At 71.7% G+C, this 56994-nt stretch carries 48 protein-coding genes and 3 rRNA genes (2 of these 51 only partly in view); 36 read left to right on the top strand and 15 right to left on the bottom strand.

Annotated features, from left to right (window positions below; genetic code table 11):
• The 16 genes from BRM1_RS11065 to pcaDC form a co-directional block, all read left to right on the top strand.
• Nucleotides 1-609, top strand: partial view of a CaiB/BaiF CoA transferase family protein gene (locus BRM1_RS11065; RefSeq protein WP_268525913.1) — the 3' portion only. The gene continues 564 nt to the left of window position 1, outside the view; only the last 609 of its 1173 coding nucleotides appear in the window; its start codon lies off the left edge, out of view; it ends in the stop codon at nt 607-609.
• 53 nt (nt 610-662) lie between these two features.
• On the top strand, nt 663-2312 hold the full coding sequence (locus BRM1_RS11060) for a FumA C-terminus/TtdB family hydratase beta subunit (protein WP_268525911.1): 1650 nt from the start codon (nt 663-665) through the stop codon (nt 2310-2312).
• Nucleotides 2313-2354: 42 nt separating this feature from the next.
• Complete coding sequence (locus BRM1_RS11055) at nt 2355-3500, top strand: acyl-CoA dehydrogenase family protein (RefSeq protein WP_268525908.1); 1146 nt, start codon at nt 2355-2357, stop codon at nt 3498-3500.
• Between the two features lie 148 nt (nt 3501-3648).
• On the top strand, nt 3649-4173 hold the full coding sequence (locus BRM1_RS11050; RefSeq protein ID WP_268525906.1) for a MaoC family dehydratase: 525 nt from the start codon (nt 3649-3651) through the stop codon (nt 4171-4173).
• A 102-nt stretch (nt 4174-4275) separates the two neighbouring features.
• A complete protein-coding gene (locus BRM1_RS11045; protein WP_268529833.1) occupies nt 4276-6246 on the top strand; it encodes an acetate--CoA ligase in 1971 nt (656 codons plus the stop codon).
• Nucleotides 6247-6656: 410 nt separating this feature from the next.
• Nucleotides 6657-7211 carry a peptidoglycan-binding protein gene (locus tag BRM1_RS11040; RefSeq protein ID WP_160952697.1) on the top strand — a complete coding sequence of 185 codons (555 nt, stop codon included), beginning with the start codon at nt 6657-6659 and terminating at the stop codon, nt 7209-7211.
• A gap of 85 nt (nt 7212-7296) precedes the next feature.
• Complete coding sequence (locus tag BRM1_RS11035; protein ID WP_268525902.1) at nt 7297-7887, top strand: cell wall-associated hydrolase; 591 nt, start codon at nt 7297-7299, stop codon at nt 7885-7887.
• A gap of 254 nt (nt 7888-8141) precedes the next feature.
• On the top strand, nt 8142-8723 hold the full coding sequence (locus BRM1_RS11030) for a peptidoglycan-binding protein (protein WP_268525899.1): 582 nt from the start codon (nt 8142-8144) through the stop codon (nt 8721-8723).
• A gap of 41 nt (nt 8724-8764) precedes the next feature.
• Complete coding sequence (locus BRM1_RS11025; RefSeq protein ID WP_268525897.1) at nt 8765-9406, top strand: peptidoglycan-binding protein; 642 nt, start codon at nt 8765-8767, stop codon at nt 9404-9406.
• A gap of 52 nt (nt 9407-9458) precedes the next feature.
• Nucleotides 9459-9887, top strand: coding sequence for an ArsR/SmtB family transcription factor (locus tag BRM1_RS14005; protein WP_160952693.1), 429 nt, complete (start codon nt 9459-9461; stop codon nt 9885-9887).
• A gap of 91 nt (nt 9888-9978) precedes the next feature.
• Complete coding sequence (locus BRM1_RS11015; protein ID WP_268525894.1) at nt 9979-10791, top strand: IclR family transcriptional regulator; 813 nt, start codon at nt 9979-9981, stop codon at nt 10789-10791.
• Between the two features lie 266 nt (nt 10792-11057).
• Nucleotides 11058-12329, top strand: coding sequence for a 4-hydroxybenzoate 3-monooxygenase (locus BRM1_RS11010; protein WP_268529830.1), 1272 nt, complete (start codon nt 11058-11060; stop codon nt 12327-12329).
• Nucleotides 12298-13164 (top strand): protocatechuate 3,4-dioxygenase subunit beta, encoded by an 867-nt coding sequence (pcaH, locus tag BRM1_RS11005; RefSeq protein WP_160952691.1) that lies wholly within the window; start codon nt 12298-12300, stop codon nt 13162-13164. The genes BRM1_RS11010 and pcaH overlap by 32 nt, the downstream gene beginning before the upstream one ends.
• Nucleotides 13157-13771, top strand: coding sequence for a protocatechuate 3,4-dioxygenase subunit alpha (pcaG, locus tag BRM1_RS11000; protein ID WP_268525891.1), 615 nt, complete (start codon nt 13157-13159; stop codon nt 13769-13771). The genes pcaH and pcaG overlap by 8 nt, the downstream gene beginning before the upstream one ends.
• A gap of 28 nt (nt 13772-13799) precedes the next feature.
• On the top strand, nt 13800-15128 hold the full coding sequence (locus BRM1_RS10995) for a lyase family protein (RefSeq protein ID WP_268525888.1): 1329 nt from the start codon (nt 13800-13802) through the stop codon (nt 15126-15128).
• 16 nt (nt 15129-15144) lie between these two features.
• A complete protein-coding gene (gene pcaDC / locus BRM1_RS14080; RefSeq protein ID WP_442864262.1) occupies nt 15145-16572 on the top strand; it encodes a bifunctional 3-oxoadipate enol-lactonase/4-carboxymuconolactone decarboxylase PcaDC in 1428 nt (475 codons plus the stop codon).
• A gap of 4 nt (nt 16573-16576) precedes the next feature.
• On the opposite strand, the gene BRM1_RS10980 is transcribed toward pcaDC, so the two are convergent.
• Nucleotides 16577-17398, bottom strand: a complete 822-nt coding sequence (locus BRM1_RS10980; protein ID WP_268525886.1) for a VC0807 family protein — start codon at nt 17396-17398, stop codon at nt 16577-16579.
• A 341-nt stretch (nt 17399-17739) separates the two neighbouring features.
• On the opposite strand from BRM1_RS10980, the gene BRM1_RS10975 reads away from it, so the two are divergent.
• Both BRM1_RS10975 and BRM1_RS10970 read left to right on the top strand, forming a co-directional pair.
• Entirely contained in the window at nt 17740-19242 is a 1503-nt protein-coding gene (locus BRM1_RS10975; protein WP_268525883.1) for a phytoene desaturase family protein, read from the top strand.
• Nucleotides 19243-19723: 481 nt separating this feature from the next.
• Nucleotides 19724-19921: a hypothetical protein gene (locus BRM1_RS10970; RefSeq protein WP_268525881.1), complete on the top strand. Its 198-nt coding sequence runs from the start codon at nt 19724-19726 to the stop codon at nt 19919-19921.
• A 219-nt stretch (nt 19922-20140) separates the two neighbouring features.
• Here the strand turns inward: BRM1_RS10970 and BRM1_RS10965 are convergent, their stop codons facing one another.
• The 3 genes from BRM1_RS10965 to BRM1_RS10955 all read right to left on the bottom strand — a co-directional run bounded on the left by BRM1_RS10965 (nt 20141) and on the right by BRM1_RS10955 (nt 23519).
• Nucleotides 20141-21415 (bottom strand): pyridoxal phosphate-dependent aminotransferase, encoded by a 1275-nt coding sequence (locus tag BRM1_RS10965; protein ID WP_442864261.1) that lies wholly within the window; start codon nt 21413-21415, stop codon nt 20141-20143.
• 80 nt (nt 21416-21495) lie between these two features.
• Nucleotides 21496-22749 carry a DUF3500 domain-containing protein gene (locus BRM1_RS10960; RefSeq protein ID WP_268525878.1) on the bottom strand — a complete coding sequence of 418 codons (1254 nt, stop codon included), beginning with the start codon at nt 22747-22749 and terminating at the stop codon, nt 21496-21498.
• Nucleotides 22750-22817: 68 nt separating this feature from the next.
• The gene (locus tag BRM1_RS10955; protein WP_268525876.1) at nt 22818-23519 is read right to left on the bottom strand and encodes a FadR/GntR family transcriptional regulator; all 702 of its coding nucleotides are present in this window, start codon (nt 23517-23519) and stop codon (nt 22818-22820) included.
• Between the two features lie 59 nt (nt 23520-23578).
• Here BRM1_RS10955 and BRM1_RS10950 point away from each other — a divergent pair, with 59 nt between their 5' ends.
• The 5 genes from BRM1_RS10950 to BRM1_RS10930 all read left to right on the top strand — a co-directional run bounded on the left by BRM1_RS10950 (nt 23579) and on the right by BRM1_RS10930 (nt 29707).
• The gene (locus BRM1_RS10950; protein WP_268525873.1) at nt 23579-24433 is read left to right on the top strand and encodes a fumarylacetoacetate hydrolase family protein; all 855 of its coding nucleotides are present in this window, start codon (nt 23579-23581) and stop codon (nt 24431-24433) included.
• 27 nt (nt 24434-24460) lie between these two features.
• On the top strand, nt 24461-25738 hold the full coding sequence (locus tag BRM1_RS10945; RefSeq protein ID WP_268525870.1) for an MFS transporter: 1278 nt from the start codon (nt 24461-24463) through the stop codon (nt 25736-25738).
• Nucleotides 25735-27594, top strand: a complete 1860-nt coding sequence (locus BRM1_RS10940) for an FAD-dependent monooxygenase (protein WP_268525867.1) — start codon at nt 25735-25737, stop codon at nt 27592-27594. The genes BRM1_RS10945 and BRM1_RS10940 overlap by 4 nt, the downstream gene beginning before the upstream one ends.
• Entirely contained in the window at nt 27591-28568 is a 978-nt protein-coding gene (locus BRM1_RS10935; protein WP_268525864.1) for an alpha/beta hydrolase, read from the top strand. Before BRM1_RS10940 ends, BRM1_RS10935 begins: the two co-directional genes overlap by 4 nt.
• Before the next feature lie 83 nt (nt 28569-28651).
• A complete protein-coding gene (locus tag BRM1_RS10930) occupies nt 28652-29707 on the top strand; it encodes a cupin domain-containing protein (RefSeq protein WP_202411078.1) in 1056 nt (351 codons plus the stop codon).
• 522 nt (nt 29708-30229) lie between these two features.
• Here the strand turns inward: BRM1_RS10930 and rrf are convergent.
• The 5 genes from rrf to BRM1_RS10905 form a co-directional block, all read right to left on the bottom strand.
• Nucleotides 30230-30346, bottom strand: a 5S ribosomal RNA gene (gene rrf, locus BRM1_RS10925).
• 201 nt (nt 30347-30547) lie between these two features.
• Nucleotides 30548-33652: ribosomal RNA gene (locus tag BRM1_RS10920) — 23S ribosomal RNA — on the bottom strand.
• Between the two features lie 527 nt (nt 33653-34179).
• Nucleotides 34180-35711: ribosomal RNA gene (locus BRM1_RS10915) — 16S ribosomal RNA — on the bottom strand.
• Together the 16S, 23S and 5S rRNA genes form the textbook arrangement of a ribosomal RNA operon.
• A gap of 622 nt (nt 35712-36333) precedes the next feature.
• Entirely contained in the window at nt 36334-37029 is a 696-nt protein-coding gene (locus BRM1_RS10910) for a YczE/YyaS/YitT family protein (protein WP_160954302.1), read from the bottom strand.
• 72 nt (nt 37030-37101) lie between these two features.
• Nucleotides 37102-38598, bottom strand: coding sequence for a glutamate--cysteine ligase (locus BRM1_RS10905; RefSeq protein WP_268525859.1), 1497 nt, complete (start codon nt 38596-38598; stop codon nt 37102-37104).
• Nucleotides 38599-38655: 57 nt separating this feature from the next.
• Between BRM1_RS10905 and BRM1_RS10900 the strand changes: the two genes are divergently transcribed.
• From BRM1_RS10900 to mmuM, 3 genes are read left to right on the top strand one after another with little or no spacing between them, the layout of a single operon-like run.
• Complete coding sequence (locus BRM1_RS10900) at nt 38656-39828, top strand: M20 family metallopeptidase (protein WP_268525856.1); 1173 nt, start codon at nt 38656-38658, stop codon at nt 39826-39828.
• 46 nt (nt 39829-39874) lie between these two features.
• Nucleotides 39875-41002, top strand: coding sequence for an o-succinylbenzoate synthase (gene menC / locus BRM1_RS10895; RefSeq protein ID WP_268525854.1), 1128 nt, complete (start codon nt 39875-39877; stop codon nt 41000-41002).
• Nucleotides 41002-41991: a homocysteine S-methyltransferase gene (gene mmuM, locus BRM1_RS10890; protein WP_160954305.1), complete on the top strand. Its 990-nt coding sequence runs from the start codon at nt 41002-41004 to the stop codon at nt 41989-41991. Before menC ends, mmuM begins: the two co-directional genes overlap by 1 nt.
• A gap of 329 nt (nt 41992-42320) precedes the next feature.
• Here mmuM and BRM1_RS10885 read toward each other — a convergent pair whose 3' ends face one another.
• Nucleotides 42321-43238, bottom strand: a complete 918-nt coding sequence (locus BRM1_RS10885) for a cation diffusion facilitator family transporter (protein ID WP_160953674.1) — start codon at nt 43236-43238, stop codon at nt 42321-42323.
• A 277-nt stretch (nt 43239-43515) separates the two neighbouring features.
• Between BRM1_RS10885 and BRM1_RS10880 the strand changes: the two genes are divergently transcribed.
• The gene (locus BRM1_RS10880; RefSeq protein WP_268525850.1) at nt 43516-44412 is read left to right on the top strand and encodes an aldose epimerase family protein; all 897 of its coding nucleotides are present in this window, start codon (nt 43516-43518) and stop codon (nt 44410-44412) included.
• Nucleotides 44413-44510: 98 nt separating this feature from the next.
• Here BRM1_RS10880 and BRM1_RS10875 read toward each other — a convergent pair whose 3' ends face one another.
• Nucleotides 44511-45305: a hypothetical protein gene (locus BRM1_RS10875; protein WP_160953676.1), complete on the bottom strand. Its 795-nt coding sequence runs from the start codon at nt 45303-45305 to the stop codon at nt 44511-44513.
• A 102-nt stretch (nt 45306-45407) separates the two neighbouring features.
• On the opposite strand from BRM1_RS10875, the gene BRM1_RS10870 reads away from it, so the two are divergent.
• The 3 genes from BRM1_RS10870 to BRM1_RS10860 all read left to right on the top strand — a co-directional run bounded on the left by BRM1_RS10870 (nt 45408) and on the right by BRM1_RS10860 (nt 47899).
• Nucleotides 45408-46508: a VIT1/CCC1 transporter family protein gene (locus BRM1_RS10870; protein ID WP_268525846.1), complete on the top strand. Its 1101-nt coding sequence runs from the start codon at nt 45408-45410 to the stop codon at nt 46506-46508.
• Between the two features lie 87 nt (nt 46509-46595).
• Entirely contained in the window at nt 46596-47483 is an 888-nt protein-coding gene (locus BRM1_RS10865) for an aminodeoxychorismate lyase (protein ID WP_268525844.1), read from the top strand.
• Between the two features lie 113 nt (nt 47484-47596).
• The gene (locus BRM1_RS10860; protein ID WP_160953679.1) at nt 47597-47899 is read left to right on the top strand and encodes a DUF4235 domain-containing protein; all 303 of its coding nucleotides are present in this window, start codon (nt 47597-47599) and stop codon (nt 47897-47899) included.
• Nucleotides 47900-48110: 211 nt separating this feature from the next.
• Here BRM1_RS10860 and BRM1_RS10855 read toward each other — a convergent pair whose 3' ends face one another.
• Entirely contained in the window at nt 48111-49022 is a 912-nt protein-coding gene (locus BRM1_RS10855; protein WP_268525840.1) for a type I 3-dehydroquinate dehydratase, read from the bottom strand.
• Nucleotides 49023-49462: 440 nt separating this feature from the next.
• Between BRM1_RS10855 and BRM1_RS10850 the strand changes: the two genes are divergently transcribed.
• The 4 genes from BRM1_RS10850 to ykgO all read left to right on the top strand — a co-directional run bounded on the left by BRM1_RS10850 (nt 49463) and on the right by ykgO (nt 52984).
• Nucleotides 49463-50719, top strand: coding sequence for a quaternary amine ABC transporter ATP-binding protein (locus BRM1_RS10850; protein WP_268525838.1), 1257 nt, complete (start codon nt 49463-49465; stop codon nt 50717-50719).
• Nucleotides 50716-51582, top strand: coding sequence for an ABC transporter permease (locus BRM1_RS10845; protein WP_160953682.1), 867 nt, complete (start codon nt 50716-50718; stop codon nt 51580-51582). Before BRM1_RS10850 ends, BRM1_RS10845 begins: the two co-directional genes overlap by 4 nt.
• Before the next feature lie 38 nt (nt 51583-51620).
• Nucleotides 51621-52634, top strand: a complete 1014-nt coding sequence (locus tag BRM1_RS10840; protein WP_160953683.1) for a glycine betaine ABC transporter substrate-binding protein — start codon at nt 51621-51623, stop codon at nt 52632-52634.
• Nucleotides 52635-52861: 227 nt separating this feature from the next.
• Nucleotides 52862-52984, top strand: a complete 123-nt coding sequence (gene ykgO, locus BRM1_RS10835; RefSeq protein ID WP_160953684.1) for a type B 50S ribosomal protein L36 — start codon at nt 52862-52864, stop codon at nt 52982-52984.
• 15 nt (nt 52985-52999) lie between these two features.
• Here the strand turns inward: ykgO and BRM1_RS10830 are convergent, their stop codons facing one another.
• Nucleotides 53000-53512 (bottom strand): isochorismatase family protein, encoded by a 513-nt coding sequence (locus BRM1_RS10830; RefSeq protein WP_268525833.1) that lies wholly within the window; start codon nt 53510-53512, stop codon nt 53000-53002.
• A 102-nt stretch (nt 53513-53614) separates the two neighbouring features.
• On the opposite strand from BRM1_RS10830, the gene BRM1_RS10825 reads away from it, so the two are divergent.
• Together BRM1_RS10825 and BRM1_RS10820 are read left to right on the top strand one after the other, a co-directional pair.
• Entirely contained in the window at nt 53615-54736 is a 1122-nt protein-coding gene (locus BRM1_RS10825) for a magnesium and cobalt transport protein CorA (protein WP_268525831.1), read from the top strand.
• Between the two features lie 88 nt (nt 54737-54824).
• A complete protein-coding gene (locus tag BRM1_RS10820) occupies nt 54825-55598 on the top strand; it encodes an HpcH/HpaI aldolase family protein (protein WP_160953687.1) in 774 nt (257 codons plus the stop codon).
• 61 nt (nt 55599-55659) lie between these two features.
• On the opposite strand, the gene BRM1_RS10815 is transcribed toward BRM1_RS10820, so the two are convergent.
• Nucleotides 55660-56343 (bottom strand): hypothetical protein, encoded by a 684-nt coding sequence (locus tag BRM1_RS10815; protein WP_268525828.1) that lies wholly within the window; start codon nt 56341-56343, stop codon nt 55660-55662.
• Nucleotides 56340-56994: the 3' end of an ATP-binding protein gene (locus BRM1_RS10810; protein ID WP_268525826.1), read on the bottom strand. It continues 962 nt past the right edge of the window; the window shows 655 of its 1617 coding nt (coding positions 963-1617); its start codon lies beyond the right edge, outside the window; the stop codon is at nt 56340-56342. The genes BRM1_RS10815 and BRM1_RS10810 overlap by 4 nt, the downstream gene beginning before the upstream one ends.

Raw genomic sequence — 56994 nt, 5'->3', positions numbered from 1 at the left:
CTGTACGACCGCGAGCGCACGGGGCGTGGTCAGACGCTCCGAGTCAGTCTGTTCGACTCGCTCGTCGAATGGATGGGGTATCCGCTCTACTTCAGCCGCTATGGCGGCAGGAGACCGTCACGTGCCGGCACATCGCATGCCGCCATCGCTCCCTACGGCACCTTCGGCGCAGGCGATGGCATCGAGTTCGTCATCTCTGTGCAAAACGAACGGGAATGGGAGCGGTTCTGCACGACGGTGCTCAAACGTCCCGACCTCACCGCAGATCCGCGGTTCGCAAGCGCCTCCGTGCGCTCCGTTCGGCGCGCGGAGCTGGAAACGGAAATCGACCACGTGTTTCAGACACTGACAGGTGCGGAACTCGCTGAACGGCTGGCCGCTGCGAAGATCGCTCACGCCCGGCAGCGGGACATAGCCGACGTCTCCGACCACCCGCAGCTCATCGAACGCGATCGATGGGTGGCAGTGGACTCGCCTGCGGGATCGATCGAGATGACGAAACCGGCCGTCGTATTCTCTGGATCGGGATTTCGGATGGACCCGATCCCCGCACTCGGTGAACACACCGATGCTCTGCGCGAGGAGTTCGCACCTGGCGGCAACGCATGACTCCCGCCAGCCGCCAGCAGCCCGCGTATTCGGACCTACTACCGACAGGGGGCGTGAACGCGGAATTCGAGCGACTCGACATCTGCGGTGTCACCACGGAGAAGATAACCGCAGCGGGGACGGAGCGCACCGTACTCACGATCGCACCCTCGGTGTTCGAGGAGCTCGCAGTTCATGCCTACAAGGAGATCTCCCATTTCTTACGGGCAGATCACCTCGCCTCCCTCCGCCGCATCATCGACGACCCCGGTGCAAGCGACAACGATCGATTCGTCGCTCTGGATCTGCTCCGCAATGCCGTCATATCCGCCGGTGAAACCCTGCCCATGTGCCAGGACACCGGCACAGCGATTATTTCCGTGAAGCGACCGGCTCGCATCTGGACCGATGGACGTGACGCTGAATACCTCACCGCAGGAATCCGGCGCGCCTACGAGGAACTCAACCTCCGCTATTCCCAGCTCGCCCCTCTCACCCTCTTCGACGAGACAAACACCGGCACGAATCTGCCCGCTCAGATCGAGATCGGTCTCTCTGCGGGTGAAGTGTACGAGCTGCTATTCATGGCTAAAGGCGGTGGCAGCGCCAATAAGTCCTTCCTCTACCAGGAAACCAAGTCCGTCCTAGACGAGACACGTCTCATGGAGTTTCTCGCCGAAAAGATCTCGTCGCTCGGCACAGCCGCCTGTCCGCCATATCACCTCGCCATCGTGGTGGGCGGTACGAGTGCGGAGTTCGCTCTCAAGACCGCAAAGCTTGCAAGCGCGCACTACCTGGATGAGCTTCCGCGCGAAGGCGACGCTCAGACGGGCCATGCACTGCGCGACGAGCGCTTCGAGCAGCGAGTGCAGTCGATGACCGAAACCCTGGGCTTCGGGGCCCAGTTCGGTGGCAAGTACTTCTGCCACGACGTTCGGGTTGTTCGGCTTCCCAGGCACAACGGCTCACTTCCCATTGCGATCGCGGTCAGCTGCTCTGCGGACCGACAGGCGGTTGCACGCATAACCGGCGACGGCGTCTTTTTCGAGAAGCTAGAACACGACCCCGCGCGCTTCCTTCCCCCGACTGCTGTGGAGGAGGAAATCGCATCTGAAAGTGTCACACCCATTGACCTCGACCAGCCGATGACGAAAGTACTCGCACAGCTTGCGCAGTGCGAGGTGGGGGATCGGCTAAGCCTGAGCGGAACTTTGATCGTCGCACGCGATATCGTGCACGCGCGCATTCGCGACATGCTCGCCGAAGGACAGTCCCTACCGGAGTATTTCCTTACCCACCCCATCTACTACGCGGGTCCTGCCAAGACACCCGAAGGAATGCCCAGCGGTTCGTTCGGACCGACGACCGCAGCCCGCATGGACCCCTATATCCCACTCTTCCACGAGCAGGGAGGCTCTCTCGTCACGTTGGCGAAAGGCAACCGCGCACCGAGTGTCGCTGAGTCGTGTGCGACACACGGGGGCTTCTATCTCGGAACCGTCGGCGGCCCCGCCGCTCGCCTCGCAGCCGAGTGCATTACCGATGTCCGGGTCGTCGACATGGAGGACCTGGGAATGGAAGCGGTCTGGAGCGTCCGAGTGACCGATTTCCCGGCTTTCGTCGTGATCGACGATCACGGCAATGACTTCTTCGCCCACGTCAAGAGCGGAACGCAGATGACACTCAGCCGGACGCGCACAGCTGCAGACGGCGATGAACTCTGAACCCATACCACCGACTATCAGACAGTCGTCGAAGGAGACACCGTGATCACATCCGAAGAGCAGACGATGATCGACACCGTCCGGTCGTTCGTCGACCACGAGGTGCGGCCGAACGTGAATGCGGTCGAGCACGCCAATGAGTACCCGGAGGCGTGGATCGAGAAGATGAAGGAGATGGGCATCTTCGGCCTCGCGATCGCGGAGCCGTGGGGCTACGGCGGCGTCTCCGCCGAGGCCTACGCCCTCATCACCGCCGAGCTGGCCCGCGGCTGGATGTCGCTGGCCGGGGCGATGGGCGGCCATTCAGTCGTCGCCAAGCTCATCCAGGCCTTCGGCACCCAGGAGCAGCAGGACGCCTACCTGCCGCGCATGGCCGAGGGCGAGCTGCGCGCCACGATGGCGCTCACGGAGCCCGGGGGCGGCTCGGACCTCCAGGCGATCCGCACCGTCGCGGCCCGCGAGGGCGAGGACTACGTCGTCAACGGCTCGAAGACGTGGATCACGAACGCCCGCCGCTCCGACCTCGTGGCCCTCCTCGTCAAGACCGACCCGGAGGCGCAGCCGCGCCACCGCGGCGTGTCCGTCCTGCTCGTGGAGAAGGGCCCGGGCTTCGAGGTCTCGCGCGACCTGCCCAAGCTCGGCTACAAGGGCGTCGAGAGCTGCGAGCTCAGCTTCACCGACTTCCGCGTCCCGGTGACCAGTCTGCTGGGCGCCGAGGAGGGCCACGGCTTCGCGCAGATGATGACGGGCCTCGAGACCGGCCGCCTGCAGGTGGCCTCCCGGTCGATCGGGGTGGGCCAGGCGGCGCTCGACGACGCGGTCCGCTACGCCCAGGAGCGCGAGTCGATGGGCAAGCCGATCTGGAAGCACCAGGCGGTGGGCCACCGACTGGCCGCCATGGCCGCCAAGCTCGAGGCCGCCCGCCAGCTGGTCCTCCACGCCGCCCGCACGCTCGACGGCGGCGGCCGCGTCGACATGGAGGCGGGCATGGCGAAGTACATCGCCTCCGAGACCGCCGCCGAGGTCGCGCTCGATGCCATCCGCGTCCACGGCGGCTACGGATACTCCACCGAGTTCGAGGTCGAGCGCTACTACCGCGACGCCCCGCTCATGATCGTGGGCGAGGGCACGAACGAGATCCAGCTCGACGTCATCGCCAAGCAGCTCATCGCGCGCAACCGGGTCTGAGCCCCACCGCGCCTGAGGTGCGGGCCCGGGCCCGCTGGCCCGCACCTCGGGGGCGGGACCGCAGGACCCGGCCGCGCCCCGGATCACGATCCCCCCACTGACCCCACTGATCAGGCCCGGACCGGGCCACAGCCTGAGAGGACACACCATGACCGTTCACCGCGGATGGCAGGGCCGGTACTTCGAGGACTTCGCCGTGGGCGACGTCTTCGAGCACCCGCTGGGCCGCACCGTCACGGAGACCGACAACATCTGGTTCACCCTGCTGACCCAGAACACGGCGCCCGTCCACTTCGACCGCGAGTACGCGAAGAAGACGGAGTTCGGCAAGCCGCTCGTCGACTCGACGTTCACGGTCGCGCTCGTGACCGGCCAGAGCGTGACCGATGTGTCGCAGAACGTCTTCGCCAACCTCGCCTGGGATCGGATCACGCTGCCGGCCCCCGTGTTCGAGGGCGACACGATCCACTCGCGCTCCACGGTGCTCAGCGTGCGGGAATCGCAGTCGCGGCCCACCCTGGGCATCGTCACCGTCAGGACGGAGGGCTACAACCAGCGCGCGGAGGTGGTGTGCGCCTTCGAGCGCACCGTCATGGTCTACCGTCGCGGGCACGGCCCGAACGCCGAGCCCATGCCCGCCCCGCCGCTGCCCCCGGAGGCCACCCAGGACTGACACCCGGGCCGCCCGCCGCCGCAGACGCGGCCCCACGCGCCGACGGCCCGCGTGCGCCACAATGGTGTGAAGCACATCACCGTCGATTGCACGGAGGGCATCATGGCCGACCAGAGCACCGCTCAGACCCCCACACCCGCCGAGGACCCCTACGAGGCCGCCGCCCGCGCGGCGGCGGAGGACCCCGAGCGCTACTGGCTCGAGGCCTCCGCCGCGATCGACTGGGTGAAGGCGCCCACGCGAGCCCTCGACGACACCCGCGCGCCCATCTACCGCTGGTTCCCCGACGGCGAGCTCAACGTCAGCTACAACGCCCTCGACCGCCACGTCGCAGCGGGCCGCGGCGACGACGCAGCCCTCGTCTACGACTCCCCGGTCACCGGCACCCAGCGCACCTACACCTACGCCGAGCTCACCGACCTGACCGCCCGCTTCGCCCGCGCGCTGGCCGACCGCGGCGTGGCCAAGGGCGATCGCGTCATCATCTACATGCCCATGATCCCGGAGGCGGTCATCGCGATGCTCGCGTGCGCGCGGCTGGGCGCCATCCACTCCGTGGTCTTCGGCGGCTTCTCCGCCAAGGAGCTCGCGGTGCGCATCGACGACACCGCACCCCGGGCCGTCGTCTCCGCCTCGTGCGGAATCGAGCGCACCCGCGTCATCGAGTACAAGCCGCTGCTCGACCGCGCCATCGAGCTCGCCGAGGCGAAGCCCGAGTTCAGCGTCGTCGTCCAGCGCCCGCAGGCACCCGCACAGCTGCGCGCGGGCTTCGACCTCGACTTCGCCCAGCTCATGGCGGCCACCCGGGAGGGCGCGCCCTGCACGACGGTGCGGTCCACGGACGAGCTCTACGTGCTCTACACCTCGGGCACCACGGGCAAGCCCAAGGGGATCGTGCGCGACTCCGGCGGCTATGCGACCGCGCTCGCGTGGTCCATGCCGCACCTGTTCGGCCTGCGGCCGGGCGACACGATGTTCACTGCCTCCGACGTGGGCTGGGTCGTGGGGCACTCCTACATCGTCTACGGCCCGCTGCTGGCCGGTGTCACGACCGTGCTGTTCGAGGGCAAGCCGATCGGCACGCCCGATGCCTCCACGTTCTTCCGCGTCATCGCCGACCACGGCGCCAACGTCTTCTTCGCCGCCCCGACCGCCATGCGCGTCATCCGCAAGGAGGACCCGGACGGGGAGTTCATGAAGAGCCACGACCTGTCGAGCATCCGCGCGTGGTTCATGGCCGGCGAGCGCCTCGACCCGGGCACCTACGAGTGGACGACGCAGAAGCTCAAGGAGGCCACTGGCCGCGACATCCCCGTCATCGACAACTGGTGGCAGACGGAGACGGGCTGGCCGATTGCGACGAACCCCATCGGCCTGCGCGCATTCCCCCTCAAGCCGGGTTCGCCCACGAAGCCGGTGCCCGGCTATGCGATCGAGGTGCTCGACGCCGCCGGCGAGCCCGTCCCGGCGGGCACGGAGGGCCTCGTCGTCGTCCGGCTGCCCCTGCCCCCGGGCACCATGGCCACGGTGTGGGGCGACGACGAGCGCTACGTCTCGTCCTACCTCTCCGCGTTCGACGGCTACTACCTCTCCGGCGACGGCGGCATGGTCGACGAGGACGGCTACGTCTACGTCATGGGCCGCACGGACGACGTCATCAACGTCTCCGGCCACCGCCTGTCCACCGGCACCATGGAGGCGGCGCTGGCCTCCCATCCCGCCGTGGCCGAGTGCGCGGTGATCGGGGTGGAGGATCCCACGACGGGCCAAGTCCCCAGGGCGCTCGTCGTGCTGGGCGGCGGGCAGGCCGCCGAGCCCGACGCGCAGGCGCTGCGCGACGAGCTCGTCGCCCGAGTGCGCGAGCAGGTGGGCCCGGTGGCCGCGCTCAAACGCATCGACTTCGTGCCGGCGCTGCCGAAGACCCGCTCGGGCAAGATCCTGCGCAAGACGATGCGCGAGCTCGCCGACGGGCGGGCCGACGTCGTGGTCCCCTCGACCATCGAGGATCCGGCGGTGCTCGACGGACTGCGCGAGGTGCTGGCCAGCACGACGGGTGAACGCCCGGCCAACTGAGCCGCAATACGAGTCCAACCCCAGGTGAGCGCGCCGAAATCCGAACTCACCACGTGAGACGCGCGGAGAATTCTCCGCGCGTCTCATGCGTCCGGCGCACACAATCCGCCCTGTTCCTGGGAATCCGCGAAGGGGCGGGCCAGGGCTGGCCGGCATACCCCTCCCCCCTACCCGCCGCCGAGGCGCGGGCTCAGGGCGCGCCCAGCTCGCGGTGATCGTCCTGCCAGCCGGATCCGGTTGCCGGGCACCGCTCCGTCTTGCCACGTTGGTAGTGCACCTCGGACGCGGCAGATGCGCCGCACACGTTGAAACGCCAGCGCATCTGCACCTGCGACACGCTGCACGCTGGCTGCCGCCGCACCGAGGGCATCCGAAGAAGAGACCGCCATCGACAGGAGCGAAGAAAGACCATGAAGTTCTCACGCATCGCCATGACGACCGCCCTCTCCGCCGGAATCCTCACCGCCGGGGTGTTCGGCTCCATGCCGGCCCAGGCCACGGAGGGAAGCCAGCCCGTCGAGGCGCACGCCCAGGCACATCCGCAGGCGAGCGCCCAGAGCGTCAGCGACCTCAGCGCGGAGCAGGTCGCCAACGTCAAGACCATCATCAAGGTGGGCAAGGACAACAAGATCCCCAAACAGGGCGTGAAGATCGCCCTCATGACCGCGCAGCAGGAGTCGACGCTGCGCAACCTCGACTACGGCGACCGCGACTCGCTGGGCCTGTTCCAGCAGCGCCCCTCCACCGGCTGGGGCACGCCGCAGCAGATCCAGGACCCGGTCTACGCCAGCGAGTCGTTCTACGGCGTCAACAAGGACGGCAGCAACCCGGGCCTGCTCCAGGTCAAGGGCTGGGAGTCGATGGACCCCGCAGCCGCCGCGCAGGCCGTGCAGAAGTCCGCCTACCCGAGCGCCTACGCCCAGTGGGAGGGCCTGGCCGACGAGCTCCTCACGCAGTACTACTGAGCCGCTGCGCGCCCATGGGCGGCCCGCACTGAAGCTGCGCGCCACCGACCCGTCAGAGCACTCCATCGACGCGAAGGAGAATGACATGAACACCGCACTGCGCACTCTCACCCTCACCGGCGCCGCCGCGGCCGTGGTCGCCACCGGCTTCGCCGCCGCCCCCGCCCAGGCACACGAGAGCCACGGCGCTCACGCGAGCGGCGCCTCGGCGACGGCCACGGCTCCCACCGGGCCCACGGCAGGGACGCAGGCCAGCCCCGAACAGCGCCGCGCGACGATCATCGAGCGCGCGAACTTCTGGGCGAAGGACCCCGTGCCCTACTCCATGGAGCGCACCGCGGCCGATCCGAACGGCAAGCAGTACCGCGCGGACTGCTCCGGATTCGTCTCCATGGCCTGGGGGCTCAAGTCCAGCCTTAGCACCGTAACGCTGCCCGACGTGGCGCACCCCATCAAGAAGGACGAGCTCAAACCGGGTGACATCCTCCTCAAGGGCGGCCCGGGCACGGGCGGCGCCAACGGCCACGTGGCGATCTTCAACGGCTGGGCCGACGATTCCCACACGAAGTACCACGGCATCGAGCAGGCGGGGCGAACGGGCACGGCCGCGCGGGACATCGCGTTCCCCTACGACCAGGACAGCTCCTACGTGCCGTACCGCCTCAACGGACTCTGAGGCAGCGGACTCTGGGGGCAACGGGCTCTGGGGCAGCGGGTCCTGAGGGGCAGCGCTCCCCGGAGCCCCGCACCCCGAATGCCTTCCCGCGGACAGCAGCGGCGGGGGCGGGCCATCACCGGCCCGCCCCCGTCGCGGTCGTCCAACGGGCCCACCACCTGGGCCGATCGCTTCCGCTTCGGGCGGCACTCCGCTAGGGTCGTGAACCGAGTCACCCTTCACGGACCCTTCCCCCACGAAGCGAGCACCCGCCCATGCGACTGACCCGCACCCTCCCCGCCACGGCGCTGACCACCGGCCTGCTGGCGGCAAGCATGCTTGCCGCGGCTCCCTCCGGCCCCGCCGAGGCGGCCAACGCGACCCGCCACACCGCCCACCACGCGCAGGCGTCCTCCACGGCCACGGCGCAGAAGGCCGCGAAGAAGCCGGCGCCCCCGCGCAATCTCACCCGCGCGCAGGTGAAGAACGCGCGCACGATCATCGCGGTGGGCCGCCAGCACCGGGTCCCCACCCGCGGGATCAAGATCGCCCTCATGGCGGCCCTGCAGGAGTCCTCGCTGCGCAACCTCAACCGCGGTGACCGCGACTCCGTGGGCCTCTTCCAGCAGCGGCCCTCCCAGGGCTGGGGCAAGCGCTCGAAGCTGCGCGACCCCGTCTACGCCTCGCGCGCCTTCTACGGCGTCACGAAGGGCACCCGCAACCACGGGCTGCTCCAGATCCGCGGGTGGAAGAAGATGTCCCACGGCACCGCCGCCCAGCGCGTGCAGCGCTCGGCCTACCCGCGCGCCTACGCCAAGTGGGCGCGCACGGCCGACCGCCTCATCGCCTCGGCCTGAGCCGCCGCGGGCGCCCCGGCCGCCTTCGTAGACTAGGGCCCATGCCGTCCTCCTCGCGCTCCCCCGCGCCGCGCACCCGCGCCGCCGCCCGCGCCCGGGAGCAGCGCCGAGCGCGCCGGCGCCGGGCGGTCCGCGGACTGGCCGTGGGCACCGCGGTCGTGTGCGCCCTGGCGCTCGTCGTCGCGGGAACCGTCTGGATGATCGCCCCGCCGGGCGGGGACGGCCCACAGGCCCCGAGCGCCGAGGCGAATCCGGACGACCCCGGCCTGCTCGACCGCGCGCAGCTTGCCAATGCCCGCACCATCATCGGCGTGGGGCGGCCCACGGGCGTGGGGCGCGAGGGCATGATCATCGCGCTCATGGTCGCACTCCAGGAGTCCACGCTGCACAACCTCGACCACGGCGACCGCGACTCGGTGGGGCTGTTCCAGCAGCGGCCCTCCCAGGGGTGGGGCACGAAGCGCCAGCTGCAGGACCCGCGCTACGCCGCCCGCGCGTTCTACGGCGTGGAGCGCGGCTCGGACAACCGCGGCCTGCGCCAGATCAAGGGCTGGCGCACCATGACGAAGAACGATGCCGGCCAGCGGGTGCAGCGCTCCGCCTACCCGCACGCCTATGCCAAGTGGGAGGCGCTCGCCACCGCCCTCTACGACCGGGAGAGGCGGGCGCCCATCATCCGGTGAGCCCCGCCGCGGACTCAGCGGCCCACCAGGGGCGGCGGGCTAGAATTCCGCTATGACCACGCCGTCCCCCGCCCCCAGCACCGCCGACTCCGTCCCCTCTGCGCCCGATTCCGCCCCCGCGGCGGGCGCCGACTCCGCCCCCCACGCGCACGCCGCGGCCGATGCCGTCCGGCTCCACGGTGCGAGCCTTGCCTCCGATGCCTCGGTGGCCCGCACCGCCGAGGTGTTCAAGGCCCTGGCCACGCCGTCGCGCCTGCGCATCCTCCTGGTCCTGTGCCAGGGCGAGTCGTCCGTGTCGAACATCGTCGACGAGACCCGCCTGTCCCAGCCGCTCGTCTCCCAGCACCTCAAGCTGCTGCGCGGCCTGCACCTCGTCGACGTCGAGCGCTCCGGGCGCGAGGCGATCTACGCGCTCAAGGACTCCCACGTCGCCCACGTCATCCTCGACGCGATCGCCCACAGCGCCGAAGCCCAGCACTGATCCGCCGGGCGCGGCGCACCGGCCATCGCGGCCGGAGACCGCCGCCGCGCGGCTCCAGCTGCCCCAGCCGCCCCAGCCAAGGGAGGACCGCATGGCCGGCGACTCGATGCTCGCGCGGATCGTGCGCATCCTCTCCGCGTTCGACCACGCCCACCCCTCGCTGACGCCCGAGGCGCTAGCGGCCCGCGCCCAGCTGCCCGCCTCCACGGCCTACCGCATCGTCTCCCAGCTCATGGCCTACGAGCTGCTCAGCCGCGATGCCGACGGCCGGCTGCGCGTGGGCGTGGGCATGTGGGAGCTGGCCAACCGCGCCTCGGACACGATGGAGCTGGGCCGCGTGGCCCGGCCCCACATGGCCCGGGTGCAGCGCTTCGTCGGCGAGCACACGCACCTCGCGATCCTCCGCGAATCCGAGGTGCTCTACCTCGAGCGGCTCTCCGCCCCCGGCGCCGTGCCGAACATCGGGGCGGTGGCCGGGCGCCTGCCGGCCCACGCCTCGGCGGCGGGCCTGGTCCTGCTGGCCCGGCAGCCGGCGCGCGTGCGCGACGCCTACCTGGCCCGCCCGCTGCGGGCGGTCACCGAGCACACGAACACGGACCCGGCGCGCCTGCGGGCCATGCTCGTCCACATCCGCCGCAACGAGCTCGCCCACCTCTCCGGGCACATGGTGGCGGGCACCTCGAGCCTGGCCGTGCCGGTCTTCGACGCGAGCGGCACGGCCGCCGCCGCACTGGGCATCGTCGTCGACACCGTGCGCCGCCCGCCCACGGAGGCCCTCGTCGGCGCCCTGCGCACCGCCTCCCAGGGCATCACCGCGGATCTGGCCGCCGGCGCACCCGGCGCGGCGGACGCACCCGGCGCACCCGACGGACCCGGTGCACCCGGCGCGGCGGACGCGCCCTGATTCCCGGACCGCCCACCCCCGCGCCGGCCCGTCCCCCGGGGCCACGCTGCGACTCAGGCAAGCCTCGGGATTATCGCTGAGTGAGAATCCATTGGCCCGCCCGAGGTGTGAGGCAGGACACTGAGCACACGCGCCGTCGGCGCACCCGGGTGCCGCGAGGGCACCCGCCTCCCGATCCGGAAGGAGCAACGGTGCTCCCCACCGCCCCACCCCCCGTCACCGAGCGCACCCAGGTGGGCATCGTCGGCGCGGGGCCCGCCGGGCTCATGCTCGCCCACCTGCTGCGCACCGTCGGCATCGACGCGATCGTCATCGACAACCGCACCCGCGAGCAGATCGCGCACACCCATCGCGCCGGAATCCTCGAGCACGGCTCGGTGGCGCTGCTCACCGAATCCGGTGCGCGCACCCGCGTGCTCACCGAGGGCCACCGCCACGACGGCATCGACGTGCGCGTCGACGGCGAGTCCCACCGCATCGACTTCCGCGCCACCGTGGGCGAATCGGTGTGGCTCTATCCGCAGAACGAGGTCTTCGCGGACCTCGCCGCCACGGCGGACGCGGACGGCACCGAGGTCCACTACGGCGTCGCCGACACCGTGCCCGGCGGCTTCGAGACGGACCGCCCCGCCGTCGCGTTCACCGATGCGCACGGGGTGCGGCGGCGCATCGCCTGCGACTGGCTCGTGGGCGCGGACGGCTCGCGCTCCGCCTGCCGCCGCGCGGTGGGCGAGGGCGCGCTCACCCGGTACTTCCACGAGTACCCCTTCGCGTGGTTCGGGATCCTCGTGCAGGCCCCGCCCAGCGCCCCCGAGCTCATCTACGCCCGCTCGCAGCGCGGCTTCGCGCTCATCTCGCAGCGCTCCGCCGACGTCCAGCGGATGTACTTCCAGTGCGATCCGGGCGAGGACCCGGCCGCATGGTCTGACGACCGCATCTGGGCCGAACTCACCGCCCGCATCGCCGGCCCCGACGGCCTGGCGCTGCAGACCGGGCCCATCTTCGAGAAGACCGTGCTGCCCTTCCGCTCGACGGTCACGCACCCCATGCGACACGGCCGACTGCTGCTGGCCGGCGATGCCGCCCACACGGTGCCGCCCACCGGGGCCAAGGGCCTCAACCTGGCCTTCGCCGACGTCGCCGTCCTCTTCGCCGCCCTGCGCGCCGAGCTCGTCGACGGCCGGCGCGCCGGCCTCGACGCCTACTCCGCGACCGCGCTCGAGCGGGTGTGGCGGGCGCAGAGCTTCTCCTCGTGGCTGACGTCGATGCTCCACCGCAGCGAGTCCGCGAGCCCGTTCGAGGAGATGCGCGCGCTGGGCGAGCTGCGCGGCGTGCTCGCCTCCCCCTACGGCCGCCAGTACCTCGCCGAGGCCTACACGGGCTGGCCCCGCGCGCGGGCGCGCCGGCCAGCGGGCCCGGCCCGCCCGGTCGGTGCCCCAGTGGCGGACCCATCGCCCCAGCAGCGCCCCCCGCACCACCAACACAGCCCTTCCGAAGGAGGATCCGATGACACAGCAGTCAGCGGCGCCGCAGTCTGACCCGGGCGCCGAGGCGTTCCAGCCGCCGCACAGCGAACCGCACGCGCCGGCGCTCGGCCCCGATGCGGCGAAGTCCAGCCAGGCCGAGGTCGACGCGGAGATCGCCGCGCAGCACGCGGACTACGACGAGGCGGCCGCCGCCGGCGGGGCGCCGGAGGTCCAGCCGCGGGTGGACTTCGCGCCGTACCGCTCGTCGATCCTGCGCCACCCCACGAAGAGCCTGCACCACGCGGACCCGGAGACGATCGAGCTGCACTCGCCGGCGTTCGGCCACCGCGACGTGGGCGCGCTCGAGTCCGACCTGACGATCCAGGCCAACGGCGAGCCGATCGGCGAGCGCATCCGCATCCGCGGCCGCGTGCTCGACGGCGACGGGCGCCCGGTGCGCAATCAGCTCATCGAGGTCTGGCAGGCCAATGCGGCCGGCCGCTACATCCACAAGCGCGATCAGCACCCCGCCCCCATCGACCCGAACTTCACCGGCGTGGGCCGGGCGATGACCGGCCCGGACGGCGAGTACGAGTTCCTCACGATCAAGCCGGGGCCCTACCCGTGGAAGAACCACTTCAACGCCTGGCGCCCGGCGCACGTGCACTTCTCGCTGTTCGGCACCGACTTCACCCAGCGCATGATCACGCAGATGTACTTCCCCGGCGACCCGCTGTTCGCCCTCGACCCCATCTACCAGTCGATCCGCGACCAGCGCGCCCGCGACCGGCTCATCGCCCAGTACGATCATGAGGTGTCCGAGCACGAGTGGCTCCTGGGCTACAGGTGGGACATCGTGCTCACCGGCTCGGGCCGCACGTGGACGGAAGGAGACGACGATGAGTGAGACCCGCGCCGCAGGCCCGCCCGCCCTGGCCGGGCGCGCGCCCGGTGACTGCGAGCCCACGCCCGGCCAGACGATCGGGCCGTTCTACGGCTTCGCCCTGCCCTACGAGAAGGGCAACGAGCTCGTGCCGATCGGCTCGGCGCGCTCCGTGCGCCTGACCGGCACCGTCTACGACGGCCACGGCGAACCCGTCCCCGATGCCATGCTGGAGATCTGGCAGGCCGACGAGCACGGCCGCATCAGCGCCGAGCCGGGCTCGCTGCGCCGCGACGGCTTCACCTTCACCGGGTTCGGCCGCGAGGCCACCGACGATGCGGGCCGCTACACCTTCTCCACGGTCGACCCGGGTCCCACGGAGGAGGGGGCGGCGCCGTTCATCTCCGTCGTCGTCTTCGCACGCGGCCTGCTCAACCGCCTCTTCACCCGCATCTACCTGCCCGAGGACACCGCCGCGCTGGCGAACGACCCGCTGCTGCGCTCGCTCGAGCCCGAGCGCCGGGCCACGCTCATCGGCCGGCGCGCCGCCGACGGCGGCCTCCGCTTCGACATCCGCCTGCAGGGCGACGGGGAGACCGTCTTCCTCCAGTTCCCGCGCAACGCGGACTGAGCGGGCAGGGCACCGGGGGCAGGCGAGCATGAGCGCACAGGACGAACGGGCCACGGCGCGGGGCGCCACCGGGGCGCTGCTCTTCGAGCCCGGGGCCGCGCAGGACGCGCGGCGGGTGGGCGACGGCGCGCTGCTGGCGGCCATCATCCGCGTCGAGGCCGCGTGGTTGCGCGCGCAGGCGACCGCGGGCGCCCTGCCCGCCGCCGCCGCCGAGGCGCTTGCCGCGGCCCTGGGGAGCGCGGACGACTACGCCGCGGCGGAGCTGGCCGCCGCAGCGGCGGCGGGTGGGAACCCCGTCATCCCGTGGCTGGCCGCCGCCCGCGAACGGGTGGCCGGCCTCGACCGCAGCGCGGCCCTCCACGCGGGCCTCACGAGCCAGGACGTCATGGACTCCGCGCTCATGCTGCTCGCCCAGGACGCCCTCGAGGCGGTCGCGGCGCGCGCCGCGGACGCCGTCGGTGCGCTTGCCGCGCTCGCGGCCAGGCAGCGCGGCACCCTCTGCCTGGCGCGCACGCTCACCCAGCCGGCGCTGCCCACCACCGCGGGGCTGCGCATCGCGCAGTGGGCCGCGGGGCTGGACGCGGCCCGGCGCCGGATCGCCGCCCTCCTGCCGCTGCCCGTCCAGGCGGGCGGGGCGGCCGGCACGCAGGCGGGGTACGGCCTCGTCGCCCAGCCCGCCGAGGCGCTCGCGGCGGCGCTGGCCGCCGAGCTGGGGCTCGCGGACCCGGGGGTGCCCTGGCAGACGAACCGACAGCCCGTCCTCGACCTCGCGGCGGCGTGCGCGGGGATCGCCGCGGCCGGCCAGCGCATCGCCGGCGATGTGCTCATCGCAGCGCGCCCGGAGATCGGCGAGCTCGCGGAGTCCGGCGGCGGTGAGTCATCGGCGATGCCGCAGAAGTCCAATCCCACCGTCTCCGTGCTGCTCCACCGCACGGGCCTCCAGGCGCCCGGGGCGCTCGCGACCATCGCGGCGGCGGTGGGCGCCTCCGTCGACGATCGCGCCGACGGCGCCTGGCACGCCGAGTGGCCCGCCCTGCGCGCCCTGCTGCTCGACGCCCTCACCGCCTCCCGACTGCTCGCCGAGCTGGCCGCGGGGCTCAGGGTCGATGCCGCGCGGATGGGCGCCAACCTCGAAGCCGCCGGGCCCGGAGTCGTCGGCGAACGGCTCGTCCACGCGCTGCGCGGCCGGGCCACGCGCGCCCAGATCCAGGCGGCGCTCGCGGCGCCCGACCCTCAATCCGTCCTCGTCGACCTCGCCGGCGGCGCGGACCTCGCCGCGCTGCTGGACCCCGCCGGCTACACGGGGCGGGCGGAGGCCCTGACCGATCGCATCCTGCACACCCTCGCACCCAGCTGAGCCGAAGGAGCCTGCCATGACGCTCGCCCTCACCGCCGCCCGCCTGCCCTCCACCGGTCCCACGAGCGGGCTCGCGCAGACGCTCGTCGTCCTGGCGTCGCTGGGCACCGCCGCCGACCCGCTGTGGGGTGCGGCCGCGCGGGCCCTGCCCGCCGATGTCCGCGTCGTCGCGATCGACCTGCCCGGCCACGGCCGCTCGCGATCGCCGTGGGAGGCCCCCGGGGCCGCGACGACGGTCGCCGAGCTCGCCGATGCCGTGCTCGAGGCCATCGACTCCACCCTCGACGTGGAGCGCTTCGCGGTGGCCGGGGACTCGATCGGCGGCGCGATCGCCCTGCAGCTGGCCCTCGACTACCCCGAGCGGATCACGCGCGCCGGCGTGCTGTGCTCCGGGGCGCAGCTCGGCGACCCCGGGGCGTGGGAGGAGCGCGCAGAGCTCGTCGAGTCCGCCGGCACCCCCACGCAGATCATCGGCTCGGCGCAGCGCTGGTTCGCCCCCGGGTTCATCGCGAGCCACCCGGAGACCACGGCCGCCCTGCTCCACTCGCTCCAGAACGCCGACCGCTTCGCCTACGCGGCGCTGTGCCGTGCGCTCGCGGAGTTCGACCTGCGCGGCCGGCTCGACGATGTCGCGGTGCCCGTGCTCGCGGTCGCCGGTGCACAGGACCAGCCCGCGCCCCCGGAGAACCTCTCGCTCATCGCCGACGGAGTGCAGGACGGCACCTTCGTCGAGCTTCCCGATGTCGCCCACCTGGCCCCCGCCGAGGCGCCCACCCGGGTCGCGCAGCTGCTGTGCAGGTTCGTCCTCGACGGCGATGCGCGGGCCGGGGAGCCCACCGGCGGCGGGGCCGAAAGCGGTGCCGCGACGGCGATCCCGCTGGCCGGGGCGCCGGCCGCCCCCGACCGCAGCGGCGGGCAGGGCGGTGACCCGGACGGCGCGCCCGATGCGGGTGGGCAGCCGGTCCGCACCTCGGCGGGGCTTGCGAACCTCACCCGCGAGCAGGTGCGCGAGGAGGGCATGCGGGTGCGCCGCGAAGTGCTCTCCGATGCCCACGTCGAGCGGGCCGAGGCCGCGGCAGACGACTTCACGCGCGACTTCCAGGACCTCATCAGCCGCTACGCGTGGGGCGAGATCTGGACGCGCCCCGGGCTGGACCGGCGGATGCGCTCGGCGGTCACCCTCACCGCGATGGTGGCGGGCTCCCACCACGATGAGCTGGCCATGCACGTGCGCGCCGCGCTGCGCAACGGCCTGACGCGGGATGAGATCAAGGAGATCCTGCTGCAGTGCGCGATCTACTGCTCGGTGCCGAGCGCGAACACCGCGTTCGCGATCGCGTCCCGGGTGCTTGCCGAGGGCGACGCACACGAGGGGCAGGGCTCGCAGCCCGGTCCAGCCGACCCGCCGCGCCCGGCGAGCGAGGCCGGTCCGCACCGGGGCTGAGCGCTCAGCGGCCCTCGAGGGCTCCCTCCGCCCGCGCCGCGCGCTTCGAGCGGGCCACGAGGAGGAGCGTGAGCGCCACGCCCACGGCCGAGGCGACGAGCGGCAGGATCTGCGTCCACGCGTAGCCGGCGGCAAAGCCGTTGGCGCCGATGCTCACCGCCTTCGCGCCGGCCTCGAGGAACATGATGATCGCCCACACGACGCAGCTCTGGCGCTGCACGACGCGGAACGCGCGATAGCGCCACAGGCCCTCCCACCAGGCGATGCCCTCGGGGGTGGTGCCCGCCGCGAAGCGCTGGCCGAACCAGAACGTGAGCGGGCGGCGGAACAGCAGGCTGGCCGCGAAGATGAGCCCGATGAGCCCCGTGACGAAGCAGTCCTTGTAGAGCAGGACCTTCGGGTCGTGGCTGCCCACGAGCGCGACGGCGGCGGAGAGGCCGTTGAACGCGAGGATCGCCTGGGACGCCCCGCCCACGCGCCGGGTGAGGGCGAAGTAGATGAGCCCGCCCACCGCCGGCGGCAGCAGCGACCACATGTAGGCGGAGAAGTCGCTGCCGCCGCGGCCCGTGATGACGGCGACGATGACGATGGAGCCCACGACCTCGAGGACCGTCAGCAGGATCATGAGGCCGATGCCCCGCCGGCGCGGTGCCGGGGCCGTCTCCTGGCCGTGTTGGCCGGTCTGGCCGGGTTGGCCGGTGTGATCGGGCTGGCCGGTGTGGCCGGGCTGGTCGGCCCGGCCCTGCGTGAAGGCGGGCGGGGTCTGGGCCGCGGCGGGCGTGTGCGCACCGCCGGCGGCGGCGTCCTCGGCAATCGGCTCGGCCATGGTGGGGGCGGCTCCTCTCGGGCTGCGCAGCACCGCCCGGCCCCGGCGGACGCTCGCACGTCGGTGTGCGGGCGGAGCACGGGCCCCTCGAACGGAGACTCACACAGCGGACCTGGGCGAGCGGCCTGGGACGTGCCCCGCTCGCGCTCAGCATACACCAGATCGGCCGCCTGGCCCCCGCGCGCGCCGGGCTTTTGCTCCGCGTTCGCCACCGGCCCCGGCCGGGCGGGGGCGGAGCCATCCCCGCCGGGTCGGTCCCCACTCGTGCGGGGCCGGCCCCGGTGCCGCCGCCGCGATCACAGCCCCAGGCGCCGGAGCCGCCACTGCGTAGACTCGTCGGCATGGCGGTGGCATTCGACGCGGTGGTGGTGGGCAGCGGGCCGAACGGGCTGGCCGCCGCCGTGACCTGCGCGCAGGCCGGTCTGGCGGTCCTGGTCCTCGAGGGCCAGGCCACCGGCGGCGGCGGGTCGCGCACGCTCGACCTGGGACTGGCCCCGGGGCTCGTCCACGACGTGTGCTCGGCCGTCCACCCGCTGGCGGCGCTCAGCCCGTTCCTGCGCGAATTCGACTTGGCCGCCCGGGGCGTGGCCTCCACCGCGCCCGAGGTCTCCTACGCCCATCCGCTCGACGGCGCGCCCGCGGCGCTCGCCTGGCGCGACCTCGACCGCGCATGCGCGGGGCTCGGCTCCGACGGTGAGGCATGGCGCGTCCTCTTCGGCCGGCTGGCCGGCCACGCACCCGAGGCGGCCGCGCTGGCACTCGGTGACAAGCGCTCCCTGCCCCCGGAGCTGGGGTACAGCCCAGGTGCAGGGCTGCGCACGGCCGCCTCGCTGGCGGCCACGGCCACGGCGGCGGGCACGCCCGCACTCGGCGCCGTGCTGCGCACTCGGGCAGCTCGAGCGCTCCTCACCGGCGTCGCGGCCCACACGATCGCGCGCCTGCCCAGTCTGGCCGGCGGGGGGACCGCGGCGCTGCTGGGCGCCGCCGCCCATGGGCCGGGCTGGCCGATCGTCCACGGCGGCTCCCAGGCGATCGCCGATGCGCTCCTGGCCGACCTGGCCGCCCACGGCGGCTCGCTCGAACTGGGCTCGCCCGTCGCCAGCCGCGCGGACCTGCCGCCGGCCCTGGCCTACCTGTTCGACACCTCGGCCGATGCGGCGGTGGGGATCCTGGGCGACGCCCTGCCGCCGCGGGTGCGGCGGGGCCTCGGGCGGCTGGGGCACGGAGCCGCCGCGGCCAAGGTGGACTTCGTGCTCAACGGCCCCGTGCCGTGGGCGGACCCGCAGGTGGCCCGGGCGGGCACCGTCCACCTGGGCGGGGACGCGGCGGACCTGCGCGCCAACGCCGCACGGGTGGCCGCCGGGCGCCTGCCCGAGCTGCCGACGACGCTCGTGAGCGATCCGGCGTCCTTTGATGCCGGGCGGCAGGTAGGCGGGCTCCGGCCCCTGTGGGCCTACGCACACGTGCCTTTCAACTGCCCCGCCGATGTGACGGAGCGGGTGAGCGCCCAGCTCGAGCGCTTCGCCCCCGGCTTCCGCGACCTCGTCGTCGCGGCGCGCTGCGTGCCGGCCGACCGGATGGCAGACCACAACGCGAACCTGGTGGGCGGCGACATCGCCGCGGGCACCGTGGACGCGTGGCGCCTCGTCGCGCGGCCCCGCGCCGCGCTCGACCCCTACGCGCTGGGCGTGCCGGGCATGTACCTGTGCTCGGCGGCCACTCCCCCGGGGCCCGGGGTCCACGGGATGGGCGGCTGGTCTGCCGCCCGCCGCGCACTCGCCCAGCGCTTCGGGATCGCGCAGCCGCCCGCCCTGGGCCCCCACCCCACTGCGCCGGCGCGCTGACCCCGGGCTGGGACCCGCGCGCAGCACCCGAATGGCGGGATGCGGTCGATGAGGCCCGCGGGCAGGGAGACATGACATCCGCCCGGGGGGCGACGACCACGGGGGCGCGGCGCGGCCGGGACGCCCGGTGCAGCCGGGACTCGCGGCGGCCGCGGGACGCAGGCCGGGGGATGCAGCGGCTGTGTCAGCAGCGGTTGCAGCGGCTGCGTCTGGGAAGCGCTGCGAACCGGTGCCTCGCCGGGCGAGCAGCGCGGCGGGGCCTCGTAGCGGCATCCGGTATCGTCGGGGCCCACACGCACCGATCGCACGCGCACCGCAGCGAGGAGTCGAGGAGCATGCGCCACCCGATTGCCCACCAGGGCCGGTCCAGCGCCCGCCAGGGCAGCTCCACCGTCCGTCGGTGTCGCAGCCCCGGTGCCAAGACCGGCCTCGCGCGCCGGGGCCCGGCCCCCGAGCGCCGCCACCGGACGCGGGGCGGCGCATGATGCTCCGGGTGCTCCTGGGCCTCACGTTCGGGGTGGTCCTCGCCGTGCAGCTGTTCGCGCTCGTCTCCGAGCGGCGATGGGACCCCATCGCGCTCGTGCTCATGGCGGTCGCGCTCGTGGGGCTGGCCTGCGTGACGGTGGGCTGGCGGCGCCTGTCACGCCCCTCCGCGCGGTCCACGGAGCGCACGGAGTAGCCCCGCGGCCCTGACGGCCGGGCCACCGGCCCTCTGCCAACGCGCAGTCGGCCGGGCCACCGGGCCCCTGCCCATGCGCAGTCGGCCGGGCCAGCGGGCCCCCGCGCCAGCGCCCAGGCAACCGACCGCATCGGGCCCGGCGCAGAGGCGGATCGCCGATACCCCGCGGCCCACCAGTAGGCCCAGTGGGCTGCGCGGGATCTGCGCGGCCGGCGGCCTTCAGGCCTCCGCCGCGGCCAGCCGGGCCTGGAATCGCTTGATCCGCTGCAGCGCCTCGAAGGTGGCCTCCGGCCCCACCGCCAGGGACAGCCTGACCGCTCGGTCCCCGTTGGCGGTGTCGAAGTCCAGGCCGGGAGAGAGCGCCACCCGCTCCTGCTCGAGCAGGGCCGCGCACCACTCGGTGGCATTCGCGTACGGGCCGAGCACATCGTCGATGTTCGCGTACATGTAGAACGCGCCGTCGGCCGGGGCGAGGTCGGTCCAGCCGAGCTCGGGGACCGCGTCGAGCACATACTGGCGGGCCGCGGCGTAGCCGGCGACGGCGACCTCGGCCTCCGCGTACGCGGCCTCGGAGAACGCCTCCACGGCTGCGTGCTGCGCGGGCACAGGCGCGCACAGCGTGACGTTGCCGGCCAGGGCGGCCACCGGATCGGCGAGGTCCTCCGGCAGGATCGCCCAGCCCAGCCGCCAGCCTGTCATGCCCCAGTACTTGGAGAAGGAGCTGATGACGACCGCGTCGTCGTCATAGGCGAGCGCGCACTCGCCCTTGGAGTCGGTGAACGAGATGCCGTGGTAGATCTCGTCGGAGATCAGCCGGACCCCGTGCCGACGGCACCAATCCGCCAGCTCCTCGAGCTGCTCGGCGCCGATCATGGTGCCGGTGGGGTTGGCCGGCGAGGCGATCATGAGGCCCGTGAGCGGCGCCTCCCGCTGCGCGGCGTCAAGCAGCTCGACGGTGGGCTGGAACCGCTCCGCAACCCCGCAGTCGAGCTCGACGACCTCGCAGCCCACCGCCGCGAGGATGTTCTTGTAGGCGGCATAGCCGGGACGCGCGAGCGCCACCCGGTCGCCCGGGTCGAACGCCGCCAGGAAGCTGAGCAGGAACGCGCCCGAGGAGCCCGTCGTGATGAAGAAGCGCTCCAGCGGGATGTCGAGGCCGTACCAGCGCCGGTAGTGCTCGCGCAGCGCCGCGCGCAGCGGTTCGATCCCGGGCGCCGGGCAGTAGCCCAGGTCGGTGCCGTCGGTGAGGACCTCCGCCGCCCGCGCGCGCACGGCGGCGGGCGCTCCCTGGGAGGGCTCGCCGACGCACAGCGAGATGACGTCCTCGCCGGCGGCCCGCAGCTGGGCGACCCGGGCCACGATGTCCATGACCGCGAACGCGCGCACCTCCTTCGAGCGCGCCGAGGTGGTCAGGGGCGGGGCGGTCGCGGTCGCCGGCGCCCGGGTGACGCCAGCGTCATCCGGGGCGGCGTGGGCGGCGGGATCAACAGGCATAGGGCAATCGTGGCACACGGCCCCGGCTGCCGCGGCGCGGCCTCACCGGGGCCTCGGGCCGCCCGCCCCCACGCGATCCCCTAGCCGTGCGCGGCCTGCCACTGGCGCACCCACGCGCGCCCGTAGTCGTTGCCGTTGGGCGTGCGCATCACGGTGTGGACGTGGAAGCGCTGGGGGACGTCGTAGTCGAGGAACACCCCGCAGTGATGGTCCAGCTCCGCGATGAGGACCGGGGATTGGAACCGGTAGTAGAACACGTCCCCGGGCTGCGTCCCGCCGATCCAGCAGAACCAGGACTGCCCCAGGTGCTCGGCGACCTCGCGCCGCTTCGCCGCGCGCGGGCCCTCGGGCAGCACGACGAGGAATGTCTCGACCAGGCGCATGACCGCCGCGCGCACGTCCTCGGAGGCATCGGCCAGCGCCAGGCCCTCATAGGGGATGACCCTGTTGTCCTGGAACGCCCCGGCAAGATGGCGCTCGTCTCCGGGATGGACACGGCCCTCCGGCATGGCGGGATCCACCATGTTCGCGTAGAGCACGGCGGCGTCCCTCTCCTGCGCGGTGAGCCGCGCCATGACGTCCGTGCCCGCGTCGACGCGGTCGTCGAACGTGCGCAGGCCCGCCTCGGGGCCCGCATCGATCTCGTTGGGCTCGGCACCGTGGAAGACGGGGCCCACCGTCATGCGGCCCTCCACCACCAGGCAGTTGACCGCGCAGTGGTGGCCGAAGAGCTGCCAGCCCCACGGCTGGCGCTCATCCGGCTTCCCGTAGAGGGCGATGTTGTAGGAGTAGTCACCCAGGATGTTCGGCAGGCCCACGACCTCGCCCAAGAACCCGTTGATGCGCATCATGTTCCGCGTCAGCTCCCACCCCTGGGGACTCAGGCTCGCCTGCACGAGCGCGAGTGCCGCGGTCCGGAACTCCGGGGAGGCGAACTCGAGGCGCACACCCGTGTCGAACTGCATGAACTCCGGATTCGCCCAGGTCTGCCACTCGGACGCGTCCACGGCATGCTGCAGCCGGGCGCGCTGGTCGTCGTCGGCGATCTCGAGCAGGGTCCGGGCCGCCGCGACCATGGCGGCCACCGGGGCCTCCTCCCCCGCGCGTGCGGGCTCCAGCGGGTAGAGGCCCTCGACCAGGGCGCCGTCGCTGGTCACACCGGTGAAGTCCTCGAGGTAGTGCGGGGTCCATCCCTCGACGAGACCCCCGGTGAAGGTGCCCGGCCGGCGGGCGACCTCGCGGTACTCATAGGCGTCGAGGCCCTTGAGCTCCTCGATGCGCGGATGGCCGGGGGGAAACAGGAACTGGCGATAGGGGGCGGGCGGCTGGACCATGGCGATTCTCCTTCGAAGCGCAGACGGCGGGCGACAGCGGAGGTGCGGGCGGGTTGGGCGATGCCCGCTCAGACCGGGGCGGCGTGGGCGGCCACCGCCGCGCGCACGGCGCCGCTGTCGCCGGTGGCGATCGCGGCGACGAGGCGGCGGTGGACGTCCAGGCGGGCCTCCCAGTAGTCGGCGGCCACGTCACCGGCCTGCCGCGCGCGGCCGCCGGTGAGGAAGCCCAGGGTGCTCTCGTAGACGGTGCGGGCCATGAGGTTGGGGCAGATGAGCGCGATCCGCCGGTGCAGCTCCCAGTTGCCGTGCATGAAGTCGTCCCAGGTGGCAGCGGCCTCCATGTGCGCGAGCAGCTCCCGCAGCGCGCGCACGTCCTCATCGGTGCGGTGGGCAGCGGCGCGCACCGCGATGAGTTCCTCCAGGCTTTCGCGCAGCTCGATCGCGTCGGCGATGGTCGACGGGTCCTCGTCGACGTCCATGAGCGTGTGGCGCAGGCGCACCAGCGGCGTCGTGCGGGCCACGAACAGGCCGCCGCGGCGGCCGGGGCGCACGACCAGCACGCCGCGGTCGCGCAGCAGCTTGACCGCCTCGCCCACGGTGGTGCGGGCAAGGCCCGTCTGCTCGCGGATCGATTCGAGCGTGCCGAAGAAGTCGCCGGCGCCGAGGCCGCGCTCGCCGATCGCGGACCGGATCGCATCGGCCAGCTGCTCCGCCCGGGACTGCGGGCGGCCCTGGGCGGTGAGCTGGACTTCACTCGTGATCTGTGCCATATTCCTATCCAACCACAAAACATGCATATGTTTAAGTCTTTTACCTTGGGAGTGCAGCGATGAAGCTGATCGGCCTCGCCGACGCACAGGGCGCCATCACGGTCGCGGACCGGGTCACGGATTCCGAGGCGCTGGTCCTCGGCGGCCTCGCGGAGTTCTGGGAGGACCCGGCCGGCCACATCGAGCGGGCGGGCCGAGCGGAGGGCGAGCGCGTCCGCGTGGCCGACTTCGCCGTCGTGCCCCCGGTGCTGCCGGATGCCCGCGTGATCTGCATCGGGCTCAACTACCGCAAGCACCACGCGGAGGGCTCGTACAGCGGCGAGGCCTTCCCCGAATACCCCACCCTCTTCGCCCGGTGGACGCGCTCGCTCACCGTCGCCGGCACCCCGGTGCCGGTGCCCTCGAACGAGGCCGGCCTCGACTGGGAAGGCGAGGTCGCGGCGTTCGTGGGGACAGACCTCGTCGATGCCGACCCGGATGAGGCCCTCGCCGCCGTCGTCGGCTACGCGGCATTCAACGACATCACGAGCCGCAGGGCGCAGAAGCTGTCCTCGCAGTGGATCCTCGGGAAGAACGGCGACCTCTCCGGCCCCCTCGGCCCGCTGGTCCCGGCGGACGAGGTGGGCGATCTGCGCGACGGCCTGCGCGTGGTCACCCGCGTCAACGGCGAGATCGTCCAGGACGGCAACACCCGCGACCTCGTCTACGACGTGGGCAGCACCCTCTCGCTCATCTCGCACACGCTGACGCTGCGGGCCGGGGACGTGCTCGCCACCGGCACCCCGGAGGGCGTGGGCTATTCGCGCACTCCCCCGTGGCTGCTGCAGCCGGGCGACGAGGTCAGCGTCGAGGCCGAGCGCCTCGGAGTCCTCGCCAACCCCATCACGGACAGCGCCGCGCGCACGCGCGGCTGACCACGCGCCCACGGCAAAGGAGCCCCCATGCGCACTCGCACCCCCGTGCTCGTCGTCCTCTTCATCTGCTGGGCCGCGCTGCTCAGCGACGGGTATGACCTCTACGTCTACGGAGCCACGCTGCCCGGCTTCCTCGCCGACCCCGAGTGGGGCGTGACGAAGTCGACGGGCGCCGCGGTGGCCAGCCTCTCCCTCGTCGGCATGCTACTCGGCTCGCTCGCCGCCGGCATCCTGACCGACCGGCTGGGCCGCAGGCGGCTGCTGCTGGTCTCGCTCGGCCTGTTCAGCGTCGGCATGGTGCTGTGCGCGATGGCCCCCACCTTCGCCGTCTTCGCCGCCTTCCGCATCCTCACGTGCCTGGGCGTGGGAGGCGTGCTGCCCACGGCCGTCGCCATCGCAGCGGAGTTCGCCCCGGCGGGCCGCACCTCTCTGGCAGTCGGCGCCGTGCTCACCGGTCCCCCGATCGGCTCGCTACTGGGAGCGCTGAGCGCCTTCGGCCTCGTCGGCCACGCGGGGGTCCGGCCCGTCTACGCGCTGGGCGGCCTGTCGTTCCTCGTCTTCGCGCTGGCCTGGGCGCTGCTGCCCGAATCCCCCGGTTTCCGGCGCGCCGCCGCGCGCCCGGCTCCGGGTCCCGGTACCGAGGCCGGTGGCTCCGGCCCCGCCCCGGCACCCCGCGCCCTCGGGCTCGCGCAGCTCATGGGACCGGGCACACGGCGCGGCACGCTGCTCATCTGGGCGGCCTGCTTCGCCAGCATGCTCACGATGTTCGGCCTGACCACGTGGCTGCCCGTCATCATGCAGTCCGCGGGCTTCAGCATGGGCTCGTCGATCGGCTTCCTCGCGGTCTACTCGCTGGGCTCGATCGTGGGCACCGTCGCGGCCTCGTTCACCGCCCAGCGCAGCTCGCCCAAGCGCATGGTCGTCTGCGGCTTCACCGCCGCGGTGATCGCACTCCTCATCGTGCTCGCCACCGCCTCGCATGGCCTCCTCCTCTTCGCGATCTTCCTCGCCGGCTGCGGGGGCATGGCCACGCAGAACGTCCTCAACGACCACATCGCGCAGTACTACCCCGACGGGGTGCGCGCCACGGGCCTCGGCTGGGCGCTCGCGGTCGGCCGCCTCGGCGCCATCGCCGGACCCGCCTACGGCGCATTCGCGGCCGGCCTCGGCGGTCCCCCCGCCGCTGCCCTGTGCTTCGCGATCCCGGCCTTCCTGGGCCTGCTCGTCGCGGTGCTCCTGCCCCGGCGCGCTCGCAGGTCGGCCGCGCAGCCCGCTTCCGCGGCCCCCGAGGAGGTCACCGCATGACGGCCGCCCACGGACTCGCTGCCCTGCCCGAGTCGACCGCCGTCGCGATCGCCGGCGGCGGGCCCTCGGGGATGTTCGCCGCGCTCTCGCTCGCCCGGGCCGGCATCGCCTCGGTCATCGTGGAGCCGCGCACGCAAGTCGATCGGCTGCGGCCGCGGGCCAAGACGACGAACGCCAGGACCATGACGCTCCTGCGCGGCCTGGGGCTGGCCGAGCGCATCCGCGCGGCTGCCGCGCTGCCGGTGAGCTACTCGCAGGACGTCGTGTTCTGCACCGGCCTGGCCGGCTATGAGCTGCGCCGCTTCCACGGGGCGTTCCAACTCGCGCAGCACGCCTACGGCCCGGCGCCGGAGTGCGGGCAGCAGATCCCCCAGCCCGTCGTCGAGGAGGTGCTGCGCGAGGCCGTCGCCGCGGAGGCACTCATCACCTTCGTGACCGGGGTCGAGGCGCGCGGCGTGCGCGCCGATGCGCTGGGCGCCGTCCTCATGGTGGGCGCGGCGGCGGGGCCGGCCGGCCAGGTGCCACCAGCCCACGGTGGAACCGCGGCCTCGGGCGCGGCGGCGGAGGAGGTCCGCGAGCTACGCGCCCGCTTCGTCATCGGCGCCGACGGGGGCTCCTCGCGCGTGCGCAAGTCGCTGGGGCTCTCGCTGGCCGGCACCTCGGCGCCCAGGCCCAACTTCAACATCGTCTTCCGCTCGCGGCTGCTGCGCGAGCGGGTGCGCATCCCCGATGCCGTGCAGTGGTGGGTGGTCGGTGAGCGCCCCGGGATGATCGGCCAGCTCGATCAGGACGGGACCTGGTGGACGATCCTCCAGGGGTGCGATGATCCCCATGACGACGCGGTGGCGGCGGACTTCGTGCGCGAGCTCGCCGGGGTGGGCGCCGACCTCGACGTCGACGTGCTCGCCTCCGACCCCTGGACCGCCCGCATGCTGCTGGCCGACCACTACACATCTCCCGCAGCGCACCGCAGCGTGTTCCTCGTGGGCGACGCCGCGCACCTCAACCCGCCGTGGGGCGGGCACGGGTTCAACACGTGCGTGGGGGACGCGGACAATCTGGCGTGGAAGATCGCCGCGGTGGAACAGGGCTGGGCCGATCCGGAACTGCTCGACAGCTATGAGGCCGAACGGCGCCCGGTGGCCGCGCGGATGATCGCCGATGCGGCGGCCAACGGCGCGCGGCTCGCCTCCGACTTCGCGGCGGCCGACCTCACCGCCGATTCCCCGGCCGGCCGGGCCGCCCGCAAGAGCGCCCATGAGGCCCTGGCCGCGAAGTCGAGCGAGTTCCACTCCGAGGGGCTCGTGTTCGGCTACGAGTACACGGCCTCGCCGTGGGTGACTCCGGACGGCGCGCCGACCTCCCCGGTGGATCCCATCGTCTACACCCCCGCCGCCTGCCCCGGCCAGCTGCTTCCGCACCTGCGCCTGGCCGACGGCACGAGCGCCTATGACCTCGTCACCGGCTTCACCCTGTTCCTCCTGGCGGATTCCGGGCCCACCGCGAAGGCGCAGGGCCGGCCGGCCGGCGAAAAGACGCCGGCCGCTCCCGGACCCCTCGCCCCGTCCGGCGCCCGCACCGCCTCACAGGTGCGCGCCGCGGCGGCGGCCGCGGGCATCCCGCTCACAGTCGTCGAGCTCTCCGGCCCCGACGCCGCAGCGGCCGGCGGCGCGTGGGAGGCCAGGGCGGTCCTCGTGCGCCCCGACCACCACGTGGCGGCACGGCTGGCAGCGGGGGCACAGTCGGGACGGAACGCGGAATCCGGCGGCGAGGAGGACGGCGCTGCAATCATCGCGGCCCTGCTGCGCGCGGTCGGTCGCCCCTCAGCGCAGGCGGAGACCCGGGAGCCCTCATGACCGGTGCCGCACCTGCACCCCGCGGGGCCGAACCGCACACCGCGGCCTTCTCACCCGAGCATCCGGACCTGCTCCTCGACCTCGTCACGCCCCCAGGACCGCCCCCATCCGCCGGGTGGCCGGTCATCGTATGGCTCCACGGCGGCGGCTGGCGGCTCCAGGACCGCACCGCGCGCCCCGACTTCGACGCGCACTTCGCCGCGCGCGGTTTTGCGATGGCGAGCATCGACTACCGGCTCGCACCGCGCTGGCGGCACCCGGCACAGGTCTGCGACCTGCGGCGGGCCCTGCGCTGGCTGCGCGCGCAGGCCGGGCGCCTGCGCCTCGACCCCGCGCGGATCGGACTCTGGGGCTCATCGGCCGGGGGCCACGTCGCGGCGTTCACCGCGCTGAGCGCGGCTGCGCCCCGTGCCGGTGCGCAGCAGTGTCCAGCGCAGGACGATCCGGCGGACACCTCGGTCGCGTGCGCGGTCGTGGGCTACCCGCCCTCGCTCATCGACGAGCTGCTGGGGCCGTGGGCCCCCGGGCGCCCCCACGAGCGGACAAGCCCGGAGGAGGATCTGCTCGGCGGCCCCGCGACGAGCGCGGCCGAGCACGCGGCCCTCCTGCAGCGCGGCCGCCTGGCGAGTCCGGCCCGCCTCGAGCCGCAGCGCCGCCCACCGCCGTTCTTCATCCTGCACGGCACCGCGGACGCGCTCGTGCCGCCCGAGCAGTCGCGCGCCCTCCACGAGCACCTCGCTGCCGCAGGCGGCCATTCGCTCCTCTACCTCGTCGAAGGGTTCGGCCACGGGTTCCTCAACCCCGGCACCGTGGAGGAGCTGGGGCCCGGGATCCGCCTGGACAACGGCCGCCTGGCCGCCGAACCGGAGGCGGAGTTCCGGGCCGAGCGCCGCGGCGGATTCGACCCCCAGGGGCGGCCAGCCTCGTTCGAGCTCATCGGAGACTTCTTCGCCCACCACCTGCAGCGCGCGTAAGGACCACCAGCGGCACCGCGCCCGCCACCGCCCCCAGGGGCGACGCACCCTCAGGAGCATTCCACCCACCGGAAGGACAGCACATGGCACCCGCATTCGACTGGGAGAGCGTCCAGCAGATGAGCGCGCTCATCGACGACCTGCCCGGCCACCTCGCGCCCTACGCCCTCACGTCCGGGGGAGGGCTGCACACGGACCTCGGGGACTGGCACGCGACGACGATGGCACGGCACTGCGACACCGCCGGCGAGTTCTCGCTGCAGCGGATCGACCTGCCCGGCGGCTCCGCGAGTCCGTTCATGACCGTGCCGGGCCACACGTTCATCCATGTGCTCGAGGGCGAGCTGACCATCCGCTTCGAGACCGGGACCCAGCGCCTCATCGGGGGCGACTCGGCCTCGATACCCGAGCGCACGCCCTTCGCGCTCGCGGCGGGCGCCGCGCTCAACTCCTTCTACCTCTACACCACCGATGACTGGCTGCAGCGCCTCGCTGAGCGCGCCGGCACCCCGACAGCCTCCCACGTCTTCACGCGCCGCCCCGCCCGGACATTCTCCGCCCTGCTGGCCGCGGAGCTCGCGGACGCGGCGGGTGTGCACCTCGTCGAGGCCGACGCGGACGGGCGACCGCTGCCGCCCCGCGCCGGCCTGCCCGGGGGCGCCGAGCCGTTCGCCACGAAGGCGGGCGGCGGTGATCGCTATGAGACCTACCAGCAGATCAACGCCTACCCCGTGCGGGCGCGGAACACCGGCGGGCGCTTCTTCGCCATGGACACGCGCGGGGCGAAGGCGCCCTACATCCCGCTGCACTTCCACCGGGAGCACTCGGAGAACTTCCTCTGCCTGGCCGGCAGGGTGGGCCTCTACGCCAACGGCACGGAGATCGTCCTGGGGCCCGGAGACTTCCTCCACGCCCCGGCGGGCACCATCCACTCCTTCTCCCTGCGGGGGAACAATACGCACATGCTCGGGCTCCTCACGCCCCCCGTCTTCGAGCCATTCTTCGAGTACATGAACACACCGACCGAGGCGATCGTGCACGAGGAGGGCGGGCAGCCGCACTTCCCAGCCGAGGGGTTCGCGCGGGCGCAGGCCGAACTCGACCTCGTCGTCGTCGGGCCGCCCCCGCACACTGCCTGAACCAGCACGCCCGGCAGGCGCACCACCATCACCCCGCGCCGGGTGCCGGACCGGGCGACCCGTCGGCCACCCCGTGGCACGTGGCGGACCGAGCGACACGTCGTCGTAGCGTGCCTCGGGCCCCCCGCACACGTCCTGAACCAGGCCGACCATCACCCCCGGGCGGGCGGCCCGTGCCGTGCGCATGCGCCCAGCAGGCCCCCTGCCGTCCCCCAGCCGCGTGAAACGCCGGCACGGAACCGGATACGCGGCCGCCACCCCCGGGCCGCCGCCTGCGACCGTGCAGTCAAGGCACTCGGGCCGGCACCCCGCCGCCCCCAGCCACACGGGAAGCCGGCACACCACCGGGTCCGTAACCGCGGGCCCGGGGCCAGCGCAACAACCGTGCAGTCCAGGCGCCCCCGGACGGGCCCACGGGCACCCCTCAGCCGCGGGGGCGAACGAAAACCCCCGAGGGGGGGAAACAAAGAAGGGGGGTCTTGTCGCTGCTGTGCAGCGACAAGACCCCCCAATCGAAGAGGATTGCGGCGGCGACCTACTCTCCCACACCCCCTCGGGTGCAGTACCATCGGCGTGATCAGGCTTAGCTTCCGGGTTCGGAATGGAACCGGGCGTTTCCCCAACACTCTCACCACCGCAAAAACACGGGACACCCCCACACCACCGCCCAACAGGCAGCAAACAAGGGAGCACACCGGGATACGGCAATGCCAAAACAGTGGACGCGAACACCAACCATGACAGTCGAAACGTGTTTACTCGTGTTACCCGACCCGCAACCCCCACACCACAACCACCACCCCACAACAGGGCAACAGTCACAGTACGCGAAGGCACGTAATGGGTGAGTGATCGGCGTATTAGTACCAGTCAGCTCCACCCCTCACAGGGCTCCCACATCTGGCCTATCAACCCCATCATCTCTAGGGCACCTAATAACGAAATCTCATCTCGAAGCCGGCTTCCCACTTAGATGCTTTCAGCGGTTATCCATCCCGAACGTAGCCAACCAGCCATGCACCTGGCGGTACAACTGGCACACCAGAGGTTCGTCCGTCCCGGTCCTCTCGTACTAAGGACAGCCCTTCTCAGATTTCATACGCACGCAGCGGATAGGGACCGAACTGTCTCACGACGTTCTAAACCCAGCTCGCGTACCGCTTTAATGGGCGAACAGCCCAACCCTTGGGACCGACTCCAGCCCCAGGATGCGACGAGCCGACATCGAGGTGCCAAACCATGCCGTCGATATGGACTCTTGGGCAAGATCAGCCTGTTATCCCCGAGGTACCTTTTATCCGTTGAGCGACCGCGATTCCACAATCCACGGCCGGGTCACTAGTCCCAGCTTTCGCTCCTGCTCGACACGTCCGTCTCACAGTCAAGCTCCCTTGTGCACTTACACTCGACACCTGATTGCCAACCAGGCTGAGGGAACCTTTGGGCGCCTCCGTTACTCTTTAGGAGGCAACCGCCCCAGTTAAACTACCCATCAGGCACTGTCCCTGAACCCGATCAGGGTCCGAAGTTAAGGAATCCAGAATGGCCAGAGTGGTATTTCAACAACGACTCCACAACACCTAGCGATGCCGCATCAACGTCTCCCACCTATCCTACACAAGCCACACCGAACACCAATACCAAACTATAGTGAAGGTCTCGGGGTCTTTCCGTCCTGCTGCGCGTAACGAGCATCTTTACTCGTAATGCAATTTCGCCGAGTTCGCGGTTGAGACAGCAGAGAAGTCGTTACGCCATTCGTGCAGGTCGGAACTTACCCGACAAGGAATTTCGCTACCTTAGGATGGTTATAGTTACCACCGCCGTTTACTGGGGCTTAAATTCTCCGCTTCAACACCCAAAGGTGTTTAACAGGTCCTCTTAACCTTCCAGCACCGGGCAGGCGTCAGTCCGTATACATCGTCTTACGACTTCGCACGGACCTGTGTTTTTAGTAAACAGTCGCTTCTCTCTGGTCTCTGCGGCCACCACCCACACATCACCACGCAAAGGCGGCTTCACGGGGGCGGCCCCCCTTCTCCCGAAGTTACGGGGGCATTTTGCCGAGTTCCTTAACCACGATTCTCTCGATCGCCTCAGTATTCTCTACCTGACCACCTGAGTCGGTTTGGGGTACGGGCGGCTCGAACCTCACGCCGATGCTTTTCTCGGCAGCATAGGATCATCGGATCACCCCACAAAATGGGGCGCCCATCAGCTCTCAGGCTCACGCCCGGCGGATTTGCCAACCGGACACCCTACAGCCTTAGACCCAGACAACCATCGCTGGGCCCGACTACCTTCCTGCGTCACACCTGTTAATACGCTTACCTACTACGCGCTCAGGTCCCACCATCACCACCCACACAAGAACTCAAAGAGTCCCCGGTGGAGGCTTGGGCGGTTAGTCTCACACGCCTCGGTACGGACGGTTCTTCGCCGGTACGGGAATATCAACCCGTTGTCCATCGACTACGCCTGTCGGCCTCGCCTTAGGTCCCGACTTACCCAGGGCGGATTAGCCTAGCCCTGGAACCCTTGGTCATCCGGCGGACGGGTTTCCCACCCGTCATTCGCTACTCATGCCTGCATTCTCACTCGCATAGCCTCCACCGCTCGATCACTCGACGACTTCACCGGCCACACGACGCTCCCCTACCCAGCACCACACCCGTTAGGGCTATACATGGCGCTGCCACAACTTCGGCGGTGTGCTTAAGCCCCGCTACATTATCGGCGCAGAATCACTTGACCAGTGAGCTATTACGCACTCTTTCAAGGATGGCTGCTTCTAAGCCAACCTCCTGGTTGTCTTCGCAACTCCACATCCTTTCCCACTGAGCACACGCTTAGGGGCCTTAGTTGATGGTCTGGGCTGTTTCCCTCTCGACTACGAAGCTTATCCCCCGCAGTCTCACTGCCACGCTGACACTTACCGGCATTCGGAGTTTGGTTGACGTCAGTAACCCGGTGGGGCCCATCAGCCATCCAGTAGCTCTACCTCCAGCAAGAACCACGCAACGCTGCACCTAAATGCATTTCGGGGAGAACCAGCTATCACAGAGTTTGATTGGCCTTTCACCCCTAACCACAGGTCATCCCCTCCATTTTCAACTGAAGTGGGTTCGGGCCTCCACGACGTCTTACCGACGCTTCACCCTGCCCATGGCTAGATCACTCCGCTTCGGGTCTAGGACACGCGACTCAAACGCCCTCTTCGGACTCGCTTTCGCTACGGCTCCCCCACACGGGTTAACCTCGCCACGCACCACTAACTCGCAGGCTCATTCTTCAAAAGGCACGCCATCACCCCAACAAAGGAGGCTCTGACGGATTGTAGGCACACGGTTTCAGGTACTCTTTCACTCCCCTCCCGGGGTACTTTTCACCATTCCCTCACGGTACTGATCCGCTATCGGTCATCAGGAAGTATTCAGCCTTACCAGGTGGTCCTGGCAGATTCACACGGGATTACACGAGTCCCGTCCTACTCGGGAACCACTCAACGCAGCACGCACACGTTTCGCCTACGGGACTCTCACCCACTCCGGTCGACCTTCCCAGATCATTCGACTACGCACACGCACCCACGCGGGGACCATGCCGAATCCCCACAAGCAGCCCCACAACACCGCACATGCAACGCCGACACGCTTGACACACACACGGTTTAGGCTCCTCCGCTTTCGCTCGCCACTACTCACGGAATCATTCTTATTTTCTTCTCCTATGGGTACTGAGATGTTTCACTTCCCCACGTTCCCTCCACATGCCCTATACATTCAGACACGGGTGACTGCGCACAACACACAGCCGGGTTTCCCCATTCGGACACCCTCGGATCACCGTTCGCTTACCAACTCCCCGAGGCTTATCGCAGGTTGCCACGTCCTTCATCGGCTCCTGATGCCAAGGCATCCACCATGCGCCCTTGTACACTCACCACCACCCCACACAAAACAAGGGGGCAGCGAGTCGGATAACACAAGAAACACTTACAACAACAAAATCACAGAATGCCGCCACGCCCACACCCACCCGACAGCAGAACCACCCCGCAAACACAGGGCAGCACCACCACACGACAGGGGGCACACACGCGCGACATCCAGATGCTCGCGTCCACTATTGACAAACCACACAACCACCACACACCCACACAAGAACCAGCCACAGGCCAGCCCCGCGCCAGGCGGCGGCATCCCGGACAACACACCCCCACACAACAAGGGGGGCCTGTTCTCCCAGGACCCAACAGCGCATCCGCACACACACAGCAGCACACGCCACCAGCCATCCACGACCAGCAGCGCACACACACCCCCCACAAAAAGGGCGCCTCCTACGACGTTCCACCCATGAGCAACCGCCCCCACCACGAACGGGCGAGCAGACGGCGCCACCACCACACACCAACACCCACCCCACAAAGAGGGGCAGGCCGCGCGCGGCTATCAGTGACAGCTCCTTAGAAAGGAGGTGATCCAGCCGCACCTTCCGGTACGGCTACCTTGTTACGACTTAGTCCCAATCACCAGTCCCACCTTCGACGGCTCCCCCACAAAGTGTTGGGCCACCGGCTTCGGGTGTTACCGACTTTCGTGACTTGACGGGCGGTGTGTACAAGGCCCGGGAACGTATTCACCGCAGCGTTGCTGATCTGCGATTACTAGCGACTCCGACTTCACGTAGTCGAGTTGCAGACTACGATCCGAACTGAGGCCGGCTTTATGGGATTCGCTCCGCCTCACGGCATCGCAACCCTCTGTACCGACCATTGTAGCATGCGTGAAGCCCAAGACATAAAGGGCATGATGATTTGACGTCATCCCCACCTTCCTCCGAGTTGACCCCGGCAGTCTCCTATGAGTTCCCACCATCACGTGCTGGCAACATAGAACGAGGGTTGCGCTCGTTGCGGGACTTAACCCAACATCTCACGACACGAGCTGACGACAACCATGCACCACCTGTGCACCGGCCACAAAGGGAAGAACCATCTCTGATCCGGTCCAGTGCATGTCAAGCCTTGGTAAGGTTCTTCGCGTTGCATCGAATTAATCCGCATGCTCCGCCGCTTGTGCGGGCCCCCGTCAATTCCTTTGAGTTTTAGCCTTGCGGCCGTACTCCCCAGGCGGGGCACTTAATGCGTTAGCTACGGCACGGAATCCGTGGAATGGACCCCACACCTAGTGCCCAACGTTTACGGCATGGACTACCAGGGTATCTAATCCTGTTCGCTCCCCATGCTTTCGCTCCTCAGCGTCAGTTACAGCCCAGAGTCCCGCCTTCGCCACCGGTGTTCCTCCTGATATCTGCGCATTTCACCGCTACACCAGGAATTCCAGACTCCCCTACTGCACTCCAGTCCGCCCGTACCCACTGCACGCGCACCGTTGAGCGATGCGTTTCCACAGCAGACGCGACAGACCACCTACGAGCTCTTTACGCCCAATAATTCCGGACAACGCTTGTACCCTACGTATTACCGCGGCTGCTGGCACGTAGTTAGCCGGTACTTCTTCTGCAGGTACCCTCACCCCCGAAGGGGCTTGTTCCCTACTGAAAGAGGTTTACAACCCGAAGGCCGTCATCCCCCACGCGGCGTCGCTGCATCAGGCTTGCGCCCATTGTGCAATATTCCCCACTGCTGCCTCCCGTAGGAGTCTGGGCCGTGTCTCAGTCCCAGTGTGGCCGGTCGCCCTCTCAGGCCGGCTACCCGTCGTCGCCTTGGTAGGCCATCACCCCACCAACAAGCTGATAGGCCGCGAGCCCATCCCCAACCGAAAAAACTTTCCACACACCACCATGCGGCAGCGCGTCATATCCGGTATTAGACCCAGTTTCCCGGGCTTATCCCAGAGTCAGGGGCAGGTTACTCACGTGTTACTCACCCGTTCGCCACTCATCCACCCAGTGCAAGCACCAGGCTTCAGCGTTCGACTTGCATGTGTTAAGCACGCCGCCAGCGTTCGTCCTGAGCCAGGATCAAACTCTCCACAAAAAAATGTGCGAGTCAAAAAAGACCCCAGCCGACACAAGAATCACTGACAAGAACAACACCCCACCAACCCACCACAAAGGGCAGGCAGCCGGGTGTCCGTTACGTCAATCAAATAACTAAATACTTCTGCCAGCCAATACAACAAAAATACTGGCATCGCAGAAAGACTTGTATGTACGAATACGCTATTGAGTTCTCAAAGAACAGGCACACCAACCCGAGCCCCACACGGCGTGCGAGACCCACAGAAGGATGCCGGGTGCCCCGACTTCCGCTCCACCGGACCCGTGCGGGCCGGTCGCGCTGCTCGAGGCGAACAATCACCTAGCTTAGACCCGATCTTCACTGCGAAGCAAGCCGCTCTGCCGTGACCCTCACCACATCAACCCGGGGGCTGAACTGGGAGGATGGACCGAAATCCGGCTGCCCCGGCGGTTTCCCGCGTCAGGCAGCGAGAGACGACACTACACGCACCGGCCGGGGCGCGCAAGTCCCCGCGGAGAATCTTCTTCACCCGGCGCCTCGGCCCATTCCGCGGCCCATCCTCCGACCCGTCGCTCGCCCGAGCCGGCGCCGCGCCTCGGAGGCCGTGCCTCGGGGCAGGCGCCCCACGGCACGGGCCTCACAGCAGCTGCGTGGGATCGGCCGGTGTGCCGGCCTCCGGGTGCGCGTGCGTGCGCGCCCTGCCCCTGGCGATCCGCTCCACCGCCGGCTCATTGACGTGTCGGGAGAAGAACGCGATGAGCGGCCCGCAGAAGAACGCCGTCATGATGGTGCCCGCCCCCACCGGCCCGCCGACCAGAAGCGCGGCGACGAGCACGAGGAGATCCTGCGTCACCCGCACCCGCTGGTACTTCCAGCCCGACCGCTCGACGATGATCGGCGCGATCGCATCGTAGGGCGCGGTGCCCACTCCTGCGGAGATGTAGGCACTGGCGCCGAACGCGAAGACGCAGATGCCCACCGCGAAGCACAGGGTGGCGCCGTGCGCATCGCCCGCGGGCACGGCATACGGGTGCAGCAGCGCGGCGAAGAGCTCGATGAAGAAGCCCGTGAGCGTCATGTTCACAAGCGTGCCGATGCCGATGTAGGAGCGGGCCCAGATGAGGACCGGCACGAAGAGGACCGCGTTGCTCAGCAGCTGGTAGGCGCCCAGGGTCCAGCCCAGCCGGTCGCTGACGCCGATGTTGAGGGCGGTGTACGGGTCGACGCCCACCCCGCCGGTCTGCAGGATCGCAGCCCCCAGGCCGATGAGCACCACGCCCGCGAGCGCGTAGAGCGAGCGGGCCGCCAGCGAACCCGGATGTCGGTCTGCCATGGTGTCGCTCCCCTCCTGCGCTCTCCCCGGCCCAGCGCGGTGCTGTGCCTCAGCCGGCAGCCGTGCGGCGCCTCAGCCGGTGACCGGCCATTCGTGGACGGGCCGGCCTGTGGCCTGGTTCTCCCGGTAGAGCTCCATCATGCGCACGAGCGCGGCGCGGCGCTCCGGTGAATCCGGCTCGGTCACCCGCGGCTTGAGGCCGTTGAGCGTGCGCAGCTGCCAGGTGGCGCCGTTCTGCCGGGTGCGGGCGCGCTCGTCGATGATGTGCAACGACTCGTCGATGAGCACCGGGTCCACGCCGATCATCTCGAGGCCCTTGCGCGCCTGCGGCAGCAGCCGGCCGCGCACCAGCTCGCCCACGTCGATGTGGCCGAGCGTCGGCCACTCCATGCGCGAGTACATCCCGGAGCGGGCGCCGGTGAAGAAGTTGCGCTCCGCGTCCTGGAACGACAGCCGCGACCACACGGGGCGGTTCTGCTCGATGAAGAAGTGGACCATGCCGTAGTAGAACGCCGCATCGGCCACCATGTCCGCCACCGTGGGGCCCGCCGGCAGCAGGCGGTTCTCGACCCGGATGTGCGCGGGCTCGTCCTCGGGGCCCGGCGAGTAGATGGGCCGGTTCCACCGCCACACCGTGCCGTTGTGCAGGTTGAGGTAGTGCAGCGCCGGTGCCTCGCCGCGCATCTCCGGGGTGCCGGAGGCCTCGCGGGACTCGGGCAGCACCGCCGGGAAGTAGCGGACGTTCTCCTCGAAGAGGTCGAAGGCGCTCGTGATCCACCGCTCGCCGAACCACACGCGCGGGCGCACGCCCTGGGCCACGAGCTCCGGGGTGCGGGTGTCGATCGACTGGGCGAAGATGGGGATGCGGCTCTCGTGCCACACCTTGCGGCCCACGAACAGCGGCGAGTTCGCGCTCAGCGCCGCCTGCACGCCGGCGATCGCCTGCGAGGCGTTCCACGCCACCGCGAACCGGTTGGGCGCCACCTGGAGGTGGAGCTGCATGGACGTGCAGGTGGACTCAGGGGCGACGTCGTCGAAGTCGCCCTCGAAGAACTCGCGGTCGCCGATGTCGATGTGGACGAGCTCGCCGCGCGCCTCGACGATCGCGTTGCTCAGCGCCTTGTAGCGGTTCTCGTCGGTGATCCAGTTGGGATCGCGCAGCAGCTCGGGGGTGACGGTGGGCAGCGTGCCGATCATCGCGACGTGCGCCCCGGCGGTCTCCGCGGCCGCCTCCGCCTTGTCCAGGCGGGTGGTCAGGCCCTGGCGCAGCTGGTCGAGCCCATCGCCGGCCACCGAGAGCACGGGGTGGTTGAGCTCGAAGTTGTACGCGCCGATCTCCGACTGGAAGTCACCGTCGTCTACGGCCTCGATGACCTGCTTGTTGCACAGCTTGGGCTGCATGTCCTCGTCGACGAGGTTGAGCTCGAGCTCCATGCCGATCGTCCCGTGGTCGACGAACTCGGCCTCCTGGAGGTAGGCGTCGAACGTCTCCAGGTCCTGGTTGAGGCCCTCGCGATAGCGCGTGCGCTGCTCCGGGGTGTACCGCTGCGACGAGACTGCATCTCCCATGGGCCAAGCCAACCACACCCGCGCCTAGGATGGAGCCAAGCCGACGAAAGGATTTCCGTGTCCGCTCCCAGCTCCTCCTCCGCCCCGAGTGCCGCCCCCGAGCTGCTCGCCGCCGCACAGGACGCCCTGCCGCAGATGCTCGCCGACATCGAGCGGGTCATCACCCGCGAGACCCCCTCGTCCGATCACGCGGCCGTCGCCGAGGGCGCACAGGACTTCGCCGCCCTTCTGGCCGAGCGCCTGGGCGCCGAGGCCGAGATCGTCGAGGTCGACGGGGTCGCCCACGTGCGCCTGCGCTTCGGCTCCGGGCCCGCGCGCGTCGTGCTCGTCAACCACCAGGACACCGTCTGGCCCCACGGCACGCTCGAGCGCCTGCCCTTCAGCACGGAGGACGGGGTGCTGCGCGGCCCGGGTTCGTTCGACATGCTCACCGGCGCGATCATGAGCATCCACGCCGCCAAGCTCCTCGCCGACGCCTCCGGGCCCGAGGCGCTCACCGGCCTGTCCATCCTCGTGACCGGGGACGAGGAGGTCGGCTCGAATACGTCCTCGCAGCTCATCCGCGACGAGGCGCGCGGCGCGCGGGCCGTGTTCGTCATGGAGGCCTCGGCCGCCGGCGCCTACAAGGTGGCGCGCAAGGGCACCTCCGACTACAGCGTCATCATCCGCGGGCGCGCCTCGCACGCCGGCCTGGAGCCGGAGAAGGGCGTCAACGCGGGACTCGAGCTCGCCCACCAGCTCCCGGCCGTCGCCGCGCTGGGCGACCCGGACCTCGGCACCACCGTGACCCCCACGACCCTGTCCGGGGGCACGACGACGAACACCGTGCCCGCCGAGGCGCGCTTCCACGTCGACGTGCGCGCCGAGTCCGCCGAGGAGCAGCAGCGCGTGGACGCCGCGATCCGCAGGCTCGCCCCGCACCTGGAGGGCGCCGCACTCGAGATCGAGGGCGGCATCAACCGCCCGCCGTTCGAGCGCGAAGCCGCCCAGGAGCTCTACGAGCGCGCCGTCGCCCTCGCCGGGGAGCTCGGCATCGAGGCACCCGAGGCGGTGGCCGTGGGCGGCGGCAGCGACGGCAACTTCACCGCCGGCGACGGCGTGCCCACCCTCGATGGGATGGGCGCGGTGGGCGATGGCGCCCACGCCGAGCACGAGCACGCGCTCATCGACCACATCGCCCCCCGCACCGCGCTGCTGGCCGCGCTCATCGCCGACCGCCTGCACGACTGACCAGCCCCGCACGGCACACCCGGCCCCTCAACGAACAGGACCAGCAATGAAGCTCACCCGCGTGACACTCCACCGTCTGTCCATGCCGCTCGTCACCCCGTTCGCCACGTCGTTCATGACGGAGACGGAGAAGGACTGCTACCTGGTCGAAGCGGAATTCGACACCCCCGAGGGGCCGATCACGGGCTGGGGCGAATCCGTGGCGATGGTCGCCCCGCTCTACTCCTCCGAGTACGTCGACGCGGGGATGGCGGTCACGCGCGACTGGCTGGCGCCCATCCTCTTCGATGCCGGAGAGCTGACGGCGGAGACGATCGGCTGGCACCTGCGCCACGTCATCGGCTTCCCCATGGCGAAGTCCGCGCTGGAGATGGCCGCCCTCGAGGCCCAGCTCAAGCAGCGCGGCCTGAGCTTCCGCGACTACCTGGGCGGCGTGGCCGAGTCGGTGCCCTCCGGGGTCTCCGTGGGCATCCAGAACACGGACCGCGAGCTCATCGAGACGGTCGGCGGCTACCTCGACGAGGGCTACGCCCGCATCAAGCTCAAGATCAAGCCCGGCCGCGACATCGAGCCGGTGGCCGCGGTGCGCCGCGAGTTCGGCGATGACTTCCTCCTCCAGGTGGACGCGAACGCCGCCTACACGCTCGTCGACGCCGCCCACCTCAAGCGCCTCGACGACTACGGGCTCCTCCTCATCGAGCAGCCCCTGGGCGAGGCGGACATCCGCCAGCACGCCCAGCTGGCCGCCCAGATGTCCACCCCCATGTGCCTGGACGAGTCGATCGTCTCCGCCGAGGCCGCCGCGGACGCGATCGCGCTGGGCGCCGCCGACGTCATCAACATCAAGCCCGGCCGGGTGGGCGGCTACCTCGAGGCCAAGCGGATCCACGACCTGTGCGCCGCCAACGGCGTGGCCGTGTGGCACGGCGGCATGCTGGAGACGGGCCTGGGCCGGGCCGCGAACGCCGCCATGGCCACGCTGCCCGGCTTCACGCTGCCCGGTGACATCTCCGGGTCCAACCGCTTCTTCGCCGAGGACATCACGGAGGAGATCGTCATGCACGACGGCATCGTCGATGTGCCCGCCGGGCCCGGCTTCGGCGTCACGATCGATCCCGACCGGCTGCAGAAGTACACGGAGGAGACCCTGCTCATCGAGCCGGAGCGCGCCTGATGGGACCCTTCGCCGCGGCGCTGGACCGGGCGCGGGCGGAGGGCCGGCCGCTCGTGCTCGACGGCGCCTCGGGCACGCAGCTCGAGGCGCTCGGGGCCGACATCGGCGGCGGGCTGTGGTCGGCCCGCCTGCTCGCCGAGGACCCCGCGCTCGTGGAGCGCATGCACGCAGCCTATGCGGCCGCCGGCGCCCAGGTCATCGAGTCCGTGTCCTATCAGGCCAGCCCGCGGGGGCTGGCCGCCGCGGGGTTCACCGCCGCCGAGGCGCGGGAGCTGCTCGCGCGCTCGTGGGAGCTGGCGAGCCGGGCGGCGCAGGAGGCGCGGCGCGCGGGGGCCGAGGCGTTCGCGGCGGCCTCGATCGGCCCGTTCGGAGCGTACCTGGCCGACGGCTCGGAGTACACGGGCGCCTACGGCGCGGACTTCGACGGGCCGGCCGCAGCGGCCGAGCTCGAGGCCTTCCACCGCGAGCGGATCGAACCGCTCTACGCGGCGGGCGCCCGGCTGTTCGCCATCGAGACGATCCCGCGCGCCGACGAGGCCCTCGCGGTCTCGCGCGTCATGGCCGACTACCCGGACGCCGAGTGGTGGCTGAGCTTCTCGCTGCGGCCCGAGGGCGGCGGGGGCGGCTCGCCCGTGCGGATCGCGGAGGGCATGCCGCTGGCCGATGCACTCGACGCGCTCGACACCGCCGTGTCCCAGCCCGCCGCGGTGGCGGTCAACTGCTGCGCGGCCTCCCAGGTGGAGCCGGCGATGCGGGCCATCACGGCCGCCGGCCGCCACGGCCTGGCCTACCCCAACTCCGGGGAGTCCTACGACGCCGCCACCGGCACCTGGGCGCCCCCGGCCACCGCGGCCGCCCTGACCGATCCGACCGAATTCGCCGCCGCCGCCCGGGACTGGGCCGCGGCGGGCGCCTCGGCGGTGGGCGGCTGCTGCCGGACCACGCCGGAGATCATCGCGGCGCTCGCGCGGGGCACCGGCCGGGCCTGAGGCCGCGGGCGGCGCTCCCCCGCTGACCCTGGGCGGAGCCGTGCGCGCGGTGCGGCAGCCGAGTGCGCGCGCGGCCGCAGCGCCCGCGGGGCGTCGCAGCCGGCTCCGGCTGACCCCCACGTGCGCGGCAGACTCCAGGCCGTGCGCGGCAGGCTCCAGCGCATGCGCGGCTGGCCCCAGCACTCGCGGAATCTCACAGCGCTCGCGGACCACCCCAGTCCTCATGGAGTGGGCGGCGGGCCTCAGCGCGTGTGCGGGGCGCACCCGTCCCCCACGCGGACCCGGCGACCCTCAGAGGGGGCGGCGGGCCTCAGAGTGAGCAGCGGGTCTCAGTGCGTGTGCGGGAGGTCCTCGTGGGCGGCGTCGCGCCGGCGCTCGCACTGAATGGTCGCATGCTCGATGGGCACGTCGAAGTGCGTGGCCAGGCAGCGCTGCACATCGCCGAGGATCTCCGGGACGTGGCCGTCGAAGAAGCACTCGTCCTGCAGCGCCACGTGCGCGGTGAGGACCGGCAGCTGTGAGCCGATCCGGGAGACGTGGAGGTCGTGGACCCCCACGACGTGGGGCCGGGATTCGATGTGGGTGCGCACCTCGTCGAGGTCGAGCTCCGCGGGCGCCTGCTCGAGGAGGATCCCCAGGGTCTCGCGCAGGATCGCCCACGCGCGCGGCAGGATGAGCGCGCCGATGACGAGGCCCGCCACGGCATCGGCCCGCTGCCAGCCGGTGAGCGCCATGACGGCGGCCGCGGCGATGACGGCCACGGAGCCCGCGGCGTCCGCGCACACCTCGAGGAACGCGGCCCGCGCGCTGAGCCCGGAGCCGCGCGCCCCCAGGAGCACGCACAGGCCCGCGATGTTCGCGGCCAGCCCGATCGCCCCGAACACGAGCACCCCGCCCGCGGCGACCTCGGGCGGGGAGAGCAGGCGGCGCACCCCCTCGACGATGCTGAACACGCCGACAAGCGCCAGCAGGGCGGCCTGGGCGCCCGCCGCGAGCACTTCGATCCGGGCGAGGCCCCAGGTGCGGCTCCCTGCGGCCGGCCGGAGCATGAGCTGGGCGGCGCCCAGGGCGACGCCCAGGCCGATGACGTCGACGAGCATGTGGCCTGCGTCGGTGAGCAGGGCGAGGCTGCCGGTCGCAAGGGCGCCGACGACCTCGGCGGCGAAGACGGCGGCGGTGAGCCCGAAGACGACCGCCAGCCGCCCGCGGGGCACCCCAGCGGTGCCGTGATCGTGTCCTGCGCCCATCGCCGGGCTCCCCTCCGCTCCGGGCGCCCACCGGCCGGCCGCGCCCACACATTCGCGCATAAGCATACTTTTATACGCGGCCCCGGCGCTGTTGCCCGGACCACAGCCCCCGGCCGCGCTCCCCCACTCCCGCCCGCACCCGCGTCTCGCGTCCCCACCGGCAGTTACGAGTAGGCAGTCACGCGCAGCCCCGCCGACTGGCGTCCTGGCGCCCCGTCGGCAGCCCTGGGCCTCCCCCTGCCAGCGCTCTGCCAGCAACCCCGCGGAGACTGGGCGGATGGATCACCCCGACCGGCGCACCGGGCCGCGCACGGCGTCCGCCCTGGAGACCGCCGACTTCCTGGCCCTCGATCACGCGCCCCTGCACTCCCCCGCGGGCGGCGGGGCAAGCATCACCCGTGCGCGCCTGGATGCACTCGAGGTCTACGCGCTGCACGCGCAGGACGCCTGTGCGATCGTCAGCCGATTCGGCGCGCAGGTCCTCGCCTACCGGACCGCGGCGGGCCGGGAGGTGCTCTTCACCTCGGCGCTCGCGCCGTTCGATCGCTCGCGGCCCATCCGCGGCGGAATCCCCGTGTGCTGGCCGTGGTTCGGCCCCGCGGCCCAACCGCAGCACGGCTGGGGCCGGATCCGCGACTGGGAGCTCGCCGCCGCGGATGCCGACGCCGGCGCCGCCGGGCTTACGCTGCGCCTGGCCGAGCCCGGTGGCGCCAGCGCCCAGGTCCGCATCGAGCTGGGCTCGGAGCTGTGGGTGGCCCTCACCCACCTGGGCGACCCGGCCGCGGGCCCGCCCGTGACCGCCGCCCTGCACAGCTACCTGCGCACGCCGGAGGCCGGTGCCACACGGGTGCGCGGACTGCCGGCGGGCACGCAGATCCCGGCCGCGGCGCGGAATGCCGCCGAGCCCGGGGCCTTCGCCTTCCCGGCCGCCGGGATCGACGCGGCGCTGGCGCTGCCCGGTGGCATCCAGGACATCCGACTGGCCGTGGCCGCGGGCGAGCGCGACTGCGCGACGATCGCAGCCGCGTGCTCGGATGTCGTCCTGTGGAACCCCGGAGGGCCCCTGGGGGACACCACCGAACATGCCCACCGCGGCTTCGTGTGCGTGGAGCCCGCGCGCCTCGGCCAGCCGCTGCGGCCGGGCGAGGAGCTGGCGGCCGCGTACTCCGCCTGAGGGCCGCTGAGCCCGAGGCCCGCTGCGCTCAGACGCCCTCGGCCTGGGGCCGCTCCGGTTGAGGGGGATCGGCTGAGGGGCTGCTCAGCCTGGGGCGCTCAGGCGCGCTCGAGGCGCAGCGAGAAGTCCAACCGCCCTTTCGGCTGGACGAGCGGCCGCTCCCCACCGCGCCCTGCCCCCTCGCCCAGCGGCACCGGGATGTCGTAGTCGGCCCAGGCCACCTCGGCGGAGCCGGTGATGAACAGCGCGCCCCGGCTGCGGACCACGAGCGAATCGGCGGACATGCGCGCGGCCAGCCCGTTGATCGTCACCTCGCCGGGCAGGTTGACGTCCGCGCTGCCGCGGGCGGCCACGTCGGGCAGCTCGGTGGCCTCGGCGATGGCGAAGTCGGCGCTGCGCTGGCGGCGCAGCTCGGCCAGCAGCGCGCGGGCCGCGGCGGGGTCCGGCTCCGCCGCCGAGGTGCGGGCGCCGTCCGCGGCCGAGGTGCCGGCTGCCCCGGTCCCCGGAGGCCCGCCATCGGCGGCCACGGGCTCTCCCAGCCCGGACAGGTCGATGCGCAGGTCCCCCGCCGTCAGCCGCGTGCCCGCCACCTCCAGACGACCGGCGAGGACCGCGGTGCGCGCGACGACGGTCCACCCCCGGGCGCCGTCCAGCTCCACGATCCGCACGGCCACCTCGGACCCGCGCGCCGGCGCCCAGCTGCCCGCGATGTTCCCGGGCTCCGGGACGGCGGAGTGCGCGGCTGTGGGGGGCGGCGGCACGGGTGCCCCGCGGGGCTTGGGGGCGCTGAGCGTGCCCACCGTGAGCGCGGCGACCGCCACGAGCAGCGCCGCCGCGAGAACGCCGACGGTCCACAGGGCCGGGCGGCGCGCGGCGGGGCGCAGGGCGATCATGGTCCGATGCTATGCACGATCGCGGCGCATCTCACATCGCAATGACACTTAAGCAGTTGCGCAAGCATTGAAACCTGCGCTCGGCTTTCCTAGGGTGGAGACATGCCCTTCGACGCCCCGCCGCACACGGCCGCGCCCTCCCCCGCCCTCATCCGGCAGTGGCAGCGCCACCTCGCCAACGAGCGCATGGAGGAGCAGGTCTACCGGCGCCTGGCCCAGCGCCGCCGCGGCGAGGACCGCGACATCCTGCTGTCGCTGGCCGATGCCGAGCGGCGCCACCAGCAGCACTGGATCGGCCTGCTCGGGAAGCACGCCGGGCGGCGGCGGATGCCCGCGCTCGGGGTGCTCGTGCTCGCGGCGCTCGGCCGGGTCTTCGGCTCGATCTTCGTCCTCGCCCTCGCCCAGCAGGCGGAGGCGAAGTCGCCGTACGACTCGGACTCGTTCGCCTCCGACGAGATGGCGGCCGACGAGAAGGTCCACGCCGAGGTCATCCGGGCACTGGCGGCGAAGTCCCGCTCGCGGCTGTCGGGCAACTTCCGTGCGGCCGTGTTCGGCGCCAACGACGGCCTGGTCTCCAACCTCGCCCTGGTGCTGGGCGTGGGCGCCGCCGGGCTCGCCCCCCACCAGGTGCTCCTCACCGGCATCTCCGGACTGCTGGCCGGCGCCCTGTCCATGGGCGCCGGCGAGTTCGTCTCCGTGCGCTCCCAGCGCGAGCTGCTCGACGCCTCGGAGCCGGACCCCGCCTCGACCGAGGTCCTGCCCGCCCTCAACATCGACGCCAACGAGCTCGCCCTCGTCTTCCGCGCCCGCGGCATGACGGCCGAGGAGGCCGCGCGGGCCGCGGAGACCGCCATCCGCAAGTCCCAGGCCCGCGCCGCCGTGACCTTCCTCCCCTCGTCCATGCAGTCCTCCGACCACGAGGAGCTCGGCACGGGCCTGGGCGCGGCGGCGGCCTCGTTCTGCTTCTTCGCCTCCGGCGCGGTCATCCCGATCCTGCCCTACCTGCTCGGCGCGACCGGCCTCACGGCCATCGTGCTCGCAGCCGGCCTCGTAGGCCTTGCGCTCCTCGTCACCGGTGGCATTGTGGGCATCCTGTCCGGCCGGGCGCCCCTGCCGCGCGCGCTGCGCCAGCTGGCGATCGGCTTCGGGGCCGCGGGGATCACGTACGCGCTGGGACTGCTGTTCGGGGCGAGCGCCGGCTGAGACGCGCCCGCGCGGCCGCCGCCCGCGAGGAGTCCACGAGTCGGCACGGGCTCGGCTCAGCGCCCCGGCGGTGGTTGAATGTGCCGCATGGCTGCTGAGATCGCACACACACTCGTCCTCCTCGACCCGGAGGCCGGGACCTGGGAGCGCGCCGACCCCCTGGCCCCACAGCTGCGGGTCGACGACCTCGCCCCGCACCGCGGCGACGGGATCTTCGAGACGGTGCTCGTGAGCAACGCGGACGGCCGCGGTCCCCAGGCCCACGCCCGCGCCGCGCACCTCGAGCGGTTCGGCCAGTCGGCCCGGATGCTCGACCTGCCGGCCCCGGACCCGGAGGTCTGGGACGCCGCCCTGGACGCGGCGAGCGCGGACTTCGCCGCGGCGAACCCGGACATCGAGCTGTTCTCCGTGCGCTACGCCCTCTCCCGCGGCCTCGACCGGCCCGTGGGCTGGGTGCTCACCATCCCCATCGAGGAGAAGTACCCCCGGCAGCGCCGGGAGGGCGTGCGCGTGCTCGGCGCCGACCGCGGCTACGAGGCCTACTTCGGCCAGTCCGCGCCCTGGGCGCTCATCGGCGCGAAGACGCTGTCGTATGCCACGAACATGGCCTCGGGCCGCTGGGCGCAGGCCAATGGGGCCGATGAGGTCCTCTACTTCTCCCACGACGGGATCGCGCTCGAGGGGCCGAGCTCCAACCTCATCATCCGCCGCGGCGACGAGCTCATCACACCCGATCCCAAGGCCGGGCTGCTCCACGGCACCACCCAGCGCACCCTCTTCGAACGCGCCGCCGAGGCCGGCTTCCTGTGCTCCTACCAGGACCTGAGCGCGCAGGACGTCGCGGCGGCCGACGCCGCGTGGATGGTCTCCTCCGTCCGCATGGCCGTGCCGATCATCGCGTTCGACGACACGGAGCTGGCTCACGACGCCGGGTTCACCGAGCGCATGCACGGCTGGGTGCTCGCGAGCAGCTGACCGGCCGCCGGGGCGGGGCGCGGTGGTGCCCGCCTGCGTTCCCCGACCGCCCGCGCTAGGCGCTAGCCTGGGGGCGGACCGATTCCACCGCACCCGCGCTGAAGGAGAGACTCATGGGAAAGATCGCCTGGAAGATTCTGGGTGCCGGCGGCGGCGCCCTGGCCGCGCTCGCCGCGCGCAAGGCCCTCACGCTCGTGTGGGAGAAGTCGATGGACAAGCCGGTGCCGGTCAACCCCGGCGACGAGGACACGGGCCTGGCCGAGGCGCTGGCCTGGACGATCGTCTCCGGCGTGGGCGTGGCGGTCGTGCAGCTCGTCGTGGAGCGCTACGCCATCCAGACCGTGCGCTCGCGGTGGGGCGATCAGGCGCTGCCGAAGAAGCTGCGCGCCGACGCCAACGAGACCGGCGCCGTCTGATCCCAGTCGGACCCGCGGGGGGCGGTCGCACTGCGGTGCGGCCGCCCCCGCGCGCTGTCCGCGCTCGGTCGGGCGGCCGGGCTCAGTCGGACGGCGGCGCGGCTGGCTCAGCCGGGCCCGGGCGAACGGTTGGAGGCCGGCCCCAGCCGGAGGACCGGGCTCAGTCGGACGGCCGGCTCAGTCGGACGGCCGGCTCAGTCGGACGGCCGGCTCAGTCGGACGGCGGCGCGGCGGGGGACTCGGCCCCGCCCAGGATGTCGAGGACCGCGCCCACCTGCGCAGCGCTCAGCTGACCGGGGGCGGAGGCGCCGGCGAGCGCCGCGAACGTGGCGGCGGAGCCGAAGTCGCCGCCGATGAGGCGCGTCGCCCGGCCCAGCTCGCCCATGGAGATGCCGATGACGGGCACCCCCACCCGCGTGCGCGCCCGGTCGAGGGCGGCGAGCACGGCGAGCACGTCGGAGCGGCTGCGCGGCATGACCGCGAACTTCGCGACGTCCGCGCCGGCGCCCTCCATCGCCGCGCACAGCTCCACCAGCCGCTCGGCCGGCGGGGTGCGGGCGAAGTCGTGGAATGAGGCGACTCCCCCGACGCCGGCCTCCCGCGCTCGGGCGAGCAGCCGCGCCGCATCGGCGCGCCGGAACTCGATGTCCACGGCGTCCGGGCCGAGCGCCAGGAGCCCCTCGACGAGCAGTGCGTAGGCGGCGTCGCCCAGCTGCGCCATGCCGCCCTCGGAGTGGGTGCGCACCGTGAGCATGACGGGCAGCTCGCAGCGCTCGCGGAGGAGGGCCAGCCCGGCCGAGGCCGCCTCGAGGGCGGCGCTGCGCGAAGCCCCCTCATCGCCCGCCCGCGGCTCATGCGGTTCGGAGGCGGGCGCCTCGGCCGTGTGCGGCTCGACCGTGTGCGACTGAGGCCCGCCCTGCTCGACGGCCCGGCGCTCGGGACCACCCACTGCTCCGCCCAGCCGCAGCGCAGCGAGGGCGTCGAGGCGCCATTCGAGCGCGTCTGCCTCCGCGGCCGCCTCGAGGCCCGGCAGCAGCGCCGCGAGCTCGTCGATGGAGCGCGGCTGAAGGGGGGCGATGATCGCCGGCCGGCCGGACCGGCCGGCGAAGGGCAGAGGGCGCATGCGCTCAGCGTAGCCGCCCGGCCGAAGCCCGCCGCGGCCTCGGCGGCGCTCAGGCGCCTGCCCCGCCACTGCGCACCTCCGGCGTCGGCACCTCGCCCGGCCCGCGCCTGAGCCGCACCACCGGGGAGGCGGCCTGGCGGTCCGAAAGCCGTTTTCCGCGCACTCGTGGGTAACGATCGCGTAACTCCCGTCACATCCCGCTTATCCACTGGTCAGCCGGGGCCGCGGACGCACCGCCCACGGGGCCCGTGCGGCCGCCTGAACGCCGTTCGCGGGGGCGCCGTCGCACCGCTGGACTATGGTAGCTAGCGAATGACCAGCGCCCGCGAGCCCGCCGCGGTCCCCCGGGGCCGCGTTGCGGCCGCGCCGCCGCCACCGGTTGAACCCGCGACGCGGCCGCGCCCGCTTGCACGGCGCCCCGCCGACAGAAGGGAACACACGTGGCCGTTGTCCGTGCATCGCACCTGTACAAGGTGTTCGGCAGGCGCGAGGCCGAGGTCGTCAAGCGCCTCGAGGCCGGTGAGGACCGCAAGGACCTCGCGAAGCTGGGAACCGCCGCCGTCATCGACGCCTCCTTCGAGGTCGAGCGCGGCGAGATCTTCGTCGTCATGGGCCTGTCCGGCTCGGGCAAGTCGACGCTCATCCGCATGATCAACGGCCTGTGGGCGCCCTCGGCCGGCTCGGTCGAGATCGCGGGCAAGGACATCTCCGCGCTCAACGCGGGCGATCTGCGCCGGGTCCGCCGCGAGAACATCTCCATGGTCTTCCAGCACTTCGCGCTCATGCCGCACCGCACGGTGCGCGAGAACGCCGCCTACGGCCTCGAGATCCAGGGCGTCGACCGCGCCAAGCGCCTCGAGCGGGCCGACCACTGGCTGACGACCGTCGGCCTCGACGGCTGGGGCGACAAGTACCCCAGCCAGCTCTCCGGCGGCATGCAGCAGCGCGTGGGCCTGGCCCGGGCGCTGGCCGCGGAGACGGACATCCTCCTCATGGACGAGGCCTTCTCCGCCCTCGACCCGCTCATCCGCCGGGAGATGCAGGAGCAGCTCATCGAGCTCCAGCAGGAGCTCGGCAAGACGATCGTCTTCATCACCCACGACCTCAACGAGGCCATGTACCTGGGCGACCGGATCGCGGTCATGCGCGACGGGCGGATCATCCAGATCGGCACCGCCGAGGAGATCCTCACCCACCCCGCCGACGACTACGTCGCCTCGTTCGTCCAGGACGTCGACCGCGCCCGCGTGCTCACCGCCGCCTCCGTCATGCGGACCACGGACAACGTCATCATGTCCGGCTCCGGGCCGCGCGTGGCGATCAAGGCCATGCAGGAGCACAGCACCTCCGGCCTCCTCGTGACGGACCGCAACCAGCGGCTGCTGGGCATCATCACGGACCAGGACGCCGTCGACGCCTCGCACGCCGGGGCGAAGGACCTCACGGGCGCCATCCGCACGGAGGGCCTCGTCACCGTCAGCCCCGACACCCCGGTGGCCGACCTGTTCGCGCCGAGCACCGCCTCGCCGGTGCCGCTGTGCGTCGTCGACGACGAGGGGCGGCTCGTGGGCGTGGTGCCCCGCGTCAACCTGCTCACCTCCATGGCGAGCACCTCGCCGCACACGGGAGAGCTGCCCAGCGTGACCGAGCTGGGCGAGGACACCGCCGGTACCCGCGATGAGGAGGCCCGCGCATGAACCCGCTGAATCCGCGCATCCCGCTGGGCGAGTGGGCCGATGATTTCATCACCTGGTTCCAGTCAGCGTTCTCCTGGCTGCTCGACTTCGTCAGCCTCGTCCTGCAGGGCATGTACACGGGGCTGTTCGCCGTGCTCTCCGGGCCGCTGTTCATCGTCATGCTCTTCGTCTTCGCCGCGCTCGCGTGGCTGGCGGTGGGCGTGCGCCGCGGCTGGAAGCTCGCGCTGTTCACGTTCATCGGCTTCTACATCATCCGCGCCCTCGACCAGTGGGACAACGCGATGTCGACGCTTGCGCTCGTGCTCGTCGCGGTCGTCATCGCGCTCGTCATCGCACTGCCGCTGGGCGTGTGGGCGGCGAAGTCCCGGGCGGTCTCGCGCATCGTGCGGCCCATCCTCGACTTCATGCAGTCGATGCCGGCGCTGGCCTACCTGGTCCCCGCGATCGTCATCTTCTCCGTGGGCCAGGTGCCCGGCGCCATCGCGACGATCATCTTCGCGCTGCCCCCCGGTGTGCGCTTCACCGAGCTCGCCATCCGCCAGGTCGACGGCGAGGTCGTCGAGGCCGCGCAGGCGTTCGGCGCCTCGCCCTCGCACATCCTCTTCCGCGTCCAGCTGCCGCTGGCGCTGCAGACGATCATGGCCGGCATCAACCAGGTCATCATGCTCGCCCTGTCCATGGTCGTCCTCGCCGGCATGGCCGGTGCGGAGGGCCTGGGCGGCGCCGTCATCGAGTCGATCGGCTCGCTCGACGTGGGCCTGGGCATCGAGGCCGGCCTCGCGGTCGTCATCCTCGCCATCTTCCTGGACCGCGTGACCGCAGCCCTCGGCAGCAAGGGCCCCGGGGCCCGCGCCGGGCGCTGACCCGCACTCACAGACCACCGCAAACAGAAGGAGAGACCATGAAGTTCCGCACTCTGACGAAGACCGGCGCAGCACTCGCCGCTTCCGTCCTCGCCCTCAGCGCCTGCGGCGCATCGAACTCCGGCGGCGATTCCGGCTCTGGTTCGAGCGACGACTCGTCCAGCTCCGGCGACTCGCAGGACTGGGCGGACTGCACGCCCGGCACGGACTCCAAGGACGTGTCCTCGGAGCAGGACGACGACAACAAGAAGCTCACGATCGGCGCCTTCAACGGCTGGGACGAGTCGTTCGCCGCCGCGCACCTCATGAAGAAGGCCCTCACGGACAAGGGCTACACCGTGGAGATCAAGAACTTCGACGCGGCCCCCGGCTACACCGCGGTGGCCAACGGCGACGTGGACTTCCTCATGGACGGCTGGCTGCCGCAGACCCACGCCGACTACATCAAGAAGTACGGCGACAAGCTCGATGCACAGGGCTGCTGGTACAACAACGCCAAGCTCACGATCGCGGTGAACAAGGACTCGAAGGCCAAGACCATCGAGGACCTCAAGTCCATGGGCGGCGAGTACGGCAACACGATCTACGGCATCGAGGCCGGTGCCGGCCTGACGAAGGCCGCGAAGGCCGCCGTCAAGGACTACGACCTGTCCGATATGAACCTCAAGGTCTCGTCCACCCCGGCGATGCTCGCGCAGCTGAAGAAGTCCACAAGCGCCAACAAGGACGTCGCCGTCACGCTGTGGCGCCCGCACTGGGCCTACGCCGCGTTCCCCGTGCGCGACCTCGAGGACCCCAAGGGCACCATGGGCAAGGCCGAGGTGATCTACAACTTCTCGAAGAAGGGCTTCGCCGACTCCAACCCCAAGGTCGCGCAGCTGCTGAAGAACCTCGTGCTCGACGACAAGAACCTCTCGAGCCTGGAGAACGTCATGTTCTCCGACTCGAAGTACGCCGGCAAGCAGAACGACAAGGCCGTCGACGAGTGGGTCAAGGACAACCCGGACTTCCTCAAGGACTGGGAGGCCGGCAAGCTCGCCGAGAGCAAGTGAGCGAGCGCCGAGCCCGTTGGCTCGGCCGCGTCCCGCGCGCAGGGGCGGCCGCTGCATCCGCAGCAGGCCGCCCCTGCGGCGTCTGCCGTTCCCGTTGCGCGCTGACGCACGCTCCAGCGGCGCGCGCCCATGCCCGCATGCGCATTGGTCGATGCCGTGCCCGCCGTCCTAGCCTCGGTGCCACCAGGCCGCGCAGACCGGTGCGGCCGGCACTGAAGGAGAAGAGCATGCAGGTGAGGAACTCGCTGCGGTCGCTGAAGAACATGCCCGGCGCCCAGGTGGTGCGCCGGCGCGGCCGGACCTACGTCATCAACAAGAAGAACCCGCGCTACAAGGCCCGCCAGGGCTGAGCGCGAGCGCGGCGCTCACATCCGCAGCCAGGCCTCGCGCGCCGGCCGCAGGAGGGCGCCGAGCTCCTCGGCCTCGCCCAGCCACGCCACGGACCCGCCCTCCGGGGCGGTGCACGCATCGGAGACGAGCACCAGGTCGAAGCCCAGGGTGAGCGCGGCCAGGGCGGTCTCGCGCAGCGCCCCGCCCTCGTCGGCGCCCGCCAGCACGATCCTGTCGATGCCCATCTCCTCGAGGCCGGGGGCCAGGTCCTCGACACCGTCGAACGCATCGGCCACCGGGGAGGCCAGCACCAGGTCCTCGGGGCCGGGCGACGCCGAGGCGCGGGGCGCCTCGGGCGCGGCAGCCGCCTCGCCCTGGCCCGCGGGGGCGCCCGCGTCCTCCCCCGGCGCGGGCACCGCGGGCTCCTGGGCGGGGGCGGTGGCGAAGACGACGACGCCCTGCGCGGTCCGGGCGCGGCGCAGCAGCAGGGCGAGCGGTTCGGCGGCGGCCGCCGCGGCGTGGGCGTTGACGAAGACGAGCGCATCCATGGGCTTAGCATGGCACAGGGCTCACCCGGGCCCGCGTGCCCGACCGGGCCGGCCCGCGCCGTTCGCGCGCCCCACCGTACGCCGCTCACCAGGAGGGGACCCATGGCACACCCGCGCTACCCGTACCGCCACAGCGCGCCGGACCGCATCATGGGCCACGCGGACATGTTCGTGCTCTACGACGGCAGCACGGTGGCTGCGGACATGAAGTCGATCGACGCCGCCGCCGATGCGTTCGACGCCGCCCTGGTGCACCCCGATTCGCACGCGTTCCTCTGGATCGACCTCCTCCAGCCCTCCCACGAGGACCTCGATGAGCTCGCCTCCCGGTTCGGGCTCCACCCACTGGCGGTCGAGGACGCGATCGAGGCCCACCAGCGGCCCAAGTTCGAACGCTACGGGGCCACGGACTTCATGGTGCTGCGGCCCGCCGCCCTCACCATCAACAAGCGCCCGGCCGACGGCGAGGACCCGGCCCGGCCGGACTTCTCCGTCGAGGTCGGGGAGACGCACGCGTTCATCGGCGACCGCTTCCTCATCGTCATCCGCCACTCGCCCCGGGACGACGATGCGAAGGTCCGCGACGCGTTCGAGGCCGATCCCCGCTTCGCGGCATTTCCGCAGTTCTCCGCGCTCTACCGGCTCCTCGACCACGTCGTGGACTGCTACGGGCCGATCATCCGCATGCTCGAGGACTTCTCCGACAGCCTGGAGGAGCAGATCTTCACCGGCACCCCGGCGCGCTCGAAGGACGTCTTCCAGCTCTCGCGCGGGATCATCGAGGTCGAGCGCGCCGTCTCCCCGCTCACCGACCTCATGGCCGCGCTGTTCGCGACGCTCAAGGAGCAGGGCGCCCCGGACGAGCTCATGCGCGGCATGCGCGACGTCGCCGACCACGTCCGGGCCTCCGCCGAGCACCTCGAGCGGCTGCGCTCCCTGCTGCGCGAGATCTTCACCGTCAACGCGACGATGATCTCCGAGCAGCAGAACGAGGACATGCGGCGGATGAACGAGCTGTCCATCCAGCAGAACGAGCAGATGAAGAAGATCTCCGCGTGGGCCGCCATGCTCTTCTTCCCCAGCCTGGTCGCGGGCACGTACGGCATGAACTTCGAGCACATGCCGGAGCTGCACTGGGCGCTGGGCTACCCGTTCGCGATCGCGCTCATGGTGGCCGGCTGCGCCGTGCTGTGGCGGATCTTCAAGAAGGTCGGCTGGCTCTGAGCCGGCCGAGCTCCGCCGCGCCCAGACCGCGGGCGGCGGCGGCCTGAGACGGACCGCGCGGCCACCGGCGATGCCCTACATTGGGGCCATGGCAACGACGACATTCCGCGCCCTCACCGGCGCCGGCACCCCCGCGCTCGGCACGTTCATCTGCGACTTCATGACCCCCGGGATCGCCACGATCTGCGCGCGGGCCGGGGCGGACTGGGTGCTCTTCGACCTCGAGCACTCCGGGTACGGCCTCGATGCGGCCCGGCCCTGCCTCCAGGTCGCCGGGGCGGAGGAACTCGCCGCGTTCGTGCGCGTGCCCGGGACCCAGCAGCACCTCGTGGCCACGGCGCTCGACGCCGGGGCGCAGGGCATCATGGTCCCCTACGTGAACTCGGCGCGCCAGGCGGAGCAGCTCGTGGGCTGGATGAAGTACCCGCCGCTGGGCACCCGCGGGTCCGCGTTCGGCATGTCCCACGACCGGTACGCCCCGGGGCTGCCGGGCCAGAAGCAGGCCGCGGCGAACGCGGACACGGTCTTCCTGCCCCAGATCGAGACGCCCGAGGCCGTCGCCGCCGCGGCGGACATCGCGGCCGTCGACGGCGTGGACGTGCTCTTCGTGGGCCCGCTCGACCTCAGCACGAACCTGGGCTTCCCCGGTGACTTCGCCGCCGAGCCCGTCGTCGCGGCGCTGGAGACCGTGGCCGGAGCCGCCCGCGCCGCCGGCAAGGCCGCGGGCATCTTCGCGGCCACCGACCAGCTGGCCGACCTCGCCGTGGACCTGGGCTACACCGTCATCTCGCACTCCGCGGACGTCGCGGTCTTCGGCCGGGCGCTGGCGTCCGGCATGGACCGGATCCGCGCGCGGGCCTGAACCCGCCTCAGCTCTGCGGCCGGCGCGGGCCCGCACCCGCCTGGCTGGGCCGGCGCGGGCCTCAGAGCTGCGGCGGCGGGGCGATCGACTTGCCGGCGATCCTGCTGTGCTCGACGATGACCTTCGACATCTCCTTCGAGGCCGTGTCCGTCTGGGGCGCGCGGGCGTCGATCGAGACCGAGTAGAGCTTGCCGCCCTTGAACACCGCTGCGCGCAGCGAGACGAGCCGGGTGGGCACGCCGTAGGCCTGCGGGTCCTTCTTCGTGAGGTCCGCGGCATAGGCCCACGCCGCCCCGCCGTCGATCGCGGACTTCCGCTGCGAGGTGATCGTGTTCGTCGGGCTGTCGTTCTTGTACCGCGCCGTGCTGTCGATGGCCTTCGCGGCGGAGTCCTCGAACGCCGGCATGCACAGCACGCCCACGAACGCGTCGCTGAGCTTGTTCGGATTCTTGCGGAACGAGCGCGAACCGCTGCCGCCCATCTCGTTGTGCACCCACGCCTTGGGCACGACGAGGTCGACGCGGACGGGGCAGTACTCGCCGAAGTCGCCGTGGACGGGCGCGTAGCCGTCCGGCACCACGTCCCCCGGCGCGGTGGGCGGCGGCGGGGGGCCTGCCGTCTCCTGCAGGCCCAGCCGCAGGGGGCCGCCCGCACCGTCCTCCGTGCGCACGCCGATCGCGCCGCACCCGGTGAGCAGGAGCGCGGCCGCGCACGCGGCGCCCACCGCCGTGCCCCTGCGCCTCATCGCCGCGGCTCCCCGTCCGCGGGCCCCCGCCGGTCCGCGGCGTTGTGCGGATCCGCGGTGCCGCGCTGGCCTGCGGTGCCGTGCTGGTCCGCAGTGCCGTGTTCAGGCGCAGTCGGCTGCGCAGGCGCAGTGCCCTGCCAAACGGCGGCGCCCGGCCAAGCGGCGGCGCCCTGAGCCCCGGGGTCGGCCGGCGCTTCGGGGCCGCCGAGGTGCGCCGGCGGCTGCGCGGGCCGGCGCGGGTATTCGCCCTGCGGGCCGGGCACGTGGGTGCCCGGACCGGTGCCCTGCACAGGCGCCGAGGCGGGCCGCGGTGCACCGGGCTGTGCCGTGCCGGCCTGCGCGGCTCCGGGCTGTGCTGTGCCGGCCTGCGGTGCTCCCGCACCGGGGCCGCCGTAGCCCGGCGGCGGGGCGAAGCGCTCGTGACCGGCGGGCCCGGCCGCCCGGGGCGCGCGGGCACCGGGGGCCGAGCCCCCGCCGAACACACCCTGGTCGCCGGACGCGCCCTGGCCGCCGGACACGGGAACGGATGGGGCGGAAGGCTCGCCCGGTCCCTGGTGGCCCGGGGCGCCGAAGGTCTCCCCTGTCGTCGTGTCGCGCAGCTGGCCGTCGACCATCTGCAGGCGCCGCTTAGAGGTCCGCCGGGGGGTGCCG

The organism is Brevibacterium sp. BRM-1 (genome assembly GCF_026802075.1).
Taxonomy (GTDB): domain Bacteria; phylum Actinomycetota; class Actinomycetes; order Actinomycetales; family Brevibacteriaceae; genus Brevibacterium; species Brevibacterium rongguiense.
This window is presented reverse-complemented; position numbering and strand designations above follow the sequence as displayed.

What these genes read in the sequence shown, in the direction of transcription:
- BRM1_RS11050 (WP_268525906.1), top strand. Translation starts at nt 3,649, where the DNA reads ATGACCGTTCACCGCGGATGGCAGGGCCGGTACTTCGAGGACTTCGCC.
- BRM1_RS11045 (WP_268529833.1), top strand. Translation starts at nt 4,276, where the DNA reads ATGGCCGACCAGAGCACCGCTCAGACCCCCACACCCGCCGAGGACCCC.
- BRM1_RS11040 (WP_160952697.1), top strand. Translation starts at nt 6,657, where the DNA reads ATGAAGTTCTCACGCATCGCCATGACGACCGCCCTCTCCGCCGGAATC.
- BRM1_RS11035 (WP_268525902.1), top strand. Translation starts at nt 7,297, where the DNA reads ATGAACACCGCACTGCGCACTCTCACCCTCACCGGCGCCGCCGCGGCC.
- BRM1_RS11030 (WP_268525899.1), top strand. Translation starts at nt 8,142, where the DNA reads ATGCGACTGACCCGCACCCTCCCCGCCACGGCGCTGACCACCGGCCTG.
- BRM1_RS11025 (WP_268525897.1), top strand. Translation starts at nt 8,765, where the DNA reads ATGCCGTCCTCCTCGCGCTCCCCCGCGCCGCGCACCCGCGCCGCCGCC.
- BRM1_RS14005 (WP_160952693.1), top strand. Translation starts at nt 9,459, where the DNA reads ATGACCACGCCGTCCCCCGCCCCCAGCACCGCCGACTCCGTCCCCTCT.
- BRM1_RS11015 (WP_268525894.1), top strand. Translation starts at nt 9,979, where the DNA reads ATGGCCGGCGACTCGATGCTCGCGCGGATCGTGCGCATCCTCTCCGCG.
- BRM1_RS11010 (WP_268529830.1), top strand. Translation starts at nt 11,058, where the DNA reads ATGCTCGCCCACCTGCTGCGCACCGTCGGCATCGACGCGATCGTCATC.
- pcaH (WP_160952691.1), top strand. Translation starts at nt 12,298, where the DNA reads ATGACACAGCAGTCAGCGGCGCCGCAGTCTGACCCGGGCGCCGAGGCG.
- pcaG (WP_268525891.1), top strand. Translation starts at nt 13,157, where the DNA reads ATGAGTGAGACCCGCGCCGCAGGCCCGCCCGCCCTGGCCGGGCGCGCG.
- BRM1_RS10995 (WP_268525888.1), top strand. Translation starts at nt 13,800, where the DNA reads ATGAGCGCACAGGACGAACGGGCCACGGCGCGGGGCGCCACCGGGGCG.
- pcaDC (WP_442864262.1), top strand. Translation starts at nt 15,145, where the DNA reads ATGACGCTCGCCCTCACCGCCGCCCGCCTGCCCTCCACCGGTCCCACG.
- BRM1_RS10980 (WP_268525886.1), bottom strand. Translation starts at nt 17,398, where the DNA reads ATGGCCGAGCCGATTGCCGAGGACGCCGCCGCCGGCGGTGCGCACACG.
- BRM1_RS10975 (WP_268525883.1), top strand. Translation starts at nt 17,740, where the DNA reads ATGGCGGTGGCATTCGACGCGGTGGTGGTGGGCAGCGGGCCGAACGGG.
- BRM1_RS10970 (WP_268525881.1), top strand. Translation starts at nt 19,724, where the DNA reads ATGATGCTCCGGGTGCTCCTGGGCCTCACGTTCGGGGTGGTCCTCGCC.
- BRM1_RS10965 (WP_442864261.1), bottom strand. Translation starts at nt 21,415, where the DNA reads ATGCCTGTTGATCCCGCCGCCCACGCCGCCCCGGATGACGCTGGCGTC.
- BRM1_RS10960 (WP_268525878.1), bottom strand. Translation starts at nt 22,749, where the DNA reads ATGGTCCAGCCGCCCGCCCCCTATCGCCAGTTCCTGTTTCCCCCCGGC.
- BRM1_RS10955 (WP_268525876.1), bottom strand. Translation starts at nt 23,519, where the DNA reads ATGGCACAGATCACGAGTGAAGTCCAGCTCACCGCCCAGGGCCGCCCG.
- BRM1_RS10950 (WP_268525873.1), top strand. Translation starts at nt 23,579, where the DNA reads ATGAAGCTGATCGGCCTCGCCGACGCACAGGGCGCCATCACGGTCGCG.
- BRM1_RS10945 (WP_268525870.1), top strand. Translation starts at nt 24,461, where the DNA reads ATGCGCACTCGCACCCCCGTGCTCGTCGTCCTCTTCATCTGCTGGGCC.
- BRM1_RS10940 (WP_268525867.1), top strand. Translation starts at nt 25,735, where the DNA reads ATGACGGCCGCCCACGGACTCGCTGCCCTGCCCGAGTCGACCGCCGTC.
- BRM1_RS10935 (WP_268525864.1), top strand. Translation starts at nt 27,591, where the DNA reads ATGACCGGTGCCGCACCTGCACCCCGCGGGGCCGAACCGCACACCGCG.
- BRM1_RS10930 (WP_202411078.1), top strand. Translation starts at nt 28,652, where the DNA reads ATGGCACCCGCATTCGACTGGGAGAGCGTCCAGCAGATGAGCGCGCTC.
- BRM1_RS10910 (WP_160954302.1), bottom strand. Translation starts at nt 37,029, where the DNA reads ATGGCAGACCGACATCCGGGTTCGCTGGCGGCCCGCTCGCTCTACGCG.
- BRM1_RS10905 (WP_268525859.1), bottom strand. Translation starts at nt 38,598, where the DNA reads ATGGGAGATGCAGTCTCGTCGCAGCGGTACACCCCGGAGCAGCGCACG.
- menC (WP_268525854.1), top strand. Translation starts at nt 39,875, where the DNA reads ATGAAGCTCACCCGCGTGACACTCCACCGTCTGTCCATGCCGCTCGTC.
- mmuM (WP_160954305.1), top strand. Translation starts at nt 41,002, where the DNA reads ATGGGACCCTTCGCCGCGGCGCTGGACCGGGCGCGGGCGGAGGGCCGG.
- BRM1_RS10885 (WP_160953674.1), bottom strand. Translation starts at nt 43,238, where the DNA reads ATGGGCGCAGGACACGATCACGGCACCGCTGGGGTGCCCCGCGGGCGG.
- BRM1_RS10880 (WP_268525850.1), top strand. Translation starts at nt 43,516, where the DNA reads ATGGATCACCCCGACCGGCGCACCGGGCCGCGCACGGCGTCCGCCCTG.
- BRM1_RS10875 (WP_160953676.1), bottom strand. Translation starts at nt 45,305, where the DNA reads ATGATCGCCCTGCGCCCCGCCGCGCGCCGCCCGGCCCTGTGGACCGTC.
- BRM1_RS10870 (WP_268525846.1), top strand. Translation starts at nt 45,408, where the DNA reads ATGCCCTTCGACGCCCCGCCGCACACGGCCGCGCCCTCCCCCGCCCTC.
- BRM1_RS10865 (WP_268525844.1), top strand. Translation starts at nt 46,596, where the DNA reads ATGGCTGCTGAGATCGCACACACACTCGTCCTCCTCGACCCGGAGGCC.
- BRM1_RS10860 (WP_160953679.1), top strand. Translation starts at nt 47,597, where the DNA reads ATGGGAAAGATCGCCTGGAAGATTCTGGGTGCCGGCGGCGGCGCCCTG.
- BRM1_RS10855 (WP_268525840.1), bottom strand. Translation starts at nt 49,022, where the DNA reads ATGCGCCCTCTGCCCTTCGCCGGCCGGTCCGGCCGGCCGGCGATCATC.
- BRM1_RS10845 (WP_160953682.1), top strand. Translation starts at nt 50,716, where the DNA reads ATGAACCCGCTGAATCCGCGCATCCCGCTGGGCGAGTGGGCCGATGAT.
- BRM1_RS10840 (WP_160953683.1), top strand. Translation starts at nt 51,621, where the DNA reads ATGAAGTTCCGCACTCTGACGAAGACCGGCGCAGCACTCGCCGCTTCC.
- ykgO (WP_160953684.1), top strand. Translation starts at nt 52,862, where the DNA reads ATGCAGGTGAGGAACTCGCTGCGGTCGCTGAAGAACATGCCCGGCGCC.
- BRM1_RS10830 (WP_268525833.1), bottom strand. Translation starts at nt 53,512, where the DNA reads ATGGATGCGCTCGTCTTCGTCAACGCCCACGCCGCGGCGGCCGCCGCC.
- BRM1_RS10825 (WP_268525831.1), top strand. Translation starts at nt 53,615, where the DNA reads ATGGCACACCCGCGCTACCCGTACCGCCACAGCGCGCCGGACCGCATC.
- BRM1_RS10820 (WP_160953687.1), top strand. Translation starts at nt 54,825, where the DNA reads ATGGCAACGACGACATTCCGCGCCCTCACCGGCGCCGGCACCCCCGCG.
- BRM1_RS10815 (WP_268525828.1), bottom strand. Translation starts at nt 56,343, where the DNA reads ATGAGGCGCAGGGGCACGGCGGTGGGCGCCGCGTGCGCGGCCGCGCTC.